Source organism: Paenibacillus sp. Soil766 (assembly GCF_001428105.1).
Classification (GTDB): Bacteria; Bacillota; Bacilli; order Paenibacillales; family NBRC-103111; genus Paenibacillus_E.
Window position 1 is genome coordinate 299,778 of sequence record NZ_LMSJ01000012.1, and the last position, 56,323, is coordinate 356,100.

The following is a 56,323-nucleotide window of genomic DNA, read 5'->3' on the forward strand; positions in this document are numbered from 1 at the left end:
AGCGTCTGCATATACATGCGGCGCTCTTTTTCTATGTCGAGTTATTGACCAAAACTTTTACATTCCCTTAACAAATCATTTACGATCCAATGACATTCGTATTCTATGATAATAGTAAGTCTTGTGTATTGTAGAGAAAGGGGAATCACCCAGTGAATTCCATAGTAGATCAACTAACCAGCAGCGTGAAATCAAATGAAAGTCGCCCTGTCGTCACCAAGTGGACTCAAAATCAGCATCGACAAGATCGAATAATGAGGTGGTTGTTTGTAGGTAGTGCTGCTTTAGTTTCTGCCATCATTTTCTCTATCATTGTTTTCGTTGGTATGCAAGGGATCAAAACTTTTCAAGGTGTGAGTCCTCTCGAGTTTTTCTTCTCAACCGACTGGACGCCTGGTCAAAATAAATTCGGTGCATTTCCATTTCTATACAGCACATTGCTCATGACACTTGTAGCTGTCGTTATCTCCGTTCCGCTAGCCTTATCAGGTGCGTTGTTTATGGCGAAAATTGCTCCCAAATGGATGCGTGAGATCATGCGTCCTGCAACTGATTTATTCGTCGGCATTCCATCCGTTGTCTATGGATTGATCGGGATGACAGTCATTGTGCCGGCATTAGGCAGAATGACAGGCGGAGTGGCTTACGGTATTTTACCAGCGGCTATCATCTTAGCCATTATGATTCTCCCTACTATTCTGTCCATTTCAGAAGATGCCATTCGTTCACTTCCGGGTCGTTTAGAAGAAGCTTCACTGGCATTAGGAGCAACACGGTGGCAAACGATGTGGCGTGTACTCTTGCCAGCGGCAAGACCTGGTATTCTGACGGCAATCATCCTCGGGATGGGCCGCGCGATCGGGGAAACGATGGCCGTATTCATGGTTATTGGGAACTCGCCTCAAATGCCCAAATCGCTTCTCGATTCAACGACAGTGTTAACAACAGCCATCGTTAAAGATATGGGGAATACGAATTACGGCTCAACTTGGAACAATGCGCTCTATTTGATGGCGCTGCTTCTCCTTGTCATCTCCTTATCTCTCATTCTCATCATTCGTATCGTAGCTAAGAGGAGTGAACTCAAATGACAAGTAAAACAACGGATCGTATCGCGACCCTATACTTCTGGACATCGGGCATCGTCATTATCGGGATACTGGCATGGTTTCTCGTCCGCATCCTAGGCGATGGAATCCCGCACTTATCCTGGCATTTTATCTTCGGTAAACCCGAAGAGATTAAAGCGGGCGGCGGTGTAGGGCCACAACTGTTCAACTCGTTCTATGTGCTGTTCCTATCACTCGTGATTTCGATTCCGATCGGTTTATTTTCAGGTATTTACTTAGCGATTTATGCACAAAAGAATTGGTTCACGGACCTCGTCCGAATTTCCGTTGAGGCACTATCTTCCGTACCATCTATCGTGTTTGGTCTATTCGGATTTCTATTATTCGCTAATTTGCTTGGGCTCAAATTTTCAATCATTGGCGGCGCGGCCACCGTGGCACTGTTGAATCTTCCCGTCATGGTACGGGTTACGGAAGAAGCCATTCGCACTGTGCCTGACTCCTACTGGGAAGCAAGTTTGGCACTGGGCTCAACTAAATGGCAGGCGATCCGTAAGGTGCTCATTCCAGCAGCATTACCAAACTTAATTACCGGGATCACCTTGATTGCCGGTCGTGCACTTGGTGAATCAGCAATTCTCATCTACACGGCTGGGTTGTCCGTTTCACGCTTTTTCCCTGATTTCAACCCGCTCAAAATGGGAGAGACGCTCTCTGTTCATCTCTGGTACATCGGTGCAGAAGCACTTGTTCCGGATGCAAAAGAAATTGCTAAAGGCAGTGCTGCTCTACTCTTAATCGTTGTCTTAATCTTTAATCTGCTGGTATCGATACCGAGTCGAATCTTACAAAAAAGACTTTCCGGGGGGAAATAACATATGGCTATCGCGACGAAGTATAAAATTAAAGCAGAGAAATTGAATTTATTTTATGGAGATAATCAGGCGCTTCACGACGTAGATCTAAGCATTGAAACAGGAACCATTGCCGCCTTGATTGGACCTTCCGGTTGTGGGAAATCTACCTTCCTGCGTACCTTAAACCGTATGAATGATCTTATTGATAGTGTGCGGATCACAGGGAATGTAGCCGTGGATGGACACAATATTTATGGCCCCGATTCCGATGTCGTTTCGCTGCGTAAACGTGTGGGCATGGTATTTCAACGTCCGAATCCATTCCCAATGAGCATCTATGATAACATCGCCTATGGTCCACGAATTCATGGGATCAAGAAGAAGGCTGTGTTAGATGAAATTGTAGAACGCAGTCTCAAACAAGCTGCACTTTGGGACGAAGTCAAGGATCGTCTGAATAAGTCTGCGATGGGATTATCCGGTGGACAACAGCAACGCTTGTGTATTGCACGGCTGCTCGCTGTAGAACCAGATGTTCTGCTGATGGATGAGCCGACCTCGGCTTTGGATCCTATTTCAACATTGAAAGTAGAAGAACTTACACAAACGTTAAAAGAGAAATATACGATCATCATCGTGACACACAACATGCAACAAGCAGCGAGAATTTCAGATAGAACGTCTTTCTTCCTGAACGGTTATTTAGTCGAAACCGACCAAACCGATAAGATCTTCACGAATCCGAATGATCAACGTACAGAAGATTACATTACCGGACGTTTCGGTTAAAACACATAAAGGGAGAGATACACATGGATGCAAGACCAGGGTTTCACCTGTCGTTGGCACTACTGCAGAAGGAATTACAGCAAATGGGGGAAAGTGTAGAGGATTTAATTTATACCTCCGTAGAGTCCCTTGCCAAGCTGGACGAGAAAGCCGCACAGCAAGTCATCCAGAAGGACGATCTCATTGATGATTATTTAATGACCATTGATGAGCTCTGCCTACGATTAATTGCTCTTCAACAACCCATGGCTAGTGATCTGAGAATTATTGGAACGGCGCTTAAGATTGCGACTGATTTGGAACGTATCGCAGATCATGCGGTTGATATTGCCAAGATCACGATTCGTTTTGCAGGTGAAGAGTTGGTGAAGCCGCTAGAAGTCATTCCGCAAATGGCTGAAATTGCTATCGAAATGTTGCACGAGAGCCTCCTTTCTTATACGGAACGCGATGTACACAGGGCAGCATCGTTGGCCGAGAAGGATGATCGTGTAGATAAGTTGTACAGCACAGTGATGCAGGAACTGATGGGGATGATGGGAACGGATTATCACCGGAATCGTCAATTGACCCATCTGTTGTTTGTTGCACATTTCTTGGAGCGTGTGGCAGATCATACGACGAATATCGGCGAAGGCGTCATCTACATGGTTACGGGGAAACGGAAAGATCTGAACGTGTAACGACATAGAGAAGGGCCATCTCCCGTAGTAGACTCAAATCTACTTCGGGGATGGCCCTTTTCTCTCCACACAAGAAGAATTTAAATGTTTCCGGATTGAAGCGGGAATCGAATGAGGAAAGTCGTCCCATTCGGACCGGAACTCACTTCAATCGCAGCGTGATGCCTGGCTGCAATACTATAGCAAATGGCTAAGCCGAGCCCAGTCCCTTCATCCTTCGTCGTGAAGAAGGGGCGACCTAGCTTCTCCAAATGCTCTGCCTTAATACCGCTGCCTTGGTCAGCGATTAAGAGGACAACGTGCTCAGGTTCGTGATAGGTTTGGATCGATAGCGTGCCGCCAATGTTCATGGCTTCAAGCCCATTCATACACATGTTCAGAATAAGCTGTCGCATTTCTTTGTCGTCAAGTTGGATCTCTGGACAGTAGCCGAACTGACCATTAACATGCTTGCCTGACATGACAGCTTCTGCTTGAATCAGAGGCAATAAACTTTCAATGATGCGGTTAATACTCTCAGGACGTTGATAGGATTGTTTATTTTTGGCAAGAGAAAGATATTCCGTAATAATCTCGTTCGCCCTGTCCAATTCTTCTAACATGATGGGGATATATTCTTTTTGCATATGGCGATCATTTTCTTGAAAGAGTTGAAGAAAGCCGCGGATGGTCGTCATTGGATTCCGAATTTCATGCGCGATACCTGCAGCCATTTCTCCGACTAGGTTTAATTGAGCAAGGCGTGCCATTTCGGTTTCAAAACGAAGACTTTCCGTAATATCAACTGCGACATGCAGCAAGCAATTTTCATCCTCGATATCGATGAACTCTGTGGATAGGAGCGCAGTCCGAATGTCGCCGGATTTGGTAACGTAACGAACCTTCTCATTACGGACAATTTCGCCATATTTCGCTGGATTATTGTGATCATCACGCATCAGATTCAAGGCTGTACCAATAATCTCGTCTCCATAACCTGTATGCTGCTTCCAGCTTTCATTAACTTCCAGATAGGCAAGATCAGGAAGTCGACGGATAGCCATTAAGGAGGGGGAAAGGATGAACATTTTTTTGAAATGTTCTTGGGAGTTTATAAGTTTCTCGTGGGCATCGACCAGCTCAGATGTACGTTCTTCGACCCAATTTTCGAGGAGTAAGTTTTGCTCTATTAATTTCTCCTCGGCTTCAGCAAGCTTGCGATTCGTTTCTTCTAGAGCTAATGTGCGTTTATGTAAAAGCTCGCTTTGAGCCTTCAGCTTCTGATGGTTCAGATGCATATTAACGAAGCCATCCACCTTCATGCGCAGCATTTTGGGATGTACAGGTTTAAATAAGTAATCAATCGAACCGACATGATAGCCTCGCAATACATGCTCAATCGAAGTGCTCAAGGCTGTTAAGAAAATAATTGGGATATCTTGACAAGCTTTTCGTTGTTTTATCAATTCTACGGTTTCAAAACCGCTAAGTCCTGGCATTTGCACATCCATCAAAATAACAGCAATATGATCAGCAGGCTCTTTTAATAAATAGCGAAGTGCTTCCTCCCCTGATTGTAATGAAATAACGTCATAGGAAGAAGAGGCCAGAATGCTATTAAGCGCCAGCAAGTTTTCATAGCGATCATCTACCGCCAAGATTTTTACTTGTTGTTCCATCTGTTGTCCTTTCCGCACGAGATCTGCTATACGCACCTACAATCCATATCTCACCTTTTCGAGGAAAAAGTGTAATTCCCTCTTTTTTTCTGAAAGTCTTTACATACATTTTACATATGGTTAATCTTACCTATCATTTGATTTGATAGACTTGGGATACAAGCAGAAATAGATGAGGATGATGGACATGCTTACTCAGTCAGAAGTCGCGATAGAGTTTCATAAATTAATAGAAGAACAACGTATTTCTTCCGTGTATCAACCAATTGTATCCTTGCAAGATGGACAAGTGATGGGGTATGAAGCACTAACTCGCGGTCCGGTGGACGGCCCTTTTCATTCGCCACTTGCGATGTTTCAATATGCGGAGGGGCAAGGTGAGTTATATCGTCTAGAGCAGTTAGCGCGTGAGAAGGCCATACAAGGATCCATTTTGGAACACGCACAACAGTTGTTATTTATTAATATCTCGTCACATGTTTTAGAGGATCCTGGCTTTATGCCAGGTAAGACGCTTGAGATTCTGCAGAAGTACGGACTTCGTCCGAGCAATGTCGTATTCGAGATTACGGAAAGAAGTTCGATCGAGGACTTCACTTTGGCCAAGAAAATTCTAGCCCATTATCGGACACAAGGTTATCGTATTGCGATTGATGATGCGGGGGCGGGATATTCTTCACTCCAAGCGATTGCCGAGCTTCAGCCTGACTTCATTAAGATCGATCGTTCACTGATTGAAAATATTCATTTGAATAAAGTGAAAGCCTATATTCTCGAAACCTTCGTTACATTTGCTCAGAAAATGAACATTTCGTTGATCGCTGAGGGCATTGAACAAGTTGAGGAGCTAGCCAAATTAACTCAAATGGGTGTGCATTATGCGCAAGGTTTTTTACTCGGGAGACCTTCTACAACCATTGCGACAGTTCAAGACACACATAAAATGACCATTTGGCAGCATCGCAGCGTACAAGGGGGTACGATGTCTTGGCAAATTGGCGAACTGAAAACACCCGTTGGTGTGTTCCATACGAAAGTGCAAATTTCGGAAGTCGCAGAGTTTTTCAAAAGGAATCAAGAGGCTGTCGGGGTTGTCATTGTTTATGATGATGAGCCGCGCGGCCTTGTGATGAGAGAACGTCTATTCCAGCATTTGGCTGGACAATATGCCTACTCGCTGTACTGGAATCGAACGATTGATAGCGTGATGGATGATTCTCCTTTGATCGTGGATGAGTTAACGCCTGTGGAACAAGTGTCCCAGCTCGCAACTTCTCGTGCAATTCATCATTTATACGACCTTGTCATCATTACAAGCCAGGGGAAAATGGCGGGCTCAGCGTCTATTCGAACGATACTAGAGAGTATTACGAATGTGAAAATGGAGTCGGCTCGCGTTGCAAATCCACTAACAGGACTTCCTGGGAATTTGCAAATTAATCGCGAATTGAACAAGCGAATAACTGCGAGAGTGCCTTTCCATGTCATTTATGCCGATTTGGATTATTTTAAATGGTACAATGACCGCTTTGGTTTTCAAAAAGGGGATCAATTAATTCAATATATGGCGGACTTAATGCAGCAAGCGATTGCTTTCTATGGAACACCAAGCGATTTTGTCGGACATGTCGGCGGGGATGATTTTATTGCGATCTCCACCTCATTATCACCGAAACTCTTGTGTCAAGAAATCATCAGTCGGTTCGAAACGGGTGTCCGGATGTTCTATGAAGATGAAGATTGGGAATATGTGGTGGATCGGGGTGGCAAACAAGTGAAAAGCGAAGGGGTCACGGTGTCCTTATCCTTAGTCATCTGCAGCTGTGAGTCCCCTATTTCACTAGACTATATTTCTCAAACAGCGGCTCAGCTCAAAAAGAAAGCGAAGGCGCATCAAGGCAGTATTTATTGTTTTCAAACGATTGGATAACACTTATGCGGGTTCAGAAAGTAAAGATCAATTGTTTGAATGAACGAACGATGATCACTTTTTGCTTCCCGATCCGCCTCTCTGAAATTTTCTTAATATTGGCCGGGTGAATCCAGACCGCATCCATCCCCGTAGAAGATGCACCAACAACATCATTCCGCCACGAATTTCCAACCATCACACTCTGGCTCGCAGCCGTGTTCATCGATTTCAGGGCTCCCTCAAAAATCGCGGGATGCGGCTTTCGCGGTCCATCATTCTCCGTTGTAAACAAACGCTCCTGATCGAACCATGAGGTCAGCTTCATTTTCTCCAAATTACGTTGCAGTCGATTCCGATTCCCATTTGAGATAATTGCCAGCTTATATTGACGTGACAGCACCTCTAATGTGTCTTCTACCCCTGGGAATAAAGCTACGAAATTGTCCTCTTTCTCTTCGATCTGATTGAAGAAGATTCGTGTAAACGCCGTAGTCACTTGCATTGGAAATGGATGGAGTGCTTTGATTAAACAAATATGCCGCAGCTCGTCTGGCGAGATGGGGCTTCGGATAGGCGTTTTGCGATGGCGGCTCCATTCGGACTTATAGCTAAGCAGTGCCTCTTGCGCGGTCAATTTCGTATCCTCTGGTTCCCACCTTGCCGTGAAATCCTGCATAACCTCAAGAAAAGCGGAATCGAAGCATTGTCTGCGATCTAAGATGGTATTATTCATATCAAAAAATATAACCTTTTTACGTGTGGGTGAGAAAAAAGGACTCATACGGAGAACCTCCTTCTGAAGACCGGACCATCCAAACTTACTCTCCTTAGATGTTTATGTAGCGAACCGTTTTTTTATTTTTATTTCGTATGCTATGATGAAGGAAGTATGTCTAAAATTGGGGTGGAACTTATGGATAAGCTTATTATTATTGATGGGAACTCAATTGCGTTTCGTGCCTTCTATGCGTTGCCGCTGCTCAGCAATTCAAGCGGTCTACATACCAATGCGGTATACGGCTTTACAACGATGCTGTTGAAATTAATTGAAGAAGAAAAACCGACCCATTTTCTCGTTGCCTTCGATGCGGGGAAAATTACGTTTCGACATACAGAATATGCGGAGTATAAAGGCGGTCGTGCGAAAACACCGACGGAGCTCTCTGAACAATTCCCGCTGATTAAGGAACTGCTGAAAGCGTTCAAAATTCCGCAATTCGAGCTGTCTGGTTATGAAGCGGATGATATTATCGGGACAATGACGAAAGCAGCGGATGCCAAAGGGGAGAAAGTTCTTCTCGTATCCGGAGACAAGGACATGCTCCAGCTTGCTTCTGAGCAAGTTACGGTTGCCATTACCCGCAAGGGGATTAGTGAGATGGATCGATTCGATCCGGAAGCCATTAAAGAAAAATACGGCCTCACACCGAATCAAATTATTGATTTGAAGGGCCTCATGGGCGATACCTCCGATAATATTCCGGGTATTCCAGGCGTAGGTGAGAAGACGGCGCTCAAAATGCTGCATGACTTTGGCACGGTTGAAGAAGTGTTGGCGAACACAGCAAGCCTGAAAGGCAAAATGAAAGAGAAAGTGGAAGAGCATGCCAAAAGTGCCCTCATGAGCAAAGAGCTGGCTACTATTTATCGAGAAGTTCCGATGGAAACAGCTTGGGAATCGTTCCGTTATGATGGTTTCGATGGACAAGCGTTATCCAGTATGTTTCGCAAGCTGGAGTTCAAATCACTGCTAGAGAAGCTGGATTTCGGATCCGTAACCGTCGAAGCTGAAGATCTTGTCGTTGAGAGTTTAGAATCCGTTGCGGTTACAGAAGCCAATGTTGGTGAGCTGATTGCCAAATTGGACGACCATGCCGCTATCCATGTGGAAGCTGTTGGCGAGAATCCGCATCAAGCCGTCATGGTTGGGGTTGTCTGGTTTATTGACGATGGGGCTGGCAACACCTCGTATTATGTGCCGTTTGCCCTGCTGCAAAGCGAGGCAGGTAAGCCGCTGCGCGATTGGCTCAGCGATGCTTCCAAGAAGAAGCAGCTCTTCGACCTGCACCGCGCGCAGCTGGCGCTGGCCTGGCAGGGCATCCACCTTGCAGGGGTGGATTTCGACGTGCTGCTGGCCGCTTATCTCCTCGATCCGACGGAGTCGAATCTTAGCTTGAGCGGCCTGTCTGTGAAGTATGGTCTGCCATCAGTGAAGGCAGACGAGGATGTGTTCGGCAAAGGCGCGAAGTTTCGCCTGCCGGAACTGGCTGCCCTTAGCGACCACTTGGGTCGCAAAGCGATGGCGATGGCGCGCATGGTGCCCGTGCTGCAGGGTGAATTAGAGAAGAGTGAGATGCATCAACTCTTCTACGAGCTTGAGCTGCCCCTCTCCGGCGTTCTAGCGGAGATGGAGATGCGCGGCATCGCCGTAGATGCCGAAGGGCTTAAAACGCTCGGCGTGGAGCTTGGCAAGCAGCTGGACACGATCATGTCCAGCATTTACAAGCTCGCCGGCGTCGAGTTCAACATCAACTCACCGAAGCAGCTCGGTGAGATTCTGTTCGAGAAGCTGGGGCTGCCAGCTTCGAAGAAGACCAAGACCGGCTACTCGACGGATGCCGAGGTGTTGGAGCGACTTGCGCCCTACAACGAAGTTGTCGGGCAGATCCTGCACTACCGCTCGCTGGCAAAGCTGCAGTCGACGTACGTCGAGGGGCTGCTCAAAGAGGTGCGGCCTGAGACCGGTAAGGTGCACACCTATTACCGGCAGACGATTGCCGCGACGGGACGTCTCAGCTCCCAGTTCCCGAACCTCCAGAACATTCCGATTCGTCTGGAGGAGGGCCGTAAGATCCGCAAAGTTTTCGTTCCATCCGAGCCTGGATGGTACATGCTTGCTGCGGATTACTCCCAGATCGAGCTGCGCGTGCTAGCGCATATCTCGCAGGATGAGAAGCTGAAGGAAGCATTCCTTCAGAATATGGACATTCACACGAAGACGGCGATGGATGTCTTCGGCGTGGAGGAAAGCGCCGTTGACAGCAATATGCGCCGCCAAGCGAAAGCCGTTAACTTCGGAATCGTATACGGTATAAGTGACTACGGCCTCTCTCAGAACTTAGATATTACCCGTCGGGAAGCCTCTCAGTTCATTGAACAGTATTTCGCGGTGTTCCAAGGGGTTCGTCGATATATGGATGAAATCGTCAAGGATGCTCGCAGGGACGGTTATGTAACTACTTTGCTTCAGCGCCGGCGCTTATTACCTGAAATTACGCATTCGAACTTTAATATACGTTCCTTCGCAGAACGTACTGCCATGAATACACCGATCCAAGGGACAGCTGCAGATATCATTAAGCTTGCCATGGTTCAGATGGCTGACAGATTGGCTAAAGAAGGACTGAAGAGCCGCATGCTGCTTCAAGTTCATGATGAGCTTGTCTTTGAAGTGCCGGCTGATGAGCTGGAAACGATGAAGGAACTCGTGCCAGAAGTCATGGCATCTGCGCTGAAGTTGGACGTTCCATTACGTGCAGACGTTGATTTCGGTCTTACTTGGTATGATGCGAAGTAACAGGGGATCAAGCGGCTTGAAGTGCCGCTCCCAACACCTAGAAGGAGGTGAACACCTTGCCTGAGCTGCCCGAGGTCGAAACCGTCAAACGAACACTAAATGAACTAATTACAGGCAAAACAATCGCCCATGTTAAGGTTAGGCTGCCTCGTATTATCCAGAAGCCGGACGATATTCAGCAGTTTGAAACGCTGCTGCAAGGACAAACGGTTGAAACGATTGAACGAAGAGGGAAGTTTCTTCGCTTCGTGCTTACGGACTACGTGATGGTCTCCCATTTGCGTATGGAAGGTCGCTATGGTTTATACGCAGGTGATGATCCACTCGAGCCTCACACCCATGTATTGTTTCGATTTACGGATGAGAGTGAGCTGCGGTACAAGGATGTGCGGCAATTTGGCACGATGCATCTGTTCCCGAAGGGCGATGAACTTGCGCAGCCGCCGCTAGTGAAACTCGGAATTGAGCCGCTCGATGAGGCGTTCACCTTTGAAGCATTTCACGGGGTGATTGCCCATCGAGCTACGAAGATCAAGCCGCTCTTGCTCAATCAAGCATATATCGTGGGCATCGGGAATATTTATGTAGACGAGTCCCTCTTCATGGCAGGGATTCATCCCGAACGGGAAGCTTCCTCGCTCAGCAAGAACGAGCTTGGTTTATTGCACGAGGCGATTATTCGTACGCTCCAAGATTCCGTTGAGGTAGGCGGTTCTTCCATTAAATCCTACGTGAATGGACAAGGTGAAATCGGCCTTTTTCAGCACCAATTGAACATTTATGGCAGACAGTCACAACCGTGCAAAACATGCGGACAAGAGATAGTGAAAACCGTCGTAGGAGGCAGAGGGACTCACATATGTCTCACTTGTCAACCTTTAAAGCCCAAGCGGTCGCGAAAGAAGTCGGAGAAATAGGCACGAGAAGCGTACCCTCCCCATATGATATGGAGTACTTAGCCTAGGTAACAGCCCATGAGGCCTGTTATTCAGGTAAAACGCTTAGGAGGGTTTGTATGCTTCCTGTCATATCTCTGCTCATTTTGGCATTCGCAGTTTCTTTGGACGGTTTCGGTGTTGGTGTGATGTACGGGTTACGCAAAATACGAATACCACTTATCTCTATTGGAATTATATCGCTTTGGTCTGGGATCATTATTTTTACTTCGATGCAGATCGGCGTTTTGATGTCTTCCTTCATGTCCCCTGAAGTTGCCAAGCGTATTGGGGCAATCATTCTAATTGGTATTGGTGTGTGGGCTCTTGTTCAAATGAGACAAGGGCAGAAAAACCAATCGCAACAAGAGCAAACAACTGCTGAGGTAGATCAAGCAATGGTTAGCAGCATGCCCTACGGAGAGATTCGCAACTCTGGCTACGTGGAGCCGGTGACGTTCGATACGTTGCAGCGGACCAAAGAGATTCTCAGCATTGAACTCAAACGCTTTGGGCTTGTGATTCAAATCCTACGTACGCCTTCCATAGCGGATGTAGATAAGTCAGGCAATATCTCAGCCTCTGAGGCTACGTTGCTCGGCTTAGCGCTCTCTTTGGATGCCTTCGGAGCGGGAATTGGTGCTGCTCTTATCGGATTCGTGCCGTTATTAACGGCTTCTGTTATTTCGATTTCCAGCGGATCCTTGCTTGCGGTTGGCTTGCGAGTTGGTTTCAGATATGCTGAAATGAACTGGATGAAGAAGCTTTCTATTCTTCCAGGATGTGTACTTATTGTCATGGGACTTTTGAAAATGCTATAGTTCACTAACAATGAACCTTTAGGAGAGAAACGCTTATGAATATCGGCTTAACTGGAGGAATTGCTTGTGGAAAAAGTACGGTTAGCCGCATGCTCGTTAGCCGTGGTGCTCTTTTAATCGATGCCGATCAGATCGCTCGCGATGTTGTCGAGCCTGGCAGTCCTGTTCTTGAACAGGTTGCTGCGCAGTTTGGACAAGCTGTCATTGGATCTGATGGATCTCTGCAACGTAAGAAGCTTGGTGAAATTATCTTTGGATCGCCTGAAGCGCGCAAGCAGCTAGAGGGCTTACTGCATCCTCCTATTCGGACAAGGATGCGCGAGCTAATGACTTTGTATGAACGGGACTACCCCACCAAGTTGGTGGTGGTTGATGTTCCTTTACTCATAGAATCGAATCTGGTCTCGATGTTTGAGGAGATCATGGTCGTGTATATTCCGCGTCACTTGCAATTAGAACGTCTGATGCAGCGAGATGGCTTGTCTATGGAGACGGCCCAACTTCGACTTGATGCGCAGATGTCAATTGAGGAGAAACGAAAACTAGCAGATATCGTGATTGACAATAGCGGGACTTGGGAAGAAACCAACATGAGGGTGGAGCTGTTCTGGGTAGGGAAGGGATTGGCATGACGTTCTTTCGAAAAAAGCGAATGTTTGCTCTTCTGCTCATTGTATTTGTCATGATTCTCTTCATGAATAGCGCATTTATAGGTAGAAAGCTTTACCCAATCTACTTTCAGCAGGAGATTAAGCAGAGCGCGGCGAAACACAATATAGATCCATTTCTAATAGCAGCCATTATTCGCGTCGAAACGAATTATAAATATCATTTAGAATCAAGCAAAGGGGCAGTAGGGCTCATGCAGCTTATGCCTGATACCGCTGATTGGATTGTTGAATCCTCGAATTTAGGGCCTCATACACAAGAAGATTTGCTTCGAGTCGATATTAATATTTATTTAGGGTCATGGTATTTGAATTGGTTAATCAAGCATTATAATGGGAATTTAATCTATGCGATAGCAGCGTACAATGCAGGTCAAGGGAATGTGAATAAGTGGAAAAATAATAATGTCTGGGACGGTTCCGAAGACAATATCCGTGATATTCCATTTGGTGAAACCCGTCATTATGTACAGCGCGTCCTTTATTATTATGAGAAGTATACGAAGCTTTATACAGACTCCGAACAGTGGCAGGGTGCTGAAGCTTAATTAGTCGCACAAAACAAAGAAGCATTGGACTAGCTCCTAGTGGAGCGTAAAGTCCAATACTTCCTGTTTTGCAGAGTCAAAAGCGTGTGTTATTCAAGATTACTTGAATTGACCTGCTAGAGATTGTTCTGCGATTTGTACCAGGCGACGAGTGATGCTACCACCAATAGAGCCAGTGTCACGAGAAGTCATGTTGCCATAGTAGCCATCTTGTGGGATAGCGATACCTAGCTCCTGAGCTACCTCATACTTCAACTGATCCAAGGCTGCATTAGCTTGTGGAACGACTAAAGTATTGCTGCTTCTGTTTGAACTCATGTCTGTTCACCTCCTTGTCGGTTGGTAAATCTATTGTGTGCAGAACTCCAAACTTCAAGACATGTAACATATGGTAAAGATATTTCCAAGTGAGAAAGGAGATGAAAGCGAATGAAATGCCCGTTCTGTGACCATTCTGGTACGAAAGTGCTTGATTCCAGGTCTGCCAATGAGAATAAATCCATCCGTCGGCGCCGTGAATGTGAGAAATGCGCGAGAAGATTCACGACTTTCGAAATGGTTGAAGAAACACCTTTAATTGTGATTAAGAAAGATGGAAGTCGGGAAGAATTTAGTCGAGAGAAAATTTTGCGTGGCTTAATTCGTGCATGTGAAAAAAGGCCGGTTTCCATGGAGCGCCTAGAGATGCTTGTCTCCGAAGTCGAAATGCAGCTTCGTACAACGGCACATGCTGAAGTCGATAGCCTTGGCATTGGTGAAATTGTGATGGAGCAATTGTACCCCGTCGATGAAGTGGCCTACATTCGCTTCGCCTCTGTTTATAGGCAGTTCAAAGACATTAACATGTTTTTGAAGGAGTTAACGCAAATATTGGGAAAGCATGACGTCGGGCTACTTCGAGACAAATAAGTAGTAGGCGCATGCTCGGGGTAATCAGAGGTTGACACGAATTGATTTGTTTTTTTTCGAAATGTGACAAAAAATAAACAAAAGACAGCGGCAAGTGCGCTGTCTTTTGCTGTTTCATTAGGGGAAAGTCAATAACGACGCGCCCTCATGAGCTTATGAAAAAAAATTATTCTACTGACATCAACCGACTGTATTTTTGAGAGCGATAAGGCATAATTCGGTTATTGAGTCCGTTTGTCCAATTCACTTCGAAGAAAATGAATAAATCGGACGGCTTCATCGGCTGTTAATAGGCTGCCGCTAAATGAAAAGGAGAACATGTCCAAAATATCATCATCAGGGAGATGCAAGTTATCGATCAATTGCTTTACGTCAATGCTCATATTGCCGTCAATTACCATTTTATTCATGATGTTGATTCCTCCTTTGTCGAACTGCCATTATCGGATGGAGGCGGTAGCTGGCTGACATATTGGTCTTGGTCAGAAGACATGATTGCCAATTTAGTCCCTTTAGCTTTGCGTCACCACTTTTCAGCGGTTTTGCCCTTATCATACCGATAACGTCTTATATGAAAACTATATCACAGGTTAGGTTTAACGTGCTATTAATTACATTAATTCGAAGGATGGTTGAAGCATATGTCCGTCAATAGCCCAAAATCCACAAAAATTATTCATGAATTGGATATAGTAAAGGTAGCTGAGGCGCTTGGGCTTGATCAAGCTCGTCTACTCGCTTATGTCTATAATCGTCCAGAAGCTATTCACGCTTATGTGCTAGATGAGCCAGCCACTGCTTCGGATCCTTCCTAACCTACATAAAAAAAAGCACCGCAACAAGGAAGTTGCAGTGCCTGAGGTTATAGAATTAAACCATGATTTTACAAATATCGTTCGTGAATTCAACTGGATCCTGTAGCGGCAGACCTTCAATAAGAAGAGCTTGATTGTACAAGAGCGCTGTGTACAGGTTCAATTTCTCTTTATCCTTTTCAAAAGCATCCTTCAAGGAAGCGAACACGTCATGGTTGACGTTAATTTCTAAGACTTTCTCTGCCTTAACATTAGGATTGTTTGGCATCGCGTTCAAGATTTTTTCCATTTCGATGGTAACATCGCCGTCTGTGGATAAGCATACCGGATGCTTTCTCAAGCGCTTGGAAGCTTTAACGCTCGTCACTTTGCCAGCCAATAAGCCATTCATGTAATCGAAAAGATCTTGATTTTCCTTTTTGTCAGACTCCGAATCGTTTTGGTTATCCTCTACATCAATACCAAGATCCCCACTTGAAACCGATCTGAATTCCTTCTCTTTGTAGGTCATAATCATTTTGATTGCGAACTCATCAATATCATCTGTGAAGTATAGAATCTCGTAACCTTTATCTGTTACTATCTCCGTTTGCGGAAGCTTATCAATTCTTTCCATCGACTCACCGGAAGCATAGTAAATGTACTTCTGATCTTCTGGCATCCTCGATACATACTCGTCCAATGTGACAAGCTTTTTCTCTTTGGAAGAAGAGAACATCAATAGATCCTGCAGAAGCTCTTTATGCGTGCCGTAGTCGCTGTAAACGCCGAATTTCAGCTGTCTGCCGAAGGACTTGTAGAATTGCTCATATTTCTCTCTCTCGTCCTTCAGAAGGCTTTGTAGCTGGCCTTTGATTTTGCTGGAAATGTTCTTGGCGATTAATTTAAGTTGACGATCATGCTGAAGCATTTCACGTGAGATGTTCAGTGATAAGCTTTCGGAGTCGACCATCCCTTTGACGAAGCTGAAATAGTCAGGAAGCAGGTCCGCGCATTTATTCATAATGAGAACGCCGTTTGCGTAAAGCTCAAGGCCTTTCTCGTATTCTTTGGAATAGTAGTCATAAGGCATGCTTTCAGGGATGAAGAGGATCGCTTGGTAGACTACCGCGCCATCTGCACTCACATGAATATGCTTAAGCGGTTTGTCGAAGCCATAGTGCTTCTCATGGTAGAACTTCTCATAATCTTCAGGAGTAAGCTCGCTTTTGTTTTTGCGCCAGATCGGCACCATGCTGTTCACATGCTGCTCTTCTTGATAGTCCTCGAATTCGCTCTCGCTGCCTTCTTTTAGACGCTTGCCTGAGATGTCCATTTTAATAGGATAACGGATGAAATCGGAATACTTCTTGATAATCGCTTTCAGGCGATACTCGTCCAAGTATTCATCGTAGTTGTCATCTTCCGTGTTCGGTTTAATCGTGAGAACGATCTCCGTACCAACGGAATCCTTCTCTGCTGGTGCAATCGTGTATCCATCAGCACCATCAGATTCCCATGTATAGGCTGTATCGCTGCCTAGTGCTCTACTTGTTACGGTGATATGGTCAGCGACCATGAACGCGGAGTAGAAGCCTACCCCGAATTGGCCAATGATGTTGTGGCCGTCTTTGGCTTCGTTCTCTTTTTTGAAAGCAAGAGATCCACTCTTCGCGATAATCCCCAAGTTGTTCTCTAGATCTTCTTTCGTCATCCCGATACCTGTATCGCGAATCGTTAAGATGCGATTGTCTTTATCGGCAGTAATTTTGATGAAGTAGCTATCTTTGTCAAAAACGAGCGAGTCGTCTGTAAGTGCTTTGTAGTAAATTTTGTCAATCGCATCACTGGAGTTGGAGATAAGCTCTCTTAGAAAGATTTCACGTTGTGTGTAAATCGAATTGATCATCATTTCCAAAAGACGCTTGGATTCGGCTTGAAACTGTTTCTTTTCCACGGATAGATCTCCTTTCGATATGTACCAAGTTTAATAATTAGCACTCGCACTCTGTGAGTGCTATACACTAACTTTATATCATCCCTGAAATTTAATGTCAATTGGAACTGGGGAGAAATCGGAAAACAATTGGTTGAAATGACGGAGAGTAGCTGGCTGACTAGCGAATCGAAGCAAAGAGAGCGCCTTATTAATCGGAATCCTGCGAAAGTGCAGCATTTTCTCTGAATGGAGTTGGTTTGAGTTTATATTCTGCAAAAATGTTTAAATGTGTTTCTACATCTTTTGGGCGGAGAGGCTGAGCGAGTGTGTAAGCAAGCCTAATGATTTCCCGTTCCATCACATTGTTCAGACTGACAGGCGATGAAATTGCCTGAAATCGACTAATCAACATGCGAAGAAGTGTGATACACAAGTCAGGGCGATTGGCAACGTTATCATATGAAAATGAAATCATCTGATACCCCATCGCAGTCAAAAAAGTTTCTCGGTTTAGCTCATTGCAGTATTTTTGCCTGTCCATATCTCGCACGTGCGGGCCAAATCCTTTGATCTCAATGATCAATTTCACAAATTTCGTCAGCCAGGCGAAATCACAGAAATAAGAACGTCCCCGCCAATCCAATACTTCAAATTCAGGGTGCAACTCATCGAAATTCCCACGGAGCTCCCACCAGACTTCCTGACAAAATAGTGTTTCAGCCTCCCGATGTCCTCGCTCCAAGCGGCCTCTACGTTCTCCGATTCTCCGGTCCAGATGGTGTTGAATCCACAAACCGTGACTATACTCGAAATTCATGTGCGTATTTCCTCCTTTAAAATGAGAAAAACTCCCCTGCTCCACTCATGACAAATGGACAGGGACGTTCTTCGTCTCTTGCAAATAAGTATATAGGAAATCTCCTTTTTCACGAGGGGACATTTTCGACATTTCTCCACTTTTTGTGATAAAATGTGACATAACGGAGAGGTGTCATATGGATATTAGGCGAATATTAGGTCTTCCTGAGTTGTTAGATGTCAAAAAAGTCGTATGCGTTCAACCTCACCCTGATGATAATGAAGTTGGGGCTGCAGGAACATTATCTGAACTTGCGCAGCGCGGCTGTGAAATCGTATACATTACAATAACCGATGGAAGTGGCAGTGGTTCAACTGGCGAGATGGAACCAGAAGCGATCGCAGCAATTCGCCGATCAGAGCGGTTGGCCGCTGGGGACATTTTGGGCGTGTCCAAGCATATTGCACTAGATTACCCGGACATGAGCAGTTATACCGAAGAGGAACTACTTGCTAAGTTGATTCCGATTATCCGTGAAGAGAAGCCGGATTTGCTGATGACTGTAGATCCATGGATGCCGTACGAAGCTCATCCAGATCATATAAAAACAGGGAAGGCCGTTGCTTCGGCGATGCTCTTCTCGTCAAATGAAATCCTGTTCCCTGGATCCAAACCGCATGATGTCCCGCAAATCGCGTTCTATGCGACGTCTCATCCGAACACTTTCGTTGATGTGTCGGCCCATTGGGAAACGAAAATAGCGTCCATCATGGCACATAAGAGTCAATTTGATAACAATAATTGGCCCTTGGTTAAGGGGTGTTTTGATTATCAAGCGGTCCAATTGTACAGCAAGATGAAGAAAGATCCAGAAGCCCAAGGTTATGCTGAAGCATTTAAATTACTTACGTCTCATCAGCTGAACTTCTTCCCATCCGCGGTATACAGTTAAACTGCACCTATTGGACATAGCGGCTTGTGGCAAGTGCAGCGTTTCCAACGGATGGGAATTAGTCCCTCCACGAAAGCAAAAAGCAGTGATCACATCAAAGTGGTCACTGCTTTTTATTATTCACCAACCTATCGCCCCGAAGCATCACGAATCTCCGTGCTCTCCAGAATGGCTTTCGGATATCCGACTCGTGCGACTGAGATCATGGCACGGCCAATCTGCTCGGAGTCGATGACGGCATTCGGGAACCATTTCTGTAAAAGGGGGAAAATCGGACTCAAGATGACAATAAATGTTTGGTATAGCTTGGTTTTGGATTTGACGCCATTTTTCGGCAGAATAGCACCAGGTCGGAACATATAGGCTGATTTGAAAGGCAGCTTTAGGAGGGCATTTTCTGTTTTGCCTTTTACACGTGCCCACATGCTGCTGCCTTGCTCAGTGCTATCTGTACTGGCACCTGTCACATAGACGAAGGTCATCTGGGGCTGGATTCTGACTAACGTGGTGGCAATGTTCATGGTCAAATCGTAGGTAATCGCATGGTACTTTTCCTCGCTCATCCCTACAGAGGATACGCCGAGACAGAAGAAACAAGCATCGATACTCGACAGCTTATCCGTTAATTCAGTTAGATCGGTGATATCTTTGAGGACATGCTCACGGAATTTCGGTTGAGTCTGATGTGTAGCGCTTCGACCGATTGAAACCACGTTGGTAATGTGTGGATCGAGCAAGCATTCACGCAGTACGCTTTGCCCGACCATTCCCGTTGCTCCAAATATGAGAACGTTCATAGGTAGGTGCCACCTTTCGCAAATAAATGAATACTTGTAGACTCAGTATACCATTACTCTCCAACAAGCTTAATTGTGAGAGTTGATTTTTGAAAGTAGTGATTTAGTTAAACTTCCCCTCATAAGCGGTGAAGCTTGCGATAGGAGGAAGGCGTTACATGCATGCGTTTTTTGAATACACGGCTGAGATAAAATTCATTCTCAAAGCCGCATTGCCCCGCGATCTGCTGTAAGGTCATATCGCTATCCAGCAAGAGCTGCTTCACCTTCTGCAAACGTAACGTGGTTAAGTAATCGATCGGCAGCATACCGGTCGATTTTTTGAATCGGCGGGTAAACTGCACCTGTGTTATTCCAAGTTCCATGGCGATGTCTTTCATGATACAGGTGGATGATGCTAGTTCATGCAGCCGTTGAGTAGCCCCATAAATGAGGGCATCTTTATTGTTCGTATTTCCTGCTGTCCAAGGAGAGACAGCCTCTGGGCTGGCTGAATAAGCTTCTTCCACAACCAGCATCCATAGGTCTGTGAGTACATGTTGTCGCAGGGAAGAGGCAACATTTCCTTCATGTTGAAACCATTTTTTCAAGTAGGCATAGTTAGATGACAGTCGATTGAGATCTTGGATGGAGATTTTCCCGGATGGGAGATGAACTTCCCTAGTTAATGGATGACCTGTCTCATCGACCCATTGCAGCAACATGACGTGAAACGATAAAGGCTGAATGACTGCTCTTCGAAAAATAACCCCCGGTGGACATAGCACCAAATCTCCGAAAGCAGCTGTCCCCTCGTGCTCTTGAATCTGATAGGAGAAGCTCCCATTCTCTACAGCAAATAGCACCCAGAATTCATTCGAATCCTCCTGAAGCTGAAAGACCGATTTCTCTCTCCAATACATGTGACTTAGCAATTTGGGTTGAGTTTGATCTGCATCTTGGAGCAGCATCACGCGCACCTCTCCTCTTTTATTCCGACGTAACATGATCATGGAATTTCTACTTTCATCATAGTGGATAAGCCTAGTAGAAGAAAGTCTTGTTGGTGAAATTTTGTATAAGTTTATGTTAAACGCGTGCATGGCTTATATCGCTGTTAATCCTATAAAATAAGGATAATAACAGATTTCATGGAGGTTTTCCAATGAGAGAAGAAATGGTAATTAAGGATATCACAGTCGTTGGTGGTGGACTTTCAGGCGTGTGTGCAGCCATAGCTGCTGCAAGATTAGGTCAGACGGTGGCACTGATTCAAAATCGACCCGTACTCGGGGGGAATTCGTCAAGCGAGGTCCGTGTGTGGGTTTGCGGAGCAACGGCGCATGGTATTAATCGGTATGCGCGTGAAACAGGTATTATGGGTGAGTTGTTTGTAGAAAATCAGTTCCAGAATCCTGATGGGAATCCTTATCTATGGGATCTCATCGTGTTGGAAGCGGTGCGCGCTGAAGCGAATATACAGCTTTTTCTTAACACAGATGTACATGAGGTGGAAGCAGATGGAGATGAGAGCAATCGTATCATTCGCTCGGTTACGGGATGGATGATGGGCTCGGAGCGGCGTATTCGTTTCGTGAGCGAAGTGTATCTAGATTGTACGGGGGATGGCCTAATTGGATTCTTAGCGGGGGCCAAATTTCGTATCGGCCGTGAGGCGCGAGAAGAGTTTCAGGAGGAGTGGGCGCCTGAGGTTGCAGATGATATTACACTCGGGAGTACGATTTTATTTTACACCAAAGAAGTGGGTCACCCGGTTAAATACCATCCGCCAAGCTTTGCCAAAGACATCACAACGACCTCTATTCCGATCAAGCGTGTGATTCAAAGCGGCGATTCAGGCTGTCATTATTGGTGGATTGAGTGGGGCGGAGAGCTAGATACCGTTCATGAGAATGAGCGCATTCGGGATGAGTTATGGTCGGTTATATATGGGATTTGGGATTATATCAAAAATTCAGGTGGATTTGATTCGGCCAACATGACGCTGGAATGGGTAGGGGCATTACCTGGCAAACGAGAATACCGCCGGTTCATCGGGGATTATATCTTGAACCAGAATGACATTCTGGCTCAGACAAGGTTCGAGGACACCGTTGCCTTCGGCGGCTGGTCCATCGATCTGCATCCCCCGCAGGGGATGTATTCAACGGAGAGTGGTTCGAAGCATTTGCACGCGGATGGCATCTATCATATTCCGTTTCGCAGCTTGTACTCCGTCAATGTATCCAACATGCTGATGGCTGGACGTAATATAAGCGCCTCCCATGTTGCCTTCGGCACGACGCGAGTCATGGCGACTTGCGCGGTTATTGGGGAGGCGGCAGGAACGGGCGCGGCGCTATGCGTTCAGAAGCATGTGACACCGCGTGAGCTGTATCGGAAGCATTGCAAGGAGCTCCAGCAGGTGCTGCTAAGGCAGGATGCTGCGTTGATTGGCATACGCAACGCAGATGAGCTGGATCTTGGGAGACTGGCCAAGTTGAAGGCGTCCTCTACGTTAACACGGCTGAGTGTGTCGCATGCGGTGGAGCCTAGGCGATTGATTGACGATGTGGCGGTGTTATTCCCTGTAGAACCGCGATTGAACGGCTTCGAGCTGCTGGTTGATGTGAGCCAAGCAACGACAATTCAAGTGGAGCTGTGGGACACGGGCCGAGCGGAGAATTATGTGCCGAAGGTGATGATCATGCAGACGGAGACGACGGTACAGGTCGGCGAACAGCAATGGGTCCACTTTCCACTAAGTTGGCAGCCTGACGAGACACAGAACGCTTTCGTCATTATCAAAGCGAATGAACACGTCGTGGTATTTCATTCCGATCAACAGCATGCGGGAGCGATTGCTTTTGTACGAGGAACGAAGCCGATTGTGGATCCGAAGCTAGAGAATCATCAACCGGATCAGCCAGTTGTTCAATGGAGTATGAAAAATGGTGTGGATCGTAAGCCAATCTGCTTCCGACTTACGTCAGAGACGAGCGCATTCTCTGCGGCCAAGGTGACGAATGGTTTTCTACGGCCATATGGTGCGCCAAATCAATGGATGTCGGAACCGATGAAGCCAGCGAACGAAGAGTGGCTGGAGCTTTGCTGGGACGAAGCGCAAAATCTGAAGTATCTACAAGTAACCTTTAATGATAATGTGCACGAGGATTTAATTAATCTTCACGCATTCAGGACGAGTGATGAAGTCAGACCCGAGTTGGTGAAGGACTACCGTTTGGAAGCATGGGTGGATGAGGCGTGGAAAGTCCTGCAGCATGTGACAAATAATCGGAAGCGTACAAGAAAATTGCAGTTGGAGGCTGCCATTGCCACGAATCGGTTACGACTAGTTGTGGAAGCGACGAACGGTAGCCCATGCGCGGAGGTCGTTGAGATACGGATCTACGGGTAGGTAAAGTATGGATACAGAGAGGTTCATTCATTCGAAGTGAGAGGAGATTTACTTTTCCGCTTCGCAACATGTACGAGGGTCACAAGAAGGACTGGAACTAGATACCCGAGTGTCCCCCAAATGGGATGTATAACGGATACTAAATTGCCCCAGAAAGCTTCACCTTTAACTTGAGTAGTAAGAGATAATATACAGCAAATCATGGTTAGAGGCAAAATGAGCAAGCGATTGTTTTGCAAATTAAACAACTGGGTAAAGGTCAAATTTAGGGTAAATATAACAATGGTGCCTTTCATATAGGAAGCTACAATTAATGAAATACCGATAAGCGATTCAATACGCTGAAATAATTCATAAAATTCAATGGTTCTTGCTAATTGAAACATGGAATATTTGCGTTCGCCTGCGATAGGTCCATATGTCATAAGTGTGCATAGTGTGACAGTAATCAAGCTTATAGCGTTCATAGAAAGAGCTGCAAATAAACCACGTTTCAGTGGTTTATTTTGGTTTGTGGAAACAAATGGGAGAATCATGCTGAAGAGAAAGACTTCAACATACGGAAACCCATAGGAAAAATACCCTCCAAGTAAGATCGGTTTAAACCCGAGAGGAATGACAGGCAACAAGTAAGATGGATGATAATTAAAGCTGGCTAAAGCTAATATGAGCAGTACATAAAACATGACCATCGCAGATAGTAAAACAAACAAGCGTGCCATGATTTCAATTCCCAAGCGTACGGTCACAAAAACCAGTAAATATATGAGAGAGTTAAACACATAAATCGGTGTCTCTCGCATTAAAGTTGTCGTCATGAATAAACCAATATCAATGACAATACCAGTTGCCATATGGAACTGAAAGGAAATGAAGGGGATTGCGAGCAGTATCGTCACCCATGTGCCAACTGTTTTCTTACTATATTCTATAAAGGTCAAGTCCGGATATTTCCCATGCATATAGAGGATGCAACCAAGAAAGCTAAGGCTTAATAGGTAAGAAAGGATAAGCGATAGCCATGCTCCGTTGTTGGCAAAGTTAATTAAGGGTTGTGGAATGTTAATGATCGAAGAGCCTGTTAAGTAGATAAAAAATAAGACAGACATCTGGCTAGCACTAATTCTTTCTTCAATTCCCATTGTATAGCCCCCGCCCTTTCCTTAGACTTTCTGTTGCTATTGAGGGGTGACATGTAAGAACTCAACGATTAGACGGGAAGGTGTTCCAAACAAGTAATCAGCTGCATCATAGAGAGTCGGCCAACGTAATTCACAAACAAGAATACTGCTAAGATAGATCGTTACCATGACGAGGAAGGCATAAATAAATTTGGCGCGTGGCTTTTCATTCTTTAAGTTGACCATATCAAATAACAGTAACGGGACACAAATGACCAATAGAATGACTAGCTTTAGTATCATAGAAGATCTTGTCCTCTCGTTGACGTATATTGTTACTTATTTAGAGGATCACCGCCGCTCATTCCTGAGTTAGTAACCGTCACATCGACATGGATATGAAATTGAACGTCTGCAAAACGATCATCCCAGTCATCTTTCCATGCTTGCCATAAACGAGGATTTTTGGCGTAAACCATGTTGCCAATGCCTATTGCATCTAGTTTTTTGGCTTGTAAATGTTGAAGGAATGTAAGTATCTCTTTCTTGACTTGGTTATTTAAACGGGTTTGATAAGCTTGTTCTTCTTCAGCTGTTTTCACGGAAGAGCAACTTAGCTCCCCAGCTGCTCCGATCAACTTTGTCGTGACATTCACGTTCACTGCATTATTCGTAAGAGAGGTTGTGATCTTCGTACTTCCCTGAGAAACCTCGAAGGATTCCTGCAGTGCGGGACTACCGTCACCATCGTCCCCTTCACAAGTCGAAGTGATAATACCGGTTTTATATTGATGAGTTAGCAAAAGAAAGGCTTTTAATTCGGATGGCGGAATAGTTTCGGCTAGTTTTTGCTTATGAATGATCACGACTCCAGCAATATTAGGGACATTCCCACGTTTATTATCCAAATATAAGTAAGGGATCGTAGTAACGCCTGTTTCACTTTTCATTTGAATCATAACCTTAAGGATATTCTGATTCATGGACTTAGCAGCAAACCGCGAGGAGCCTTCATCCATAGATCGCAATTGTTGTCCCAACGTATATTCAATAAACGGCTCTAATTTCAAATACTCGCCAGCATTTCCTTTGGTAACTAAGAGAAGATTGGTAGGTCTGGGTTCATGGTCACGCCTAAAAAAGTCAAGAATGATGCCTAAATCTTGGGTCTCGAGGACCTTGTCACTAACTAGAATGGCACGCATGTGATCCCATTTGGCTTTTCGTCCAAGATGTATGGTGATATCCCGAATCGCATCAAATACATTTTCGCCCTCCGTCTTAATTGTGAAAGAGGATTTCGTGCCTGTTCCCTTAGAAAGTGCACTGCTGCCGCTTGGCTTATAGAACAGTGTGGTTAATCTGATTTTGCCATTGTCGGATAGGTCCACAGAAACAGCTTGTACAAAGGCAAATTCGATCAGTTCGGCTTTGTTCCAACAGCCTGTTAAAGAAAATAATAACAGTCCAGATAATGTCGTCACCATTAACCATCTCATGTTGTATTTCCTTCTTTCTCTGTCATACAGTTACTTTTTGTAACTGCTATGCCGATGTCGGTTCCGCGGTGAGCGGAGTAGAAATTTTAATGGAGCTCGTATGAATCCATCTTTCAATTGACTCATTTTCAGAGGAGCCCATGGAGTCAGATATGTTTGTCCTAAAGATCGTAGGCTGACTAAATGAAGAAAAATAAACAGAAAACCGATCATGAAACCGAATCCTCCCAAGCTTGCAGCAAGAAACATGAGGGGAAAGCGCAAGATGCGCAGAGAAATAGCCATATTGTAATTGGGCAATGAAAAGGAAGCGATACCTGTAAGTGCCACGATGATGACCATGATGGGTGAAGCGATTTTGGCTTCAATGGCAGCTTGCCCAATGACAAGAGCTCCGACGATACTTACTGCTGAACCTACGGGTTTAGGCAGGCGGATACCAGCTTCGCGCATGATTTCAAAGAAAAATTCCATCAACAAAGCTTCGATGAAAGCAGGGAAGGGAATGCCTTCACGGGTATCCAGAATGGCCAACAGCAATACGGTGGGAATGAGCTCGGAATGAAAAGTTGAGATAGCGATATACAGACTCGGTAAAGTAAGTGCCATAATAAAGGCGGATAGTCTAAGTATTCGAATAAGTGAGGAATATAGGGAACGTATGTAATAGTCTTCACTTGATTGGAAAAACTCCATGAAGAGGCCGGGACAGATCATTACAGAAGGAGAACCCGAGGTGATCACAATGATTTTCCCATCAAGAAGCGCAGCAATAGCCGTATCCGTACGTTCCGTATGTCGAAATTGTGGAAAAGGGGAGTACGTGGAGTCCTCAATCAATTCTTCGATATAGGCGACTTCCAAAATTTCTTCTTGTATGGCTTTATCAAAGCGTTTTTTGAATTCGGCTAATGTGTTGGGGTTCACAGATCCATCTAAATAACCGATGGCAATCTCCGTCTTGGTTTCTCCGCTTGCAACGAACTTTTCAATCTTGAAATTGGCGCTTTTCAAACGGTTTCGCAGCAAACCCAAGTTGATTTTCAAATTTTCAACCGTAGCTTCTTGAGGTCCTCTAACGACAGGTTCGTTCATAGGTTCGGTAATTTGTCTTGTTTCCAAAGTAAGGGCATGAAAGCTCAATGCTTTATTCCATTGCTCGAAGAAAATCACAACTTGACCCCGCAGAATGTTATGTTCTGCAATGGGCAGTTGGTCAATAATCGTCACATTCCGGGAAGAGATACCTTGATTTTCGAAGAATGAGATCAATTTTTTAAGATCGATGGTTGCTGCTTCTACACCAGCTTCTTGAAACACAAGATCTTGGAGCACATCTTTTAGATAGACCAAGTCTTTATCATCTATAAGTGAATCGCAATAAACAACAAGTGCTCCGTATTGCAAATCCGCACCAAAAAATCTAGGCAGATAACAAATATCGGAACAATTCGCTAGTTGTTGCTCTAACCATTGTTTATTCTCAGCTAAGGTTAATGCAAGAGGAGATTCCACTTCAAGGGAAGGCACGATGGTGTTTGGCGTCGGTGTTGGCGTTGATGTTGTTGTTGTTGTTGTTGTTGCTTTACTTTTTCCGAACAACTTTTGTATATCCATAAAAATTTTCCTTCTATTATTTGTTGGTTGCGCAGGTTTATTATTCCAATATGCAGGGAAAATATGTGAACTTCTTTCCAGATTTCCCATCACTGTAGGAGGACGTTCTAACTCAGACGAGGTGGCTAGCCGGAACAGTAATGAAGACGGATCCAGTCTCATATATCAAATAGAATAAGTAAGAATTGAACTTATCTAATGAGAGGAGACTTTCGATGGAAACTCCGAGACGGAATCAAGGTGTGCCCGGCAATGTGCCACAGCCGATCCGACCAGATGGGGCTGGCGGGATGGATACCGGTCCTCGAGATATTATGAGGGATATGGAAAACCCAAATATGTTAGTCCCGCCAATTACGGATTCTGGCTTGCTGCCGAATTTGAAGTTTTCATTTTCGGACACATCGATGAAATTAAATTACGGGGGCTGGTCACGGGAAGTTACCGCTAGAGAGTTGCCTATTGCGACCACGCTTGCGGGTGTCAATATGAGCTTGACGCCTGGCGGTGTTCGAGAATTGCATTGGCATCAACAAGCGGAATGGTCCTATATGATTTTAGGTCGAGCGCGAATTACTTCCATCGATCTAGAGGGACGGAATTTTATCGCCGATGTGGGTCCTGGAGATCTCTGGTACTTCCCACCTGGACTTCCACACTCCATTCAGGGGTTAGAGCATTGCGAATTTTTGCTTGTTTTCGATGATGGCAACTTTTCAGATTTAAACACGATATCCATCTCCGATTGGTTTTCACGAACGCCTAAAGACGTACTTTCCGCTAATTTCGGAGTCCCCATGAGTGCTTTTAACAACATCCCCACAGAGCAAGTTTACATCTATCAAGACAAGGTTCCTGGACCAATCGATAGCCAGAAGGTACAGTCTCCCTATGGAACCATTCCTTTAAGTTTTAAGCATCAATTGCTCGCGCAACCTCCTATTAAAACGCCTGGTGGCAGCGTCAGAATTGTAGACTCCACGAATTTTCCTATTTCGAAAAATATTGCAGCGGCGCTCGTTGAAATAGAACCCGGCGGTATGAGGGAGCTGCATTGGCATCCGAATAACGATGAATGGCAGTATTACCTCACAGGGCAGGGACGTATGACCGTTTTTGCTGGAGATGGTAACGCTCGTACCTTCGATTATAGAGCTGGCGATGTTGGTTATGTGCCATTTGCAACTGGACATTATGTGCAGAATACAGGGACGCAATCGCTCTGGTTTCTAGAGATGTTTAAGAGTGATCGGTTTGAGGATGTGTCATTAAACCAATGGATGGCTCTTACCCCGCGTGACTTGGTTAGTACGAATCTACATGTTGGACCCGAATTATTGGATGCACTGCGCAAAGAGAAATGGCCTGTTGTTAAATATCCAGGATTTTCTCATTATCCAAAATAACAAAAAGAAGGCTGTCCCAAGTAGATGATCTACTAGAGATAGCCTTCTTCTATGAAGAGCTAGCCTTTTAATCCTGAGCTGGCAATCCCCTCTACGAACCATTTTTGACAGACAACCACGACGATGAGCAGAGGAACAAGTCCAGAAACGGAAGCTGCCATGGAGAGTACATAATTCGTACCAAACTCCTCCACATAACTCGTTAAGCCAAGTGGTATCGTGTACAAATCTTTCTCCCGCAGCATGATAAGCGGGTTCTCATATTCGTTCCAGTGCCAAGTAAAGGAGAGGATTAAGAGTGTGACTAGAGCAGGTTTGGTTAAAGGTAAACAAATTTGCCAAAATGTCCGCCAGTAACTGGCGCCATCAACGCGACCTGACTCCAATAGTTCATTTGGGAGTGTACTGAAAAACTGGCGCATCAAGAACGTGCCGAATACCCAAAATAAACCTGGTAAAATGATGGATGCATGTGTATTAATCAACTGCAACTGATCGAACAAGATGAAGCGAGGGACAAGTAAAACCTGACCTGGAATCATCATCGTAGATAAATATAGTAGAAACAGGAAGTTGCGGCCTTTGAAGCGTATTTTGGCAAACGCGTAGCCAGCCATGGAACTCGTTAATAGATTACCTACAACCGTAATGCCCGTGATTTTGATCGAATTCCAATAGAATAAATAGAAGGGATCTGTACCTGCCCAGACTTTCTTATAATTCTCAAAATGCCATGTATTCGGAATCCAATCGATCGGATATTGGAAGACTTCGCCATTTATTTTGAAGGAGGTTGATATCATCCATAGGAAAGGCAGAATCATCACGATAGAGATCGCGCCTAAGATGAGGGTTACGAAAAGCTTAAGCCAGAAGCTGCCTTTTCTCATGTTGGCAATGGCTATTTTTCGTGTAGATTGCGTAGATACAATAGTTGTTTCCATAGGGAATCTCCTTTCCAATTAGAAGTGCTGCTGCCAACGTTTCTGGCTTTGCCATTGAATGATGGTGACGACGAAGATGATGGCGAATAGCACCCATGAGACGGTAGCGGCATAGCCCATTTTGTAGAATCGGAATGCGAGTAAGTAAATGTGATAGGATAACACCATCGTCGAATCAATAGGACCACCCTGTGTCATAATGTTGACGGGTCCGAAGATCTGGAAGGAGCCGATAATGAGTGTAATGGCAACGAGAAAGGTGGTTGGTGTGAGCATGGGAATGGTGATTTGGAAAAACTGGCGTATTTTCGAAGCCCCATCAATATCGGAAGCTTCGTACAAATCCTTGGAAATGCCTTGCAATCCGGCTAGATAAATGACCATCGCGTACCCAATCGTTACCCACACTTGCATAATGATAATTGCGAAAAGGGCAGAATTCGGGCTCGACAACCAGCCTGGTGGATGATCAATGCCTACGGACTTGAGCACTTGGTTGATTGGACCATCGGAAGCGCGGTACATAATGCTCCAAATGACGGATACAGCGACGAGCGAACTGACGTAGGGTAGGAAGATCAGTGTTCGTAGTATTTGCTTGAAAAACACATACTTGTTCAGTACGACAGCAAACAGGAGTCCTATGATGATGGAAGCGGGAACGCTGACCAGGGTGAAGATCAGGTTATTTTTCAGCGCTTTCACGAATTTCGGATCACTGCCCAGCGCTTTGAAATTATCTAAGCCAACCCATTCGATTCCTGCGAACCCTTTGAGATATTCCCAATCCACGAATACGAGGTATAGACTGAATAAGATCGGCAGCAATATAAAGATGAGGTACCCCGAGAAGTTGGGCAAAATGAACAGGTAGCCTGCAAGGTTTTCCCTGAATTTGGCGTTTTGCCAGAAATGTCGTTTCATTGGTAAGCCACCCTTTCGAAATCATGTGTTAAAGTAACTTTACCAAGCGAATGGGCGAATTCCCATAGCATGAACGTGATCTTTTCTGTAGTTTAATTGAAAAAACCTCCAGCTAGATTTCTGCTGGAGGTTTTCGATACGTCTGTTATTTTTTAGCGCCCTTGATCGTTGTATCGGCACGCGTTTTCATCGTTTCAATCGCTTTGTCAATCGGTTGAGCGCCAAGCAAGTACTTTTCCATCTCATCTTTAAAGATGGCGCGAAGCTCTGTTGGAACCGGTACGTTGTAGGACGTAGGGAATGTATAATTGCCAGCTAAAAGCGCCTTCAAGGAAGCTTCATCAATCAGATCTTTCGCATCGCCAATGAGGATGGAGGCTATTTTGGCAGGATCTGCCTTCTTGCTAGTTGGGATACGTCCGCCTGGTACCATGGCCATATTACCTTCTTGTAAATACCAGGAGATGAATTTGAACGCCGTTTCTTTATTTTTACTGTTTTTGTTAATGGACATATAGTCGCCCATACCGCCGCCTGGATTAATATTGCCGCCAGCTGTAAATTGCGGATAAGGAGCAAACGCAACCTTGAAATCATGCGGGAAGCTCTTAATGTCTTTGATATAACGGATGATGTAAATTTGGGAAGCCATCATGGCCGCCTTACCTGTCAGAAGCTCGTTTTGTACGGTAATTTTACCAGCAACTGCTTCGGAGTATTTCATCATAACGCCTTTGTCTTCCAGGCTCTTCTGCATTTCCAAACCTTTCTTCATAGCTGGGCTGTTGAAGTTGGATGTGCCGTCCGCAGCGATGACCCAGTCTTGAGGTTTGGCTGTTTGAAGTACCGTATCACCAAACCAACCCAAAGCGGGATCTAGCATGGTACCCTTCATAGCTCCTTTGTTCAACTTGGTAGCCATTGCACTGAAATCGTCCCATGTCCACGCTGTAGGAAGCTTCTCGCCGGCTCCTTCTAAAGCTTTCATATTGAAAAGCACAGCGCCCAAGTTTTTATTTGCAGGGAGATAATAATATTTGCCGTCTGCAAATTTCTTGATGTTAGCAGCTCCGATGATACCCTCGACGTCAAAACCTGCTTTCGCAATTAAATCATCTAAAGGTTCTGCCATGCCAGCAGCTTGTCGTTTCGTCATGTAAGCATCGCCGTAGTTCATATAAATATCTGGCGCATCTGTATTGGAGAGCAGGGCTGTTTCCAACTTCAGGTTACCTGGATCGTCATTCACATAACGCGTATATTCGACTTTAATGTTAGGATTGGCTTTGTTCCATGCGTCGACGGCATCTTGTGGTCCGCTTTCCGGCGGAACACCACCCCAGAATTTAAGGGTAACTGGTTTCTGTGCTTCAGGTGTAGGTGTAGGTGTAGCTGCTGCTGTCGTGGCAGCAGGCGCGACTGACGCAGCTGCGGAAGGTGATGCTTCAGGTGTTTTGGAACAGCCGGTAACGAGAACGCTTACAGCAAGAGCGATTGAAGCTCCCATGCCTAATACTTTTTTCATTTGTTCATCCCCTTTTCTTTTGGTAGTTAAATCGTAATGCAATTTTTCCCAAAAAGACACGGAGTATTCTTTACGAAGTAAGCATTATTCTATGATGTTCGATGACCAAAGATGAGCTTGCGAAACTCAGTCGGGTACATGCCTTCCATTTGCTTAAAGCTGCGACTGAAATGGTTGGGATCGGCATACCCGATGAGCTCAGAAATTTCGAAAATTTTATAATCCGGATTTTTGAGCAGCTCCCGGGCATTTTTCATCCGAACATTCGTCATATAATCGGTGATCGTTTTGCCAGTTTCTTTTTTGAACAAAATGCTTAAGTAATTCTCTGTATAACCAACGGTACTGGCTAAATCAGCTACTTTGAGGGGTAAATTATACTTCTCCATAATTTGACGGATCACCATTTGAATCTCTGGTCGGAGTTTCTCTTTCCCGTGCTCACGCTTGTACGCCAGGAAGACGGGCAGCCACCCAATAAACCAGTTGGATAACGACTGCAAGGTTTCAGCATTGCGAATAACATGGTACGGATACTGCTGCTCATGCAGGGTGACGGAGTAAATATCGCCGCCTTCTGCTTTCAAGCAACGAGCAAAAATATGAAGCAGACTGAGCCATTGCTCTCGCAAGATGGCAGGTGGGATATTCTTATGGCGGCAGATTTCTTCTGTCCAGGTGATAATCTTCTCACGTAAGCCGGATTCGTCACCTTCTTCGATACGTTTCATCCATTCTTCTTCCTGCCATGGCTCAGATAGTGTCAGAGGTGAAACAAGTAGATGATCGTAGTAAACGATGCATGAGCCCCCGTAGTAGAATCGGTAGCTTAAAGCATGATCTGCTTTTTCATAGGTTTGATGCAGAGCGAATGTATCTTCGCAGGATGGAGACACGCCGATGGCCAACAAAATTTTCAGGAATACATGTACGGCATTCTGCATTTCGACCAACATGTTCGCATTGATTTGGCCTGTAAGGACACAGAACTTTCCAACTGCCATCTCCACTAGCTCCCCATTGCCATACTTCTTGAGAATCTCATTGAGGACATTTTTCACCGTGTATGTCAAAAGCCGATCGCTTTGGAAGCGGTTATTCTGTGTTAATTCCTCATAGGAATCGATCTGGATCACCGCTGCTGATAAGGGGGAAGAGAATGCCTCCAGCTGGAATTCTCGCCATACTTGTTCGATTTCCCCACGGGAAACATGGCCTTGGAGGAGCTCGCGCAACCGTTTTTCTTTGACCTCGTTACTATATTGATTCACCTTCTGCTCAAGCTGTGTTCTCGCATTCTGACCTTGCTTCTCCAAATGTAATTGATCCTGTATAGCGCGCAGCTTCTCCATCAGTTCGGAGGGATTGATTTCTAATTTCGTGACGTACTCGATTGCACCTAAGCGTAATGCCTGTTGGACATAGTTGAAGTCGTTATGGTTGGATAAAATAAGACATTTGATCGCCGGCCAGCGTTCACGGATCTGTCTCAATAATTCAAGTCCGTCCATCTCCGGCATACGAATATCCGTAAGTACAACATCGCAAGTCTGTGATTCTAATATTTTCAAAGCCTCTAACCCATTAGCAGCTTCGCCTATGACCTGGAACTCTTCGTTATCTCTAGGAATGATCGTTTTTAAGCCAATACGCACAAGGATTTCATCATCTACGATCAGAATTCTCAACATCTGTATTCCTCCTTTTCAAAGGCAGTACCAGTAGTAGACGGACGCCTTCGCCTTCCACACTTGAAATTTGCATACCGTACTGCATGCCAAAGTGAAGCTTGATTCGTTCGTTTACATTGCGTATACCAATGCCGCTGAACTTCGCGTGAGGGAGATTCAGAGAAGATTCCACCTGCTCTATCATCTCCATACTCATGCCTACGCCGTTATCTTGCATCACAATATGTAGATTCCCACCCACTTCTTCAGCTTGAAGCTCGATAAGGAGCGGGAACCGATTGCCATGAATAATGCTGTTCTCTACGGCGGGCTGCAGCGTGAATTTTAACACTTCGCAGTCAAGCAGCGCTTCGGGAATGTGATAAGTAAATGTGATCTGATCATGATAACGAATTTCCTGGAGAGATAGGTACACTTGTAAATAGTCCAGTTCTTCTTGCAACGTGACGAATTCTTGTTCATTGCGCATAGTGAAATTTAGCAGCTTACCCAGTTTGGTAATCATTTCACTGATATGATCAGCGCCAGAGAGCAGTGCCATCCATTTAATCGAATTGAGTGTATTGAGTAGAAAATGCGGATTAATTTGCGCTTGAAGCGCTTGGAACTGTGCTTTCTGCTTGCGCCGCTGCTCGTCATATAAATCGGATATCAGATCTTGCAGATGAAGCACCATGCGATTGAAGTAATTGCCAAGCAGGGCAATCTCGTCTTCCCCTTTGATCGTAACCAGTGTATTAAATTCCCCTTTACCAACCTTGGTCATGGATTTGGCCAATTGTTTGAAAGGACTCGTTACACGAAGCATGAGAACAATGAATGCGATGGCAAATAGTAGGAACCAGGCGACAACCCAGGTGATGGATTTGTCTTTTTCCCGACTAAGTTGTGTGGCGAAATCCTTCTGATTCATGAATTGGACTAGCCGCCAACCAAGCTGTGGTACGAAAGCGTCATTCATAAAATAGACCTGGTCTTCGATCTTCACTTCTTGAATGCCATTTCCATTGGGACGAACGTTCTGAAGGGCATGATTAGCCAATAAACCTGCAGCCGCACGATCACCGATTAAGAGGTTTTGGTTCTCATCGACGAGGACGGAAGTAATGCCTGAAGCTTGCTGATGCTGTATCTCGGCGTTCGGATAGAAGAAAATTGGGATCGGTACGCTGATAAAAAAGACACCATAGTTACTTGTATATTCGCCATTAATTTGTCTCGTCATGACGATCAGATCTTGCTTATTATTGAATGAAGGAAGTGAGTAGGGAACCGTCCAGTAGGGAAAGCCGTTGCGCCGTAGTGTAGGTTCGTACCAGCTTTCCTTCTGGAATGATTGTACACTTGTTTGTGTTACAGCCGACCAAGTCGTATGGGTATAGCCTCTATTGTCATATAAGCCAATTTGAGTTGTGCTGTCGAGCAGGAGGTCCTTGACGTTGGACATTTTCTTTTGCAGGCTCGTGAGTTGTAGGAAAGAATTGTAGTTATTCGACCAATCCGCAGGCTCTTTCAGGAATTTCTCCGTCTCTGGATCATTAATAATTAGACTAGAAGCGGTAATCATGCGAACGGCCATCTCGTTCATGGCTGTAGCTTTTTGGGATACGGCGGCTTGATTGGATTGGTTGAGCTGAAATTGCACAATATCTTCAGAAGACTTATAGAATCGGTATAGAATGGTCACAACTGGAAGTATAATCAGGAAAAATAAGGAGATCAGAATCTTTCCACGCAAGGTCTTTATTGGACTGCGAAGTTTCATCGATGTCACACCATGCCCTCATCTTCTAGGATTAGGAATCTCTTCTATCATACATTGACGACAGTTATCCTGCTAGAGAGAGTAGGGGGAAGCGTAGTATTTCAATGAATATGCCGTATAAAACAAAGAATATGCATGGTCATTATTGGGAGATTGAATGGCAATAGGGCGATAGGCAGATATCCATGAGCCAGAAGACAGAAGACAGAAGACTGAGGCCAGAAGCCAGAAGCCAGAAGCCGGATAGGCATAAAAAGAGGCGTGAGATTCTCTCATCACCTCATGGTTGCTCATTGATTCGCAGCGTTCGGAGGAATTTAAGGAAAGCGAAGGGGGCGTTTGAAATAGGCAATCATTTTACCGTTCGCAGGCGTCACGGATACGAGCTCCCAGCCATAACGTCCCCAGTGCGATAAGGCTTCATCCAATGACCAGCTGCTATATTCGGATTCTGAATTTCCCAGACAATCGGCTAAGGACACATCGGTCGCGTATTCCCATTGCGTTATCGGGTGGTGATCTTGGGAAGGATTGCGGACTTCTTTACGATCCCATCTTACACGTGTAGTGGCTTGAGATAGCGCCGATAAGATATCTTCTCTTTCCGTAACTTGCAGCAATAGAAGCTGTGGTGCCCGCGGCACGAAAAAGGAACGATGTGAATGATAAATCTGAAGCACCAAGGTACCGAGAGGCGTACCTTCTTGATCATGAATGAAGTACCAAGCGCAACGCTCTCGCTCTTCGGGAGGCCCCCAATTCTCGATTGAATTGTGACGATTAAAACCAGCTTTAATCTGGTACCCTTCTTGCTGGAAAGGTTCAATAACGTGTGCCATGAAGTCTTGAATCCAGACACCGTAAGCACGATCTCCATACTCGTTGAACGTTGAAATGTAATCAGTTTGTTTATTCTCGTAAACGGAGTTCCATGTATCAGATAGCCGTTTTTCTGCTTTTCGGAATAGTGGATCGATGTGGGTGTTGGTCATGAAGAACAACTCCTTTCGGATTTATCTAACGACGTTAGAATAATAATTTAATGATGTTAGATTAATGTATTGTGTTATAATTGTCAAGAGAAATTGGAGGTCGAACATGGCGCGAAGACGAATTCACCCTCTCCAATCGGAGGGGGCCGATGAAGAACGAGGGGTATCCGATATACATATCCCATTAGATCGTGAACGTATTATTCAAGCTGTCTTATACCTGCTGCGCGAAGAGGGGTTAGGCTCCATCAGCATGCGTAAAATTGCAGATTCCCTCGGTGTTAAGGCAGCTTCTCTGTATTATCATGTCAAAGACAAAGAGCAATTAATGCATCTGCTCGCAGATCAGATTAGTTCTGACGTGAGCTTTCCAGACGAAAGCCTCTATTGGCAGGAGCAGCTTCGCGAGTGGGCGCTCGATTTCCGACTTGCGCTGCATCGTTATCGAGATGCGATATCCATCATGAGTGCAACGATGGCAGGAAGCCCCAAGCGGCTGGCGCATATCGAATTCCTATACCGATTATTTGCCCAATCAGGCTTCAGTGATCCGCATATTCCGTGGTTCGCTAGCATGATTAAGAACTACATCTATAGCTTCGTGGATGAAGAAAATCGCTTAATGGCAAGAGCGGCACCAGTTGAGCCTTCAGATAAAAATGAAGAGACGCCGGCAGCACGTATGCAATCGCTGTCAGCAGAACAATACCCTCATTTTGTTCGGCTGTTACCCTTTACGACAGCAGTTAATTGGGATGAAGAGTTCTTGTTCGGGCTCAAGGTGTTAATCGACGGGTTTGAAGCTCAGCGGAAGTAGGCAGCATTACGCGAAAAAGAGGGCCCCTAGAAGCCATGGTTGATGGCGGGGAACCCTCTTTTTGCTGTTTTTTTCGAGCCTAGGGAAAGCTCTTTTGTCGAAATGTCTTCCCTATCCGAAATGCTTGCAAATCTGCAACTATGCAGCAAAAAAAGAAGCTAAGAGCAACTGCGCTTCTTAGCTCCTTTTCATAACATGCAAGTGTTCTCATAGTTATCCCTCGTAAGCTTGCTTGAGTGCGGAGATATCAATCTTCTGCATACCGAGCATCGCATTCATCACACGGGCTGCTTTCACAGGATCCTTGGCGTTTAGCAGCTCCCCCAGGATGGTCGGGATGATCTGCCAGGAGAGTCCGAATTTATCCTTCACCCAACCGCAGCGTTGAGGCTCACCGCCTTCAGACAGCTTTTCCCACAAAGTGTTGACTTCTTCCTGCGACTCGCAATTTACGTATAGCGAAAGGGCAGGGGTGAATTTGAAATGAGGTCCGCCATTTAAAGCCATATACCGCATCCCACCAAGCAAAAATGTTCCTGAAATAACTTTCCCCTCAGGCCCTGAGCGATTGATACTTTCAATTTGTGAATCGCTGAATATGGACGTGTAGAAGTTCATTGCCTCCTCGGCATTACCGTCAAACCATAAGAATGGAGAGATTTTTTGCATGTCAACAGCTCCTTTTATTAGGTATTGTATCACAAATGTTGATGATTTCATGCGCATCGTCGGAGCTGATATCGTATTACAAATACTCCCCAAACCATGGTGATGCCAACACAACCGCCCCCATAAAAACGAGCTGCAGCACAATACGAACCGCCAATCGAGGCACGGGCTTGCCGCCAATCGTCAACTTCTTGCGAGCAGCGAGGACGTTAGCTGGAAACATTGCGAGCAGCAGGAGCACTAGTCCGATGGATGCGGCCAATGACACAACGGGAATCTGCATTCCGATGGCACCGGCAATTTCTAAATAGCCCGTAATTGTTACGATTGAAGCCGGTCTCGGGAAAGCAGGAGGGACCATCCGAATCAGATCTGGACGTCTTTTCCCCCAATGCGCGGAGGCTGTAAGAAGGAACATGACAGCGACTGCACCTTGCAACGAGGTGTGCCAATGATCGAAATAAGACCATCCGAGAGAACCCATTCCCCATAAAAGTAGAAACGATGATATCAGCGCAATGAAAGGTGCCATGCGAATACCTCCTTATGAACTATTTGGATTGGTTTTTCAAAATTGTAGACATAAATGTAGACACCTCAGTGGAGATCTGAGCGCTCGTCGAGGCAAAAGATGAGCGGACACGTAATCCAAGGGAGAGCAGAACGAACATTTCAGCTGTTTGGTCCGGGTTAACGTTCTCCATAATGACACCATGGATTTGACCAATTGTAATCCAGTTCTTCGCAAATGATACGGATCGCTCATAGAAATGCTGCAGCACTCCTGCTACGGTCGGATCATCTTCCTTGCCAAGTAAGTATTTGAGTACTTTATTCGTGAGATCATTGGGGTCTTCTAGTGCGATAAGATTATGAGAGATGCTTTGCATCGGTCCATCAAAGGTTTTGACAGCGTGTTCCGTCTCCCGCATGAATTTCGCATTCGTTTCTTCGAGTCGCTCATGCAATACCATCGCATAAATCTCGTCCTTACTCTTCACATAATGGAAAATAGCCCCTTTCGATAGCGAGGATTGGTCCATGATATCTTTCATCGTGATGGCGTGGCAGCCTTTTTCCTTCAGCAGCGCTTTCGTTGCATCAAGGAGTTTACGCGTGGTGATTTCTCTACGTTCCTCATTTCTCATTAGCCTAATCCTCCGTCTGTGGGAAATTAATCCATCTACCCTTATTATATAAACAGACTGTCGGTTTGTAAATAGCTAAAACGAAAGACGCCACAAGTGTCAAACTCCTAGCAGCGTCGTTACCTACGAATATGGTATGTTGTCCAAGTGTCGTTACCCGACACGGGTATGCAGATCAATCGTCGTTGCCCAACACGCGACGCAATATCAACAACACCGCTCAGCCGTTCACACGCATTTGTCCGCGTTGGATCGTGGCACGATATTGTCCGGGCGTTAAGCCAGTCCATTTTTTAAATGCATTTAGAAATGCACTAGGTTCGGAGAAATGCAGCACATAAGCGATGTCCCCAACGGAGAACTCCCATTTACGAAGGTAGCCCATGGCTAATTCTTTGCGTACTTGAATGGAGAGATCGTTGTACGTCGTATTCTCTTCTTTCAATTTATGTTGAAGTGTACGTGAGCTCATTTGCAGGAAATCTGCCGTTTGCTGCAAGGATGGGAAAAAGGAAGGCATGCAGGAGTGTATCCACTGGACAACTCGGTCAGTAAATCGGCTAGATTGCGTAAGCTCCTGTCTAGTTTCTTGTGCGATATTCTCAAAAATGCTCAGTAACTTAGCGTCGGAATAGAGGATGGGGTAATGCAATACATCTTTGCTAAATCGCAAGTAATGGCTATTCGCGGCAAAGTTGGGGATTCGTCCAAATATAGCTTGATAAGGTGTTAAATCTGCCGTTGCTTCGTGACGAAATGCGACCTCCCGCAACTGGATTGCACGGTTACTAAGCCTGCCAATCAAACGGAACAATGAACTGGCCATATCTTCTATACAATGACGGGACATCTGTCCCTGACCGGGATGCTGTAGAAACATGGAGATCCGTACATCATCGCCTTCCACGTCCCAGTCCAAATTAAATCCGCTACATAGAAGTACATTATATCGCTGGTAAGCGGTTAACGCATCGACGACGGTTTGGGAATGCATCATGACATAGCCAAGGATGCCCATATCGGCGAACTCCATGATCTGTCCTTGATGTAAGCCGAAATGCGTATCCTGCGTATAATGGGCCGCTGCTATCGTTAATCGCTCCAATTCCTCGCCTGAGATGCGTACTTCAACATCCTGGAGAAGACTAGCGTCGAAGGACGCATACTTACAGAATTGCTCCGAATCAAAACCTTTTTGCACCACCGTTTTCATAATGGGGTACACCATAGAGATGGCAACATCATGGCTTTTCAAGTTAATAATCCCTCCTTTGCGTGAATCAGCAATTGGTTTGCGTGTCTCATCATTCAAATCGATCCACATTCATTCTATGCTGATTATATCGCAAATAAGGAGGAAAACATCTTGAAATCGAATATTCTTGTCATCAACGGACATCCGGATCCACAGAGCTATTGTGCGGCACTAACGAATGCGTATATCGAAGGGGTCTCACAGCGTAAAGTTGAAATTCAGAGAATTGATATCCATGCATTAACCTTTGATCCGAATCTGCAGTTTGGTTATCGTAAGCGCACAGAGCTCGAGGAAGATTTGTTGCATGCGCAGGAGCTCATCCGATGGGCTGATCATCTTGTCTTCGTCTATCCTACCTGGTGGGGGGCGATGCCGGCGATGATGAAGGGGTTTATAGATCGGGTCTTCTTACCTGGCTTCGCTTTCAAATATCGGGAGAAGTCTGCGCTCTGGGATAAGCTGCTGGTAGGTAAATCTGCACATCTCATTATTACAACGGATACACCTGCCTGGTACAGTCGATGGGTCAATAGGCATGCGGGATATCGCGTAATGAAGCATAATATATTGCAATTCTGCGGGATAACGCCCGTACGCCTTACTGAAATTGGACCCGTTAAACCATCTTCGCTAGAGAAACGAGTCCAATGGTTGGAGAAAGTAAAGCAACTCGGAACGAAGTTAGCCTAGTTTAATGCTACTCACCTATTGGTGTGGAGAAAGCAAAGAGGGAGGTCCCTAAGGACCTCCCTCTTGATCTTACCAACCTAACGATGTTCTACCAAATCGATTGCTCCTAGAATAACATGAGCAACGCCAAAGCCAAGCACACCAACACCAAGAAGCTTATATTTACTTTTTAGCATAGTAGCACCAGATGCAGAAACGACCGTTCCAAGAACAGCAGGAATCAATCCCTCGCGCATGAACATCACTCCTCCAAGTTTGTTTGGGTTAGGCAAGACACCTTAGTTTGCATCAAAGTCATTAACATATGCAGATTGGACGAATGGATTGAACATAATTGCATCATAACGGAGTAGAAACGGACATTGGCAGGTTATTCCATAACCGTTACGATGTGAAGAGGAGTTAGCGATTACAGCATTCATACCAAAAGGAGATTCACATTCATGTCTCATTTTCCAACAAAAGGATCACAAGGTGTACGTTTCAAGTTTGCGACGGATAACCAGGTAGAAAGTGTCGCGGTTGCAGGAACTTTTAACAATTGGAATGGTGATAGGAACTTTATGCGTAAAACGGAGGGGGAGAACGTCTGGGAGATCCAACTTCAGATCCCAAAGGGGCGGCATCTCTATAAATTCGTCGTGAATGGGGACGCTTGGATACTAGATCCCTTGAATCCGAGTATATCGGAAGATGGGCAGAATAATTCAGCAATCACGGTGACAGAGCATGGCGATGTTCTGATTCGGACAAATGACATCTCAGAGGAACAGCCGGGCTATATGTATGAAAATTATAAGGCTCTCTCTAGTCCAGAATGGATTAAGAAAGCTGTGATTTATGAACTTCATATTCGAGCATGGACTGAAAACGGGTTTAATGGGTTGGCTGATCAAATAAACTATTTCAAAAAACTCGGGGTAAACACGCTGTGGTTAATGCCATTCAACGAAGTTGGGCTTGAAGGCAGGATTGGTAAATATGGTGATCCGTATGCTGTGAAGGACTTTTATCGTATTGATCCAAGTTTTGGAACGAAAGAGGAACTAGCGGCGTTCATTCGTTTAGCTCATGAGAACGGGATGAGGGTCATACTGGATTGGGTTCTGAACAGAACGAGTGTGGATCATATCATGACTAGAAGTCGTCCAGATTTTTTCACACGGACCGAACAAAATGAGCTGTTTTACGATGTGCCCAATCGATCTTATTTCGCGGGACTACAGTTCGAGAATCGTGACATGCGAAGCTACGTTATTGAGGCGATGACAAATTGGGTTGAAGTGTTTGATTTTGACGGAATTCGATTGGATGATTCGGACATTACCCCGTACGATTTTCTAACTGAAATCAAGCAAGCACTGCAAGTGGTTAAAGCTGATCTCGTCTTCATTTCACAATCCTATGATGAGTATCACCATCTGGAATCTTGCGATTTAACCTACGATGGTAAGCTGCGTATGCTAATTCGCGATTGGATCGATCGAACGATTTCCCAACAGGAGTTCATGGCCATCTATAACTCTTTTAAATACAGCTTCCCTCAACAAGCGCTTAGAATGAGTTGGCTGGAGGAGAAAGAACAGTCTAGAATTGCTTCCTATTTAGGCGAAAAGCCTGCTTGGCCCGCAGCAACAATTTTGCTTACGTTAGAAGGTGTTCCCTGCTTGATGATGGGGCAGGAGTTTAATGAGCCGACCTTGGCAACATGGGCATCGCTATTCGATGAATATCAACTGAATTGGCAACTTTTTGATAAGGAAATGTTCGAACACTATGCTTATCTTATTCAACTTCGCACGAGCAATCCCGCGTTCTGGAAGGGAGTATTGACGTTTATCCGTAATTCGGGTGACATGGTTCTATCGTATACGAGGCAGCATGAGCGTGATGCGTTTATGATTGTTGTTAATTTATCACCAGATGCCGTAATTGTTCGATTTGACGATAGCCAGGTAGATGAGGTTAATATCCATAATTGGAAAAATGTGATCTATCATACAGGGACGGTCAATCGCCAGTTTGCGGAAGACTCATCGGAGCTGTGGTTAGATGGCTATGAGAGTGTCATTTTTAGAAAAGTGAACGTGTAGTTGATTACGGCTTAAGGTGTATGTGAGGGAAGTTCAGCAAGTAAGGCTTCGAACCATTCCTTGGCAAAAGTATGAGAACGAATCCCATAATCAAGTGTCTTGATTTGAAAAGCAAGAATTGCTGCATAGGGTGCCGGAACTTGAAGGTTCTGAAGCCCTTTGTCCATTTGCTGGAGATCATGTTCAACCTTCTCAATCTGCGTAATGATTTGTTGTAGGATAGCACGTTGATCTTGGGTGGAATCGATTAATCCCAGAAAAAATACTTTAGCTAGTGCTATAGATTCTAACCTGCTTGTTGGTATCTCTGAGCCCATCCATATATAGAAAGCTTCTCGCCCTTTCTCTGAGATGGTGTACACTTTCTTGTTTCTCCCGCGATCTATTTGCTCCTCATAGCCAATATCACCCTGTTGAAGTAATTTCTTTAAAGCCGTCTGCAAACTGCCATAACTGGCACTATAGAACAAGGCAATGCCTTGTTGAAATGCTTTGTTGAGCTCATACACCGTCTGATTCTTCATAATCAATAAGCCGAGAATAACGAATTCCATATAGCGAGTCCCCTTGTTTGTGTTGACATACGTCTTGTCCTTACATTACGATTAGTTATATTACTAATAGTAACATTAATCATATGTAAAGACAATTCGATCTGAGGAGGATCCACAAAGCGATGTTTGTTCGAAAATCATGGAGCAATGAGGTAGCCTCAAAGCATCTCAATTCTTACTTCACGAAATTACTTAAGAGCAGCCGCCATCAGACGGGCCTACAAGTATGGATTGATAGCAGTGGATTCACATATCGTTATGCCGTTGGGGGAATTTCAGCAACAACTGGTGCGGCGATCGCATTGAATCAACCTTTTCATACCGCAAGTATTGGAAAAGTGTTTACTGCTGTGTTAATCATGAAACTGGCAGAGAGAGGGAAACTCTCGTTAGGTTCTCCAGTTATGACTTTATTACCATCGTCTGAGTTAGAAAATCTCTTCGTGTATCGCGATGTCGACTACGCTAATCAAGTGACGATCAAGCAGTTACTTGGACACACATCGGGGGTGGCCGACTATTTCGAAGACCCTGTCATTCACAAGCCAACGTTTATGCAGCGTATTGTTGCTAATCCGCAGGAACGGTGGACACCAGAAACTTTGATTGAATTTACGAGAAGAAATCAACGAAGCCTGGGACCTCCAACTTCGCGCTTTCATTACTCAGACACTGGTTATATTCTATTAGGGAGAATTATCGAGCATATCACGGAAAAATCCTTTAGCGACAATCTACACGATGAGATATTCAGTCCACTACAAATGAAGGATTCCTACTTAATGTTCTATTCGCAGCCGGAACATACACCTGCTGAACCGATTCAGGATATTTGGTTGAACAAAGTTGAAATCAGCCGTTTGCCCTGCTTAACCTGCGATTGGGCAGGGGGAGGAATCGTAACGACACCGCAAGATCTCTTGCTTTTTCAGAAGGCACTCTGGAATGGAACATGCGTTGATGCAGTATCGTTACAGGCCATGACAACCTTCACACATAAATTTCGAAATGGCATTCATTATGGATTAGGGATGATGGAGATTCATTTTGAGGGGTTCTTCTTCTTGCTCCGAGGTTTACCAAGACTCCAAGGCCACAGTGGGATACTGGGAACGCATATGTTCAGCCATCCAGAAACCGGAACGCATATCGTCATGAACTTCGGTTCGAGTACAGCGATTGTTAGAAGCTACAGAGCTCTCATTGAAGTGGTGACGACGTTGAAGAGGATGGGAGAATGGGGATAGGAATTTTCCAGAGGCTAACGGACACAGCAAGCGCTATTAAACTGATTGCATTCATAAATCAGCTGATCAACATCGAATAACGTTGATTGAGTCCGTTAGCACAATTGGAAATGCGGAAAATAAGTGTATTATCCACATAATAGCTGTCTATCAAATGTTATTATGGGAGGCCAGCGGTTCTACCAAGGCAGAGGTTCCGACTTATGAAAGAATCCGCCAGATGGTCCATCACTTGGAAGGGTAGCCAAGTACACAGCAGTTTCAGCGCCTTCATGAATTTCCATCAGGGCAGCGGGTCCGCCCATGTCCGTTTTTACCCAACCTGGGTGGCAGGCATTCACCTTTAAATTGGAACCTCTAAGTGTAATGGATAGCTGTGCTGTCCATGCATTCAGTGCTGCTTTCGATACCGTGTAAGCTGGAACGGCACCCCTGGCATACATGTCGTTCGTTAGAATGGTGGAAATGGAACCAAGTATGCTGGATTGATTAACAATTCGTCCTTCTGGACTTGCTTTTAAAAGAGGAAGAAGCGCTTCTGTTAACGCATGTGCGCCGAATATATTGACGTCAAATGTACGGCGCATGACATCTGTGTTATTGCCTTCATGATCCAAATAAATCCCCGCATTGTTTACTAGAATGTCTAGCTTTCCATATTCCTGACCAATCCTCGCAACAACCTGATGAATGTGCCCAGGATCTGTCACATCTAATTCAATCGGATAAGCTGCGATTTCCTCCGAACGCAGCTGCTCGGCAGCTATCTCTGCCTTACGCACATCGCGGGCTCCGAGCAGCACAATAATACCTTGCTTTCCTAGCTGCCGGCCGATTTCTAAACCAATTCCTTTATTCGCTCCTGTAATCAATGCAATTTTCTTCGTCATTATCTGCCTACCTCCTATAAAATTTATTTCATACCGAACGGTATAAAACGGGTAAAAAAATGCTTATTTGAGCAATGTAAGAATCTCAGCTACCACACTATCAACGTAAGGTCGTTCTGGCTGTGATTTCATCGTAACCGAAAGTCCAATGGCAGAAATCGTCAGTACACGCGATAGGGCGGCTGTATTCAACGAAGGTGAAAGTTCCCCTGTACGGATACCCGTTTCTAGTTTTTGTTGGATTAATTCAGTAAGTTTCAGCTGGTAGTTCTTCGTAATTTGAGATAAGCTCTCATCGTGAGGTGCAAGCTCAACCATCGTGTTGATGCATAAGCAGCCCAGATCAGGATTATTGTTGCCTACCCCTTCAATGATTCCTTGAAAATACATGCGCAGCGCTTCTTTCACTGAAACGGCGTTCTGCATCCTGTTGTAGATAAAAGAGAGGCTCATGTCTACGTACTTGTTAAGTACGGTTTCGAACAATTCTTGCTTTCCCCCGAAAGCTGCATAAAGACTAGGACGCTGAATGCCCATTCGAGCGGTCAGATCACTCATTGAAGTTGCTTCATAGCCTTTCTCCCAAAATACTTGCATGGCTGCAGCCAATGCATGCTGTTCATCAAACTCCCGCGGTCGAACCATTGTCGTGATCACTCTTTCTGTACTCATCGGTACAAAATGATCATATAGCAAATGTAACCAATCGTCAACTGTAGGGGTTTCACTGTCATTGATGTTGAGGATATGAATCGCTTTCAACCCATTGAGGGGATTGGGCTTCCTGAGGGAAGGGCATATCTTTTGTTGGATATCGATACGGGCACAGGAACATTAAACGTGACACCAACCACAGCATTGGCCATCATAGCGCAAGCAAATCGTTCTCCGCTCACTTTGGAAGAAGGGATTAGTGTGATTACCCATTTTCCTGATAGGTTACGTAAAAATAATGGCTTCTCACTGCTCGGTTCTCGTTGTGGTGACCGGAGAGTCACTGTGCTATGGATTAGTGACAAAAAGCCAAAGCTGGGTTGGTGCTGGGCGGGGAACCCACATACGTGGCTAGGCTCCGCCTCTTGTCGATCTAGATGCTAAACGATTTTCATTATCTTACCATCTTGTGTGCTCAGGTAAAGTTCACCTGCCGTGTCCATACCGAAGGAAGCAATATTCAAGCCTGACTCTAATAAGGTTAGGCTCTTGATCGTTCCGTCACTTTGTTGAGATAATGCCCAAATTTTCCCCGTACCGTAATCTGCGTACACGTACCAACCATAAAGTTCAGGGAGCTTCTTGCCCCTATACACATAGCCTCCCGTAATCGATACGCCTTGATCACGACCATAGGTAAACAGTGGTTGCTCTAAGCCAGCCTTATTGCAGCCTTCCTTTGGATCGTAGCATTCAAATCCTTCTTGAATACGCCACCCATAGTTTTTACCTTTTTCTATGAGATTAATTTCTTCGAATCTATTCTGGCCAACATCGGCTGCCCATAGCTTTCCTGTAACGGTATCGAAACTGAATCGCCATGGATTCCGCAGTCCGTAGGCATAGATTTCCTTAGCACCTTTGCTAATAAAAGGATTGTCAGCAGGGATTGCATAGAGAAGCCCGCCATCTTGCTTGTCTACGTCGATACGCAGTATTTTGCCTAGCAGGGACTGAAGGTTTTGGCTATTGTTCTGAGGATCTCCGCTGCTGCCACCGTCTCCCGTCGCTATGTACAAGTAACCATCCGGGCCGAAAGCGAGTTGCCCACCATTGTGATTCGGATAGGGTTGCTTAAAAGTAAGAAGCACTTGCTCACTCTTGGGATCAAGAAGAGCGGGATCGTTAGGAAGCGTGTTGTAACGAGCGATGACGGTATGGGTCTCCGTCGTGTAATTGACATATGCCAACGTTGGATTCTTCGGATGGAAGGCGAGTCCTAGCAAACCTTGTTCGTTACCGCTATCATTAACGCGATCCGTAATATCGAGAATGAGTACGGGCTTATCCTTCGGCTTATCGACGTTTACACTGACGATTCTACCAGGCTGCTCAACGAGATATAAGAGATTCGGTGAATTAACGCGATGCTCAATTCCTACTGGATGATCGAAATTGTTCGGCTCGAAAAAAGGAGTCAGTGAAATGCTATTCGATGTCGCGGTGGAAGGTTCGGAATCTTTGGACCATATGCAGGCGGGTAGTACAAGTAGCAAGATTAGGCTCATACATGCAAGACTATAGCGTTTAATCAGAATCAACCTCCTTCATGAACATGAATGGATTTAGAGATGCTTTCACATTTAAGTGGATGCTTTCTCATTCCTTTTCTTAAAGAACCATCTGTAATAAACAAGCGATATAAAAAATGTAGCTGAAAGAGAGAGCCAAGTCCAGTACCAAGCCCAATTAATGTATAGTATTAAATTAGTGTATCGCTCAATTAATACTTCAGATATGGTTATCCATGTTGGCCAAAATAGGTGCCAACAAATTTTATAAAATAAGTTTTTGTTTTCAGGATACCTCAGAACGAAAATCACACAAGTTGCAGGGTAGATAAAATATTCAAAAGAAAAACTTGTCTGGGTTGCAAATGTAAACTCTCGAACAGGATATTCAATTAAATGATTTTCGACAACCGCTAATCCAATCGGCCATGTCATGAGTTGTTTAAATAAAAAAACCAGGTTTGCTTCTCTAATTTTATTCCGAGGGGTGAATAGAACTAGAAGCATAATGGCTCCAAACCACACGGATAGTAATATGATGAGATCTCCCAAAATTTAATCTAACTCCTTATGATTTTATAAGCTCTAGTATGACCTTGGGTTAGGCAACACAAACCTATATTTAGGAGTTATGAATTCCCCCATAAAACATATTAAAACACGATTACAATGGACCTGCAGCCAATTGCAATGAGATACCACCATTTGGTGTCCTGTAATGCGGGAAGTTGAATTTATTTGTTGGAAACTTTCCCTTCATTTGGGGTGATGGGGATTAAAAACTGCGTAGGGGCTTATTTCCGCAATGATCCTATTTTTATTAATAGTTAGTCTAATTTTTCCTTCATCGCGGTCAATACGTCTTCCCAATAAAGCTTCATTTGTTCCCGTGTATCCAGATGGTCCAAATTCTCTTGATGAAAACTGAACGTCGTTCTGTCTGGCTTGTTGGATATCAATCGGATTTGCAGTGTGGATGGTTTAGTCCATCCCTCTTTTTTCCATTTCAAGCGAATATGACTCAACGGTTTAACCACCCTGAATTGCACTGTAATTCCCTTGTCGGATATAAAAGTGCCTCCCTCCTCCAAAGTATGGAATGAGACGTTTCCTAACCATAATTGTAAACCTTCAGAGGAAGTAAGAAACGTCCACGCCTGTTCAGGTGAAATCGGAAGCGTTCTCCGAACCCCGACTTGAAATCCTGCAGATGCGGTTTGCCCAACTAAAGTTTTCTTCATCCTTAACACCTCTCAAAATTAGATTGTTAGCACTAACTAACATTATGAGCAAAAAAATTAGGGGGCCAAACCCCTAACAAATAGCTCGATACTTGAATTCATAACATTTTGCAGCGAAATATTTGAAATCGACGCTCCGAACAACTGTGAAATGAACGCGCCGTAATTCAGCCACATAAACGTGATCGCTTGAGTTTCCGCATCCGTGGATAGCATTTTGTTCTTACTCTGCATCTCATTAAAATAATCCGTTAACAATTTCAATAATTTACGTGGATGCTTATCTGCTTTCCCGCGGATATCAGCCAGTTCGTTGTCGCTCAAGACGATGATAAACAATTTACGGTTACGCTGCATGATTTCATGATACATTTGGCAAATCATAAGCAAGTCCAGTCTCAGATCCCACTTGATATTCTCTTCAAAAAGCGTTTCCATTTCAAGCGAGTAATGATAGCGCTCAACTGCTTGCTCAAGTAGACTCTTTTTGCTACCGAAATTGCGGAACAAGGTCATCTCACTGACGCCTGCCGCTGCGGCGATTTCTTTAGTCGATACACCTTTGTATCCTTTTTCAGCCATTAAATCGATGGCCGCCAGCATCAATTTACTTTTATTGTCCAAGGTCAGCGTGTTCACTTATGTTGTAGCCTCCAGTGTTTTGTGAACTGGTAGTTAGTGATAACTAACATTTACTAAATAATATAGCCTATTATTTCAAAAGTCAAAAGGGGATTCACAGACTTATACGTGAAGTGAACAGAAGAGAATAAACAAAAAATGCGCCACTTGTGGGCACATAGGCTTGTCAGGTATTATATTTTACGTTTGGCAATGACGGTAACTGTTACAGAACGAGTAGAGTTAGTTGGGTTCCACGCTGTAAAGAACCAACGGTCTTCGGCAGAGGAGTAGCTGTCGAGCATGTAGCCTTGTTGGTCGTCACTAAAAACCCAAGATCCACTGATGATGTTGAAGCCGTTTCCGAAGACATTTATTCTCCGAAAAGTGTTTGGTGCTAAGGTTGTAGTTGAAATTACGAAGCGTCCGAATCCATTACCTAAATCAGTTGCTTTGACTGATTTTTTGATGCTGTAGTTAACCGTACGAGCGGCAGTGTATTTTTTGCCTGATTTGAGTTGTGCTCTTTTAATCACTGCAAGTGCTTTTTTACTGATCATATGGCATTCTCCTTTCTTAATAGAATAGTATAGTAAATGCTAGAATTAGAGAGTGCGAAAGGGACATTTTTGAGGGGAATGTAGCGGAAATTAGATTTTACGATCGTGCCACAGGGATACTAACTGGTATTTTACCTTGTACTAAAAAAAGTGGTCTTTTTATTTTAAATTTATAGTTAAGGTACGGGGATAAATTGAACCCTGAGGGGGTCTCAGCCCCTTTGATCATGAAGATGAAGAAAATGCTGTAAGTGACGGCACCAAAACTCATTCAAGGCAGAAGCCCCGTTGAATTTGATGACGAAATCATTGAAGTGCTTCAAGCACAAAAACGATTCATTGCAAGCAATAAGAAGCTAGCTGGTGAACTTTATCGGGATAATAAAAAGTATAGAGAAAAGATAGCACCCAAGTAATTCCTCCTAAGAACAAGCCTTTTCTCGGCTTGTTCTTTCAACTCCGCTCTCGGCATGACTGACAAATAATGCAACCGCAAGAAACTTCATGATATAATAAAATAAGAATTGGAGTTGATTTCATGAGAGATTTGCTTGACCCTAAGAATGATTTTGTCTTTAAACGTATTTTTGGCAGCGAAGAAAATAAAGACGTTTTGTTGGCTTTCCTAAATTGTACTTTCCAAGAAGCAGGAGAGCAGCCGCTGACCGAAATCGTACTCATGAATCCATACACCGATAAAGATTCACCTCAAGATAAGCAATCTATATTCGACATCCAGGCTAAAACCGCAGAGGGCAACCTGATTAATATTGAAATGCAGTTATTTAATCGATATGACAATGAAAAGCGTACATTGTATTATTGGAGTAAGCAATACGCGAGTCAGCTTGAAGAAGGACAGTCCTATAAGAAGCTAAAGAAGTGCGTCACCATTAATATTCTTAACTTCTCCATCTTACCCAATGAACGTTATCATAATGTTTTTCATTTGCGGGAGGATTATAGCGGAATACCGTTATCGGACGATCTGGAAATTCATTTCCTAGAGCTCTCCAAACTGAGTCATCACAAAACAACTACTACGGGCGGGTTATTGAATTGGTTACTTTTTCTTAAAAGTGACAATACAGAAAATTGGGAGGTGCTCAAAATGCAGGAACCTGAACTTGGTAAAGCAATGACCGTGTTAGAATTCCTTAGTCAAGATGCAGAATCTCGTCGACTTTATGAAATGAGGTTAAAGGCTTTGCATGACGAGGCTTCGTCTATGGAAGGTGCTAGAGAAGAAGGAGAAAAACAAGGCGAATTGAAAGGCAAACTTGAAGTAGCCAATAAAATGCTTGCAAAAGGAATGGACATGGAGTCCATTTCGGAATTAACAGGACTTCCAATTGAGGAAATAAAGAAAATAAATCAAGCTCATTAACTAATAATGGCTGTCAGGGGTATTTACCTTGGCAGTTTTTTCTTTTTATTTTTCGTTATTTTTAGTACTTTTGGGTGACGATTTTACCGAATGTTACCGGATTGTTACCACGGCGGTAATGAATAGATGCATAAATATACAAATTCTTATCATCCAATGTTAAAGGTGTACAGATTCATATCAAGAAAAAATAAAAACCCTCCAAAAAGAGGGTGTAAAGTGCGGTAGTGGTGGAGAATAGGGGGCTCGAACCCCTGACCTCGTCGCTGCCAGCGACGCGCTCTCCCAGCTGAGCTAATTCCCCACGTATGCATAAGTTATTCAATTGAGCTTTGCTCTGCCACCAATGGCGCTCTCCCAGCTGAGCTAAGGCCCTGGGATGTCGCTTCCAAGAAGCGTCGACTTTTTGTATTATACATGAATTAGCGTTGACAGGCAATACCTGAAATCTAGGATTTTTCTTGTAGTTGAGTATCTGAGTTGCGGTATGTCGATTCTGTTGCAAAGCGGGAACGAACGTTGTTTTCATGCGTATTTTCATGCTAACCTAGTAGTATTAACTAGTTGATCGTTTGGGAGTGAGATAGAAGTGTCAAACGCAGTATTATATTGGATTTACTTGGGTATCGCTTTCGTGGTGCCGTTTGTGATTGGTGTCCTTTTGATGCGAAAAACAAATCGTTTAGGATTCTCGTTTTGGATCACGACGGCGTTAAATATTGTGTTGACGGGTCTCGCAGCATTGTGGTGGAAGTCCGTAACGACGGATCAGTTTCAGATGATGTTTGGAATGGCGTTTTATGGCGTATCCGCGGTGAATTTAATGGTTATTGAATTCTTTGCCTTATTCAGTATTCGCAAAAAAATGAATTCGTGAGAGAAAGGGGCCGTTATGCCGAAGTTAACACGATCGAAGATGGTATTCTACGTGTTCCTAGTAGCAGCCATTCTATGGATGGCTTTCATCTATATGAAGTCTGCCGAGCCATACCACCAGCAGAGTTTGAAGCCCTACTTGGAATCGAAATTTTCCACTGAAAAGCTGAAAGAACATATCCCCAAAGTGAAGTTTACCTATGATCATCAGGTGATTTCATGGCAAGATCCCATTAATTTAATTGAATTCTTCATAAGAAAAGCAGGGCATGTTAGCGAATACGCTGTGCTTGCCCTGCTTTGGTCAATAGCTTTACTTGCCAAACCTGTCAGAATGAACATAGCTTTGATCAGCTCCTTCCTAATCTCATTGCTCTACGCAATGTCGGATGAATGGCATCAATCGTTCGTGAAGGACCGAACAGGGCACGGCATCGATGTAGTCGTCGACGGAGTCGGTATTCTGTTTGCGCTCATTCTGATTGTCGTGGTGGTTTCGATACGGAATCGAATTAAATCCAGAAGAATAAGCTAGTTAGTAGTACGTAGACTTTTCTTTTTCTAACCGTTTGCCATTTCCAATGCTCACGGGACTGGCTTTCCAAATCGTTCTGTTGCCACTCCATTAATTTCTCTGAAACATAGAGGTCTGTTGGTTGCATATGAGGGTCACTTTCCTTTCTTTTCCTGATACGTTTAGTTTACGCTAGAATAAGGGGAACAAAAAGAGTATAATTCACTTCAATGATTTCCCCTTTTATGGAAAGGACGTTGAAGATGCAGCTACTCACTCATTTTCTGGAGCTACGCGCGGGTTTCGAGCATGGAATTGAGCATAAACCACAGCCCATTACGTTAGAAGAATTAGCAGAAAGATTATATTGCTCGACACGGAATGTGAAGATTTTATTGAAAAAAATGAGTGACCACAATTGGATTTCCTGGAAGCCCGGACGGGGTAGAGGGAATATTTCCGAGCTTACTTTTATGGTCTCTTCGGAAGACATGATCTCGAAACAAGCGATGGCGCTTGCGAATCGAGGCGATTATTTAGGCACGATTGAGCTGATTCATCAACTAGGCAAGGGAGAAGCACTTCAGGACTCCTTTATCGAGTGGTTGTTCAGCTTTTTTGGCTACCGGACAGTTGAGTATGAGGAGCGGTTTAAGGATACATTGCGAGTGCCTGTTTATAAATGGTTGGTGACGCTGGATCCTGCGCACACTTTTTTTGCATTTGATTTCCATCTAGTGAGTCAAATTTTCGATACGCTCATACGCTATAATCCGCAGACCAGGGTGATCGAGTCGCACTTGGCTCATTACTGGGAAATCAGCGAGGATGGCTTGCATTACACTTTTTATTTGCGCAAAGGCGTGCTGTTCCATCATGGCAGAGAGATGACAGCGCATGATGTAATGTACTCTTTGTCGCGGTTAAAGAAGCTTGGTCAGACTGCCACGCATGGATGGATAACCGAAAGCATTGAGACGATTACCGTGCTGAATCGAAGTTCGATAGCCATTGAATTAAGCCAGCCGAATGTGCTATTTCTTCAACAGCTGGCACATACCTCCATGGCCATTGTCCCCGAGGAAATATGCCGCGATAATGAGTCTATTTTTGGGCGAATGCCTATTGGGACGGGGCCGTTCAGGCTGGAGAGAAACGATGATTACATTTGCAAGCTGCGGGCGTTTGATAATTATTTTGGCGTCAGGCCGCATATGGATCTCATTGAATTCTGGCTGCTGCCCTCGGATCTACAGGAATCGACACCAAGCTGGGATACGATCCAAGTGTATCGTGGGCAATCGAATTCGAGTAAGCCGGTAGGCGTGATTGATAAAGATTCAGAATGGCATCAAATTGAGCAAACCATTATGGGGTGCAGTTTATTAACGTTTAATCGCAATAAGAGAGGACCGCAATATCATCCTAACTTCCGCAAAGCAGTTGATTTGGTCATAGATCGTGAGCATATGATTGAGGAACTCGGCGGATTTCGGGAAGCACCAGCAAGCAGTTTTATCCCGACGATGGAGCCGCTAGTAAGGTCTAGGACGGATATGACGGAAGCTAAGCGTTTGCTAAATGAAATGGGCTATAACGGTGAGACCCTACATATGTATGTCTATCGGAATAACAATGAGGATGCCATGTGGATTTGCCGGCAGTGCGCTCAGATTGGGATTCCCATCGAGATCACGATTCGGAGTGAGTCCGACATGACGCAGATGGACACCATTGACGAAGCCGATCTTATTTTTTATCACATTTGTATGGAAAGCAATTATGACCTACATATTATCCAAACTTTGAAACAAAGCAACAGCTATGTGCGTGCACATTTGAATGAAGAGCGGCTTGCGTGGGTGGATTCGAACATGGAGGGGATTCTGAGTAATCCTAATTTGGATGAGCGCATTGTTGGTTTACATGAATTGATTGCTGAGCTTCAAGAGGAGAAATCGTTCCTTTTCGTCCTGCATCGATCCCAACAAACGACGTATCATGATTCGATTAAAGGGGTAACGATCAACGATTTAGGGTGGATTGATTTCCGAGAGATTTGGTTTACGCCAAGTATTTGAGCATGAAAAAAACGACCTTACGGTCGTCTAGGAGCAGGGGGCTCAAAGCGGTGTTCCATCGCTACCCAACGTCCATTCGCAACGAAAAAGCCGATGAATGCGAATACGATCAGTCGAATGGGAATCCAAGCGGAATTAATGGATTGGAAGCTAATAAATTCGAGCAAAGTCGTGAGGAGCGAAGCGCCGATTCCCCAAGGAACGATGCCGAACATAACTAAATATCTAGAGCGGCCAAATTTTTTTCTCCTAAGCCATATATCTTTATGCGAATCTTTCATGTCAAAGCTCCCTTTTTTCTTTCTAGTATAGCACTGCTGAGGGAAAATCTCGAATGATAGAAGCTCCACCCGTGGAAAAGGTGTTTTTCTGAGGAGAGGGGTGAACATTATCAGCATAATATGGTAGTATAAGGAAGTTGAATAGGGGGAGAACACCATGCTTATCAAAATACTACTATTTGGATTGCTCTGGCGGATCGTTGGTAATCCGTTTCTAGCGCTGCTCATTTTACTCGTAATTCTGTATATGTTGGACAGAAGGTACGTTGGCATACTGCCGAATATTTGGAGACCGTTTCAGTTGAACCGAAGAGCGGCACGTCTACGGATTGACCTCCATGCGAACCCGCACAATACGTCAGCGAAGCTGGATTTGGCGCGCATTCTAATTGAACGTAAAAAATATCAAGAAGCGCTGCCCTACTTGGAACAAACACTACCGATCATGCAGGAATCTGCTGATGTTCATTACGAAATAGGACTGTGTCAACTGAAGCTGGGCCGAATGGCCGAGGGTGAAATCTTCATGCTGAAAGCGATCGAGCTCAATCCTCGTGTCAAATATGGCGAAGCCTACCTGCG

59 protein-coding genes, 1 tRNA gene and 1 riboswitch (1 of these 61 running past the window's edge) are annotated in these 56,323 nt (G+C 44.6%); of the genes, 27 read left to right on the plus strand and 33 right to left on the minus strand.

What is annotated here, in order from left to right; all coding sequences use genetic code 11:
- The first annotated feature begins 152 nt into the window (after positions 1 to 152).
- From pstC to phoU, 4 genes are read left to right on the plus strand one after another with little or no spacing between them, the layout of a single operon-like run.
- A complete protein-coding gene (pstC, locus tag ASG89_RS10635) occupies positions 153 to 1,091 on the plus strand; it encodes a phosphate ABC transporter permease subunit PstC (protein ID WP_057310554.1) in 939 nt (312 codons plus the stop codon).
- Positions 1,088 to 1,945, plus strand: a complete 858-nt coding sequence (pstA, locus tag ASG89_RS10640; RefSeq protein ID WP_057310555.1) for a phosphate ABC transporter permease PstA — start codon at positions 1,088 to 1,090, stop codon at positions 1,943 to 1,945. Before pstC ends, pstA begins: the two co-directional genes overlap by 4 nt.
- 3 nt (positions 1,946 to 1,948) lie before the next feature.
- Positions 1,949 to 2,716, plus strand: coding sequence for a phosphate ABC transporter ATP-binding protein PstB (gene pstB / locus ASG89_RS10645; protein ID WP_057310556.1), 768 nt, complete (start codon positions 1,949 to 1,951; stop codon positions 2,714 to 2,716).
- A 23-nt stretch (positions 2,717 to 2,739) separates the two neighbouring features.
- Positions 2,740 to 3,399: a phosphate signaling complex protein PhoU gene (phoU, locus tag ASG89_RS10650; RefSeq protein WP_057310557.1), complete on the plus strand. Its 660-nt coding sequence runs from the start codon at positions 2,740 to 2,742 to the stop codon at positions 3,397 to 3,399.
- An 80-nt stretch (positions 3,400 to 3,479) separates the two neighbouring features.
- Here the strand turns inward: phoU and ASG89_RS10655 are convergent, their stop codons facing one another.
- A complete protein-coding gene (locus ASG89_RS10655) occupies positions 3,480 to 5,057 on the minus strand; it encodes a response regulator (RefSeq protein WP_057310742.1) in 1,578 nt (525 codons plus the stop codon).
- A gap of 187 nt (positions 5,058 to 5,244) precedes the next feature.
- Between ASG89_RS10655 and ASG89_RS10660 the strand changes: the two genes are divergently transcribed.
- Entirely contained in the window at positions 5,245 to 6,987 is a 1,743-nt protein-coding gene (locus ASG89_RS10660; protein ID WP_057310558.1) for a GGDEF domain-containing protein, read from the plus strand.
- A gap of 13 nt (positions 6,988 to 7,000) precedes the next feature.
- Here the strand turns inward: ASG89_RS10660 and ASG89_RS10665 are convergent, their stop codons facing one another.
- Positions 7,001 to 7,750 carry an HAD family hydrolase gene (locus tag ASG89_RS10665; protein WP_057310559.1) on the minus strand — a complete coding sequence of 250 codons (750 nt, stop codon included), beginning with the start codon at positions 7,748 to 7,750 and terminating at the stop codon, positions 7,001 to 7,003.
- Positions 7,751 to 7,882: 132 nt separating this feature from the next.
- Between ASG89_RS10665 and polA the strand changes: the two genes are divergently transcribed.
- The 5 genes from polA to ASG89_RS10690 all read left to right on the plus strand — a co-directional run bounded on the left by polA (position 7,883) and on the right by ASG89_RS10690 (position 13,518).
- Positions 7,883 to 10,546, plus strand: a complete 2,664-nt coding sequence (polA, locus tag ASG89_RS10670) for a DNA polymerase I (protein ID WP_057310560.1) — start codon at positions 7,883 to 7,885, stop codon at positions 10,544 to 10,546.
- Between the two features lie 56 nt (positions 10,547 to 10,602).
- Positions 10,603 to 11,463 (plus strand): DNA-formamidopyrimidine glycosylase, encoded by an 861-nt coding sequence (gene mutM, locus ASG89_RS10675; RefSeq protein WP_057310561.1) that lies wholly within the window; start codon positions 10,603 to 10,605, stop codon positions 11,461 to 11,463.
- A 98-nt stretch (positions 11,464 to 11,561) separates the two neighbouring features.
- Entirely contained in the window at positions 11,562 to 12,302 is a 741-nt protein-coding gene (locus tag ASG89_RS10680; protein ID WP_057310562.1) for an MntP/YtaF family protein, read from the plus strand.
- A gap of 35 nt (positions 12,303 to 12,337) precedes the next feature.
- Positions 12,338 to 12,934, plus strand: a complete 597-nt coding sequence (gene coaE, locus ASG89_RS10685; protein WP_057310563.1) for a dephospho-CoA kinase — start codon at positions 12,338 to 12,340, stop codon at positions 12,932 to 12,934.
- Positions 12,931 to 13,518 (plus strand): lytic transglycosylase domain-containing protein, encoded by a 588-nt coding sequence (locus ASG89_RS10690; protein ID WP_057310564.1) that lies wholly within the window; start codon positions 12,931 to 12,933, stop codon positions 13,516 to 13,518. The genes coaE and ASG89_RS10690 overlap by 4 nt, the downstream gene beginning before the upstream one ends.
- A gap of 99 nt (positions 13,519 to 13,617) precedes the next feature.
- Here ASG89_RS10690 and ASG89_RS10695 read toward each other — a convergent pair whose 3' ends face one another.
- The gene (locus ASG89_RS10695) at positions 13,618 to 13,836 is read right to left on the minus strand and encodes an alpha/beta-type small acid-soluble spore protein (RefSeq protein ID WP_057310565.1); all 219 of its coding nucleotides are present in this window, start codon (positions 13,834 to 13,836) and stop codon (positions 13,618 to 13,620) included.
- A 111-nt stretch (positions 13,837 to 13,947) separates the two neighbouring features.
- On the opposite strand from ASG89_RS10695, the gene nrdR reads away from it, so the two are divergent.
- Positions 13,948 to 14,427, plus strand: coding sequence for a transcriptional regulator NrdR (gene nrdR, locus ASG89_RS10700; protein ID WP_056616650.1), 480 nt, complete (start codon positions 13,948 to 13,950; stop codon positions 14,425 to 14,427).
- Between the two features lie 221 nt (positions 14,428 to 14,648).
- Here the strand turns inward: nrdR and ASG89_RS10705 are convergent, their stop codons facing one another.
- On the minus strand, positions 14,649 to 14,837 hold the full coding sequence (locus ASG89_RS10705; protein ID WP_057310566.1) for a hypothetical protein: 189 nt from the start codon (positions 14,835 to 14,837) through the stop codon (positions 14,649 to 14,651).
- Between the two features lie 42 nt (positions 14,838 to 14,879).
- A riboswitch (cyclic di-GMP riboswitch) is annotated at positions 14,880 to 14,984 on the minus strand.
- A gap of 84 nt (positions 14,985 to 15,068) precedes the next feature.
- Here ASG89_RS10705 and ASG89_RS36255 point away from each other — a divergent pair.
- Entirely contained in the window at positions 15,069 to 15,242 is a 174-nt protein-coding gene (locus ASG89_RS36255) for a hypothetical protein (RefSeq protein ID WP_157276598.1), read from the plus strand.
- 55 nt (positions 15,243 to 15,297) lie between these two features.
- Here the strand turns inward: ASG89_RS36255 and htpG are convergent, their stop codons facing one another.
- Positions 15,298 to 17,178 (minus strand): molecular chaperone HtpG, encoded by a 1,881-nt coding sequence (htpG, locus tag ASG89_RS10710; RefSeq protein ID WP_057310567.1) that lies wholly within the window; start codon positions 17,176 to 17,178, stop codon positions 15,298 to 15,300.
- Positions 17,179 to 17,368: 190 nt separating this feature from the next.
- The gene (locus ASG89_RS10715) at positions 17,369 to 17,977 is read right to left on the minus strand and encodes a DUF559 domain-containing protein (protein ID WP_157276599.1); all 609 of its coding nucleotides are present in this window, start codon (positions 17,975 to 17,977) and stop codon (positions 17,369 to 17,371) included.
- A 178-nt stretch (positions 17,978 to 18,155) separates the two neighbouring features.
- On the opposite strand from ASG89_RS10715, the gene ASG89_RS10720 reads away from it, so the two are divergent.
- Positions 18,156 to 18,911, plus strand: coding sequence for a PIG-L deacetylase family protein (locus tag ASG89_RS10720; RefSeq protein WP_057310568.1), 756 nt, complete (start codon positions 18,156 to 18,158; stop codon positions 18,909 to 18,911).
- Between the two features lie 128 nt (positions 18,912 to 19,039).
- Here ASG89_RS10720 and ASG89_RS10725 read toward each other — a convergent pair whose 3' ends face one another.
- On the minus strand, positions 19,040 to 19,708 hold the full coding sequence (locus ASG89_RS10725) for an NAD-dependent epimerase/dehydratase family protein (RefSeq protein WP_057310569.1): 669 nt from the start codon (positions 19,706 to 19,708) through the stop codon (positions 19,040 to 19,042).
- A 119-nt stretch (positions 19,709 to 19,827) separates the two neighbouring features.
- A complete protein-coding gene (locus ASG89_RS10730; RefSeq protein ID WP_235549704.1) occupies positions 19,828 to 20,700 on the minus strand; it encodes a helix-turn-helix domain-containing protein in 873 nt (290 codons plus the stop codon).
- Positions 20,701 to 20,852: 152 nt separating this feature from the next.
- Between ASG89_RS10730 and ASG89_RS10735 the strand changes: the two genes are divergently transcribed.
- Positions 20,853 to 23,105, plus strand: a complete 2,253-nt coding sequence (locus tag ASG89_RS10735; RefSeq protein WP_057310571.1) for an FAD-dependent oxidoreductase — start codon at positions 20,853 to 20,855, stop codon at positions 23,103 to 23,105.
- Between the two features lie 23 nt (positions 23,106 to 23,128).
- Here ASG89_RS10735 and ASG89_RS10740 read toward each other — a convergent pair whose 3' ends face one another.
- From ASG89_RS10740 to ASG89_RS10755, 4 genes are read right to left on the minus strand one after another with little or no spacing between them, the layout of a single operon-like run.
- Positions 23,129 to 24,247 (minus strand): GerAB/ArcD/ProY family transporter, encoded by a 1,119-nt coding sequence (locus ASG89_RS10740; protein ID WP_057310572.1) that lies wholly within the window; start codon positions 24,245 to 24,247, stop codon positions 23,129 to 23,131.
- A gap of 36 nt (positions 24,248 to 24,283) precedes the next feature.
- On the minus strand, positions 24,284 to 24,529 hold the full coding sequence (locus ASG89_RS10745) for a hypothetical protein (protein WP_057310573.1): 246 nt from the start codon (positions 24,527 to 24,529) through the stop codon (positions 24,284 to 24,286).
- A 32-nt stretch (positions 24,530 to 24,561) separates the two neighbouring features.
- Positions 24,562 to 25,725, minus strand: a complete 1,164-nt coding sequence (locus ASG89_RS10750) for a Ger(x)C family spore germination protein (RefSeq protein ID WP_057310574.1) — start codon at positions 25,723 to 25,725, stop codon at positions 24,562 to 24,564.
- Between the two features lie 30 nt (positions 25,726 to 25,755).
- Positions 25,756 to 27,342 (minus strand): spore germination protein, encoded by a 1,587-nt coding sequence (locus ASG89_RS10755; protein WP_082592971.1) that lies wholly within the window; start codon positions 27,340 to 27,342, stop codon positions 25,756 to 25,758.
- Between the two features lie 215 nt (positions 27,343 to 27,557).
- Here ASG89_RS10755 and ASG89_RS10760 point away from each other — a divergent pair, with 215 nt between their 5' ends.
- A complete protein-coding gene (locus tag ASG89_RS10760) occupies positions 27,558 to 28,748 on the plus strand; it encodes an oxalate decarboxylase family bicupin (protein WP_057310575.1) in 1,191 nt (396 codons plus the stop codon).
- 59 nt (positions 28,749 to 28,807) lie between these two features.
- Here ASG89_RS10760 and ASG89_RS10765 read toward each other — a convergent pair whose 3' ends face one another.
- From ASG89_RS10765 to ASG89_RS10790, 6 genes are all read right to left on the minus strand, one after another.
- Positions 28,808 to 29,692, minus strand: a complete 885-nt coding sequence (locus ASG89_RS10765; protein WP_235549705.1) for a carbohydrate ABC transporter permease — start codon at positions 29,690 to 29,692, stop codon at positions 28,808 to 28,810.
- 18 nt (positions 29,693 to 29,710) lie between these two features.
- A complete protein-coding gene (locus ASG89_RS10770) occupies positions 29,711 to 30,616 on the minus strand; it encodes a carbohydrate ABC transporter permease (protein WP_057310576.1) in 906 nt (301 codons plus the stop codon).
- A gap of 145 nt (positions 30,617 to 30,761) precedes the next feature.
- Positions 30,762 to 32,141: an ABC transporter substrate-binding protein gene (locus tag ASG89_RS10775; RefSeq protein ID WP_057310577.1), complete on the minus strand. Its 1,380-nt coding sequence runs from the start codon at positions 32,139 to 32,141 to the stop codon at positions 30,762 to 30,764.
- An 89-nt stretch (positions 32,142 to 32,230) separates the two neighbouring features.
- On the minus strand, positions 32,231 to 33,832 hold the full coding sequence (locus ASG89_RS10780; protein ID WP_057310578.1) for a response regulator: 1,602 nt from the start codon (positions 33,830 to 33,832) through the stop codon (positions 32,231 to 32,233).
- Positions 33,807 to 35,597, minus strand: coding sequence for a sensor histidine kinase (locus ASG89_RS10785; protein ID WP_235549719.1), 1,791 nt, complete (start codon positions 35,595 to 35,597; stop codon positions 33,807 to 33,809). Before ASG89_RS10785 ends, ASG89_RS10780 begins: the two co-directional genes overlap by 26 nt.
- 317 nt (positions 35,598 to 35,914) lie before the next feature.
- Positions 35,915 to 36,589 carry a DUF6022 family protein gene (locus ASG89_RS10790; RefSeq protein ID WP_057310580.1) on the minus strand — a complete coding sequence of 225 codons (675 nt, stop codon included), beginning with the start codon at positions 36,587 to 36,589 and terminating at the stop codon, positions 35,915 to 35,917.
- Between the two features lie 106 nt (positions 36,590 to 36,695).
- On the opposite strand from ASG89_RS10790, the gene ASG89_RS10795 reads away from it, so the two are divergent.
- A complete protein-coding gene (locus tag ASG89_RS10795; protein ID WP_057310581.1) occupies positions 36,696 to 37,406 on the plus strand; it encodes a TetR/AcrR family transcriptional regulator C-terminal domain-containing protein in 711 nt (236 codons plus the stop codon).
- 213 nt (positions 37,407 to 37,619) lie between these two features.
- Here the strand turns inward: ASG89_RS10795 and ASG89_RS10800 are convergent, their stop codons facing one another.
- The 4 genes from ASG89_RS10800 to ASG89_RS10815 all read right to left on the minus strand — a co-directional run bounded on the left by ASG89_RS10800 (position 37,620) and on the right by ASG89_RS10815 (position 40,478).
- Positions 37,620 to 38,075: a VOC family protein gene (locus ASG89_RS10800; RefSeq protein ID WP_057310582.1), complete on the minus strand. Its 456-nt coding sequence runs from the start codon at positions 38,073 to 38,075 to the stop codon at positions 37,620 to 37,622.
- A gap of 76 nt (positions 38,076 to 38,151) precedes the next feature.
- Positions 38,152 to 38,607: a DoxX family protein gene (locus tag ASG89_RS10805; protein ID WP_057310583.1), complete on the minus strand. Its 456-nt coding sequence runs from the start codon at positions 38,605 to 38,607 to the stop codon at positions 38,152 to 38,154.
- Positions 38,608 to 38,626: 19 nt separating this feature from the next.
- Positions 38,627 to 39,223, minus strand: coding sequence for a TetR/AcrR family transcriptional regulator (locus ASG89_RS10810; RefSeq protein ID WP_057310584.1), 597 nt, complete (start codon positions 39,221 to 39,223; stop codon positions 38,627 to 38,629).
- A 220-nt stretch (positions 39,224 to 39,443) separates the two neighbouring features.
- A complete protein-coding gene (locus ASG89_RS10815) occupies positions 39,444 to 40,478 on the minus strand; it encodes an AraC family transcriptional regulator (protein WP_057310747.1) in 1,035 nt (344 codons plus the stop codon).
- A 111-nt stretch (positions 40,479 to 40,589) separates the two neighbouring features.
- Here ASG89_RS10815 and ASG89_RS10820 point away from each other — a divergent pair, with 111 nt between their 5' ends.
- Positions 40,590 to 41,171 (plus strand): NAD(P)H-dependent oxidoreductase, encoded by a 582-nt coding sequence (locus tag ASG89_RS10820; RefSeq protein ID WP_057310585.1) that lies wholly within the window; start codon positions 40,590 to 40,592, stop codon positions 41,169 to 41,171.
- A gap of 77 nt (positions 41,172 to 41,248) precedes the next feature.
- Here ASG89_RS10820 and ASG89_RS10825 read toward each other — a convergent pair whose 3' ends face one another.
- The gene (locus ASG89_RS10825) at positions 41,249 to 41,407 is read right to left on the minus strand and encodes a hypothetical protein (protein ID WP_056616564.1); all 159 of its coding nucleotides are present in this window, start codon (positions 41,405 to 41,407) and stop codon (positions 41,249 to 41,251) included.
- A 207-nt stretch (positions 41,408 to 41,614) separates the two neighbouring features.
- Between ASG89_RS10825 and ASG89_RS10830 the strand changes: the two genes are divergently transcribed.
- Complete coding sequence (locus ASG89_RS10830) at positions 41,615 to 43,264, plus strand: alpha-amylase family glycosyl hydrolase (protein WP_057310586.1); 1,650 nt, start codon at positions 41,615 to 41,617, stop codon at positions 43,262 to 43,264.
- 11 nt (positions 43,265 to 43,275) lie between these two features.
- Here ASG89_RS10830 and ASG89_RS10835 read toward each other — a convergent pair whose 3' ends face one another.
- Positions 43,276 to 43,818, minus strand: coding sequence for a PadR family transcriptional regulator (locus ASG89_RS10835; protein WP_057310587.1), 543 nt, complete (start codon positions 43,816 to 43,818; stop codon positions 43,276 to 43,278).
- A 122-nt stretch (positions 43,819 to 43,940) separates the two neighbouring features.
- On the opposite strand from ASG89_RS10835, the gene ASG89_RS10840 reads away from it, so the two are divergent.
- Positions 43,941 to 45,065 (plus strand): serine hydrolase domain-containing protein, encoded by a 1,125-nt coding sequence (locus ASG89_RS10840; protein ID WP_057310588.1) that lies wholly within the window; start codon positions 43,941 to 43,943, stop codon positions 45,063 to 45,065.
- A gap of 179 nt (positions 45,066 to 45,244) precedes the next feature.
- Here the strand turns inward: ASG89_RS10840 and ASG89_RS10845 are convergent, their stop codons facing one another.
- Together ASG89_RS10845 and ASG89_RS10850 are read right to left on the minus strand one after the other, a co-directional pair.
- Entirely contained in the window at positions 45,245 to 45,955 is a 711-nt protein-coding gene (locus ASG89_RS10845) for an SDR family oxidoreductase (protein ID WP_057310589.1), read from the minus strand.
- A 63-nt stretch (positions 45,956 to 46,018) separates the two neighbouring features.
- A complete protein-coding gene (locus ASG89_RS10850; RefSeq protein ID WP_057310748.1) occupies positions 46,019 to 46,600 on the minus strand; it encodes a TetR/AcrR family transcriptional regulator in 582 nt (193 codons plus the stop codon).
- Between the two features lie 102 nt (positions 46,601 to 46,702).
- On the opposite strand from ASG89_RS10850, the gene ASG89_RS35535 reads away from it, so the two are divergent.
- Positions 46,703 to 47,053, plus strand: a complete 351-nt coding sequence (locus ASG89_RS35535) for a DUF5701 family protein (RefSeq protein WP_235549706.1) — start codon at positions 46,703 to 46,705, stop codon at positions 47,051 to 47,053.
- Here the strand turns inward: ASG89_RS35535 and ASG89_RS10855 are convergent.
- The 5 genes from ASG89_RS10855 to ASG89_RS10875 all read right to left on the minus strand — a co-directional run bounded on the left by ASG89_RS10855 (position 47,050) and on the right by ASG89_RS10875 (position 50,602).
- Entirely contained in the window at positions 47,050 to 48,177 is a 1,128-nt protein-coding gene (locus tag ASG89_RS10855; RefSeq protein WP_057310590.1) for a PQQ-dependent sugar dehydrogenase, read from the minus strand. The two genes, ASG89_RS35535 and ASG89_RS10855, sit on opposite strands and share 4 nt — an antisense overlap.
- Before the next feature lie 75 nt (positions 48,178 to 48,252).
- On the minus strand, positions 48,253 to 48,687 hold the full coding sequence (locus tag ASG89_RS38450; RefSeq protein WP_321166492.1) for a CBO0543 family protein: 435 nt from the start codon (positions 48,685 to 48,687) through the stop codon (positions 48,253 to 48,255).
- A 320-nt stretch (positions 48,688 to 49,007) separates the two neighbouring features.
- Complete coding sequence (locus tag ASG89_RS10865) at positions 49,008 to 49,421, minus strand: SRPBCC family protein (protein WP_057310592.1); 414 nt, start codon at positions 49,419 to 49,421, stop codon at positions 49,008 to 49,010.
- A 57-nt stretch (positions 49,422 to 49,478) separates the two neighbouring features.
- On the minus strand, positions 49,479 to 50,024 hold the full coding sequence (locus tag ASG89_RS10870) for a TetR/AcrR family transcriptional regulator (RefSeq protein WP_057310749.1): 546 nt from the start codon (positions 50,022 to 50,024) through the stop codon (positions 49,479 to 49,481).
- Between the two features lie 212 nt (positions 50,025 to 50,236).
- Complete coding sequence (locus ASG89_RS10875) at positions 50,237 to 50,602, minus strand: hypothetical protein (RefSeq protein ID WP_057310593.1); 366 nt, start codon at positions 50,600 to 50,602, stop codon at positions 50,237 to 50,239.
- Positions 50,603 to 50,853: 251 nt separating this feature from the next.
- On the opposite strand from ASG89_RS10875, the gene ASG89_RS36260 reads away from it, so the two are divergent.
- Both ASG89_RS36260 and ASG89_RS10880 read left to right on the plus strand, forming a co-directional pair.
- Positions 50,854 to 51,018: a hypothetical protein gene (locus ASG89_RS36260; protein WP_157276600.1), complete on the plus strand. Its 165-nt coding sequence runs from the start codon at positions 50,854 to 50,856 to the stop codon at positions 51,016 to 51,018.
- Between the two features lie 122 nt (positions 51,019 to 51,140).
- Positions 51,141 to 51,989 (plus strand): Rpn family recombination-promoting nuclease/putative transposase, encoded by an 849-nt coding sequence (locus ASG89_RS10880; RefSeq protein ID WP_057310594.1) that lies wholly within the window; start codon positions 51,141 to 51,143, stop codon positions 51,987 to 51,989.
- Between the two features lie 228 nt (positions 51,990 to 52,217).
- On the opposite strand, the gene ASG89_RS10885 is transcribed toward ASG89_RS10880, so the two are convergent.
- Positions 52,218 to 52,293: transfer RNA gene (locus ASG89_RS10885), tRNA-Ala, on the minus strand.
- Positions 52,294 to 52,578: 285 nt separating this feature from the next.
- Here ASG89_RS10885 and ASG89_RS10890 point away from each other — a divergent pair.
- Positions 52,579 to 52,866 (plus strand): hypothetical protein, encoded by a 288-nt coding sequence (locus tag ASG89_RS10890; protein WP_057310595.1) that lies wholly within the window; start codon positions 52,579 to 52,581, stop codon positions 52,864 to 52,866.
- Positions 52,867 to 52,881: 15 nt separating this feature from the next.
- On the plus strand, positions 52,882 to 53,400 hold the full coding sequence (locus ASG89_RS10895) for a VanZ family protein (RefSeq protein WP_057310596.1): 519 nt from the start codon (positions 52,882 to 52,884) through the stop codon (positions 53,398 to 53,400).
- On the opposite strand, the gene ASG89_RS37600 is transcribed toward ASG89_RS10895, so the two are convergent.
- Entirely contained in the window at positions 53,378 to 53,527 is a 150-nt protein-coding gene (locus tag ASG89_RS37600; protein WP_157276601.1) for a hypothetical protein, read from the minus strand. The genes ASG89_RS10895 and ASG89_RS37600 overlap by 23 nt on opposite strands.
- A gap of 97 nt (positions 53,528 to 53,624) precedes the next feature.
- Between ASG89_RS37600 and ASG89_RS10900 the strand changes: the two genes are divergently transcribed.
- From ASG89_RS10900 to ASG89_RS10910, 3 genes are all read left to right on the plus strand, one after another.
- Positions 53,625 to 55,460, plus strand: a complete 1,836-nt coding sequence (locus tag ASG89_RS10900; protein ID WP_235549707.1) for an ABC transporter substrate-binding protein — start codon at positions 53,625 to 53,627, stop codon at positions 55,458 to 55,460.
- 2 nt (positions 55,461 to 55,462) lie between these two features.
- On the plus strand, positions 55,463 to 55,681 hold the full coding sequence (locus tag ASG89_RS37605) for a hypothetical protein (RefSeq protein ID WP_235549708.1): 219 nt from the start codon (positions 55,463 to 55,465) through the stop codon (positions 55,679 to 55,681).
- Between the two features lie 217 nt (positions 55,682 to 55,898).
- A protein-coding gene (locus tag ASG89_RS10910; protein ID WP_057310599.1) for a tetratricopeptide repeat protein crosses the window boundary here: on the plus strand, positions 55,899 to 56,323 show its 5' portion. The gene runs 241 nt beyond the window's last position; 425 of the gene's 666 nt are visible here — the first part of the coding sequence; it begins with the start codon at positions 55,899 to 55,901; the stop codon falls past the right edge of the window.

Coding starts and splice junctions, on each gene's coding strand:
- ASG89_RS10780 (WP_057310578.1), bottom strand. CDS start 33,832: ATGTTGAGAATTCTGATCGTAGATGATGAAATCCTTGTGCGTATTGGC.
- ASG89_RS10725 (WP_057310569.1), bottom strand. CDS start 19,708: ATGAACGTTCTCATATTTGGAGCAACGGGAATGGTCGGGCAAAGCGTA.
- ASG89_RS10745 (WP_057310573.1), bottom strand. CDS start 24,529: ATGATACTAAAGCTAGTCATTCTATTGGTCATTTGTGTCCCGTTACTG.
- polA (WP_057310560.1), top strand. CDS start 7,883: ATGGATAAGCTTATTATTATTGATGGGAACTCAATTGCGTTTCGTGCC.
- ASG89_RS10845 (WP_057310589.1), bottom strand. CDS start 45,955: ATGACGAAGAAAATTGCATTGATTACAGGAGCGAATAAAGGAATTGGT.
- ASG89_RS10765 (WP_235549705.1), bottom strand. CDS start 29,692: ATGGAAACAACTATTGTATCTACGCAATCTACACGAAAAATAGCCATT.
- ASG89_RS35535 (WP_235549706.1), top strand. CDS start 46,703: ATGAATCGCTTTCAACCCATTGAGGGGATTGGGCTTCCTGAGGGAAGG.
- ASG89_RS10705 (WP_057310566.1), bottom strand. CDS start 14,837: ATGAATAAAATGGTAATTGACGGCAATATGAGCATTGACGTAAAGCAA.
- pstB (WP_057310556.1), top strand. CDS start 1,949: ATGGCTATCGCGACGAAGTATAAAATTAAAGCAGAGAAATTGAATTTA.
- ASG89_RS10735 (WP_057310571.1), top strand. CDS start 20,853: ATGAGAGAAGAAATGGTAATTAAGGATATCACAGTCGTTGGTGGTGGA.
- ASG89_RS10835 (WP_057310587.1), bottom strand. CDS start 43,818: ATGGAATTCGTTATTCTCGGCTTATTGATTATGAAGAATCAGACGGTG.
- ASG89_RS10795 (WP_057310581.1), top strand. CDS start 36,696: ATGGCGCGAAGACGAATTCACCCTCTCCAATCGGAGGGGGCCGATGAA.
- ASG89_RS10655 (WP_057310742.1), bottom strand. CDS start 5,057: ATGGAACAACAAGTAAAAATCTTGGCGGTAGATGATCGCTATGAAAAC.
- ASG89_RS10850 (WP_057310748.1), bottom strand. CDS start 46,600: ATGGTTCGACCGCGGGAGTTTGATGAACAGCATGCATTGGCTGCAGCC.
- phoU (WP_057310557.1), top strand. CDS start 2,740: ATGGATGCAAGACCAGGGTTTCACCTGTCGTTGGCACTACTGCAGAAG.
- ASG89_RS10730 (WP_235549704.1), bottom strand. CDS start 20,700: ATGATCATGTTACGTCGGAATAAAAGAGGAGAGGTGCGCGTGATGCTG.
- ASG89_RS10750 (WP_057310574.1), bottom strand. CDS start 25,725: ATGAGATGGTTAATGGTGACGACATTATCTGGACTGTTATTATTTTCT.
- ASG89_RS10760 (WP_057310575.1), top strand. CDS start 27,558: ATGGAAACTCCGAGACGGAATCAAGGTGTGCCCGGCAATGTGCCACAG.
- ASG89_RS10870 (WP_057310749.1), bottom strand. CDS start 50,024: ATGCTGGCGGCCATCGATTTAATGGCTGAAAAAGGATACAAAGGTGTA.
- ASG89_RS10805 (WP_057310583.1), bottom strand. CDS start 38,607: ATGGCACCTTTCATTGCGCTGATATCATCGTTTCTACTTTTATGGGGA.
- ASG89_RS10695 (WP_057310565.1), bottom strand. CDS start 13,836: ATGAGTTCAAACAGAAGCAGCAATACTTTAGTCGTTCCACAAGCTAAT.
- ASG89_RS10785 (WP_235549719.1), bottom strand. CDS start 35,597: ATGAAACTTCGCAGTCCAATAAAGACCTTGCGTGGAAAGATTCTGATC.
- ASG89_RS10740 (WP_057310572.1), bottom strand. CDS start 24,247: ATGGGAATTGAAGAAAGAATTAGTGCTAGCCAGATGTCTGTCTTATTT.
- ASG89_RS10895 (WP_057310596.1), top strand. CDS start 52,882: ATGCCGAAGTTAACACGATCGAAGATGGTATTCTACGTGTTCCTAGTA.
- ASG89_RS37600 (WP_157276601.1), bottom strand. CDS start 53,527: ATGCAACCAACAGACCTCTATGTTTCAGAGAAATTAATGGAGTGGCAA.
- ASG89_RS10865 (WP_057310592.1), bottom strand. CDS start 49,421: ATGAAGAAAACTTTAGTTGGGCAAACCGCATCTGCAGGATTTCAAGTC.
- pstA (WP_057310555.1), top strand. CDS start 1,088: ATGACAAGTAAAACAACGGATCGTATCGCGACCCTATACTTCTGGACA.
- ASG89_RS10715 (WP_157276599.1), bottom strand. CDS start 17,977: ATGAATTTCGAGTATAGTCACGGTTTGTGGATTCAACACCATCTGGAC.
- ASG89_RS10660 (WP_057310558.1), top strand. CDS start 5,245: ATGCTTACTCAGTCAGAAGTCGCGATAGAGTTTCATAAATTAATAGAA.
- ASG89_RS10690 (WP_057310564.1), top strand. CDS start 12,931: ATGACGTTCTTTCGAAAAAAGCGAATGTTTGCTCTTCTGCTCATTGTA.
- ASG89_RS10800 (WP_057310582.1), bottom strand. CDS start 38,075: ATGCAAAAAATCTCTCCATTCTTATGGTTTGACGGTAATGCCGAGGAG.
- ASG89_RS10790 (WP_057310580.1), bottom strand. CDS start 36,589: ATGACCAACACCCACATCGATCCACTATTCCGAAAAGCAGAAAAACGG.
- ASG89_RS10770 (WP_057310576.1), bottom strand. CDS start 30,616: ATGAAACGACATTTCTGGCAAAACGCCAAATTCAGGGAAAACCTTGCA.
- ASG89_RS10825 (WP_056616564.1), bottom strand. CDS start 41,407: ATGCGCGAGGGATTGATTCCTGCTGTTCTTGGAACGGTCGTTTCTGCA.
- ASG89_RS38450 (WP_321166492.1), bottom strand. CDS start 48,687: ATGCTTCTAGTTCTATTCACCCCTCGGAATAAAATTAGAGAAGCAAAC.
- ASG89_RS10810 (WP_057310584.1), bottom strand. CDS start 39,223: ATGAGAAATGAGGAACGTAGAGAAATCACCACGCGTAAACTCCTTGAT.
- ASG89_RS10840 (WP_057310588.1), top strand. CDS start 43,941: ATGTTTGTTCGAAAATCATGGAGCAATGAGGTAGCCTCAAAGCATCTC.
- ASG89_RS10775 (WP_057310577.1), bottom strand. CDS start 32,141: ATGAAAAAAGTATTAGGCATGGGAGCTTCAATCGCTCTTGCTGTAAGC.
- coaE (WP_057310563.1), top strand. CDS start 12,338: ATGAATATCGGCTTAACTGGAGGAATTGCTTGTGGAAAAAGTACGGTT.
- ASG89_RS10720 (WP_057310568.1), top strand. CDS start 18,156: ATGGATATTAGGCGAATATTAGGTCTTCCTGAGTTGTTAGATGTCAAA.
- ASG89_RS10755 (WP_082592971.1), bottom strand. CDS start 27,342: ATGGATATACAAAAGTTGTTCGGAAAAAGTAAAGCAACAACAACAACA.
- ASG89_RS36255 (WP_157276598.1), top strand. CDS start 15,069: ATGTCCGTCAATAGCCCAAAATCCACAAAAATTATTCATGAATTGGAT.
- ASG89_RS10665 (WP_057310559.1), bottom strand. CDS start 7,750: ATGAGTCCTTTTTTCTCACCCACACGTAAAAAGGTTATATTTTTTGAT.
- ASG89_RS10875 (WP_057310593.1), bottom strand. CDS start 50,602: ATGATCAGTAAAAAAGCACTTGCAGTGATTAAAAGAGCACAACTCAAA.
- ASG89_RS10880 (WP_057310594.1), top strand. CDS start 51,141: ATGAGAGATTTGCTTGACCCTAAGAATGATTTTGTCTTTAAACGTATT.
- ASG89_RS37605 (WP_235549708.1), top strand. CDS start 55,463: ATGAAAAAAACGACCTTACGGTCGTCTAGGAGCAGGGGGCTCAAAGCG.
- nrdR (WP_056616650.1), top strand. CDS start 13,948: ATGAAATGCCCGTTCTGTGACCATTCTGGTACGAAAGTGCTTGATTCC.
- ASG89_RS10855 (WP_057310590.1), bottom strand. CDS start 48,177: ATGAGCCTAATCTTGCTACTTGTACTACCCGCCTGCATATGGTCCAAA.
- ASG89_RS10830 (WP_057310586.1), top strand. CDS start 41,615: ATGTCTCATTTTCCAACAAAAGGATCACAAGGTGTACGTTTCAAGTTT.
- ASG89_RS10680 (WP_057310562.1), top strand. CDS start 11,562: ATGCTTCCTGTCATATCTCTGCTCATTTTGGCATTCGCAGTTTCTTTG.
- ASG89_RS10900 (WP_235549707.1), top strand. CDS start 53,625: ATGGAAAGGACGTTGAAGATGCAGCTACTCACTCATTTTCTGGAGCTA.